This is a genomic window from Bradyrhizobium sp. KBS0727 (genome assembly GCF_005937885.2).
Classification (GTDB): domain Bacteria; phylum Pseudomonadota; class Alphaproteobacteria; order Rhizobiales; family Xanthobacteraceae; genus Bradyrhizobium.
The window spans coordinates 3,440,786-3,497,513 of the sequence record NZ_CP042176.1; the positions used below are offsets into that span (position 1 = coordinate 3,440,786).

Here is a 56,728-nt window from a genome sequence, read left to right on the forward strand (position 1 = left end):
CGGTGCAATCGGTGCAATATGGTTTGATGTAGTTACAATGCTCCGACTATGTGCTCGGTACAATAGAAACATTGTTCTCGGTGCAATTTTGACCGCGCTGCTGGTTTCCCAGCGACGCGGTTTGTCGACGGCGGGTCGCCCGATCGGGAGGATTCGGCTTGCACCGCCTGGCGCGCGAGCCGCTGCGGGCCTGCGCACAACTGCCGCGTTGCTGAATGGCAAGGGGGACTATTTCTATTCAACCGAATGAGCCAGGTTCGGTCGCAATTGCATTGCTTGTTCCGCATCCAAGGCCGTTGGGCAGAACCGACGGACCGATGTCAGCTCTTGTACACTCTACGTCAGCAAGCGAGAATTCCGCTTATCTTCCTGGCATCCCCGCAGGAACAGCGCAGCACAGCGCCGTACCCGCGCTTCGATCTCCGAACGCGACGGCAGCGGCAGGCCGCCGAACATCGTGGCGCGCCGCGGCGCCGAGGTCAGCATCCCCAGCAGCATGCCGGCGGCTTCATCGACATCGTCGAGTGCGATCAGCCCACGCTCTTTCTGCAGTCGTAGCCACTCCGCCAGCGCCATCACGGTGCGCAGGATCGCCTTCTCATAGAATGTCGCCGCGATGCCGGCATGATTGCCGGCCTCCTGCAGCACGATACGCTGGAGTGCGATCACTTCTTCGTCAAGCGTGAGGTCTGCGCAGACCATCAGCGCCGCAGATAGCGCCGCTTCGATATCGTTATGATCCGCGACGTTCAGCCTGACCTCCGCGGCGAAGCGATCGAGACGATCCGACACCATGCCTTCGAACAACGCGGCCTTGGTCGGGATCAATCGATAGAGCGTTTTGGTGGAGACGCCGGCGCCACGCGCCACGGTCTCCATGCCGGTCGCCGCATAGCCACCGGCGGCAAACGCGTGCCGCGCGGCCTCATAGATGATTTGCCGGGTTTCGTCGTCGGGGCGGACCTGCGGACGACCCCGGCAGCGCCGGTCGTCGGTGGGGTCTTGGGTGGTTTTGATCTGAGTCATGCTTTTACATGATGCCTGTCATTCCATTGACAGTCCGAATGTAGTCGCTAATTTGGAAAACAGCAAGTTTCCTTATTAGGAGCGTCGCCATGACCCAGCATCCCACCGCATTCGAAATCGAGCGTCCAGTTCCCGCCGCCGAGGCCCTTACTGATACGCTGCCGACCACCCGGGCTCCGGGGGCTTTCAAAAAGTTCAATTTCCGCAAGCTATTAATGGCTGGGGTGGCGGTCGCGGCGCTGGCCAGTGCGAGCTGGTACGGCTTCGACTACTGGACCGTTGGCCGCTACCTCGTTTCCACCGATGACGCTTATGTGAAGGCCGACAACACCACCGTGGCACCCAAGATTTCGGGCTACCTCCACGAAGTCCTGGTCGGCGACAACGAGCGCGTCAGTGCCGGCCAAGTGCTGGCGCGGATCGACGCGCGCGATTTCAACGTCGCGCTCGACCAGGCCAAGGCCGACGTCGCCGCGGCGCGTGCGGCAATCGCCAGCAAGCAGGCCCAGCTCGGCGTTCAACGGGCGGCGATCGATGCTGCGAAGGCAACCCTCGACGTCGACGGAGCGGCCGTCACTTTTGCCGCGCAGGAGAACAAGCGCTACACCACCCTCGCGGCGACCGGTTTCGGCAGCGTGCAGAACGCGCAGCAGGCGCAGGCGCGCAACGCGGGCGCCGAAGCCGCAATCGCGCGCGACACCGCCAACCTCGCCTCCGCCGTGAAGCAGCTCGACCTGCTCGAGGCCGAGATCGTTCAGGCCAATGCCGCGCTGGCGCGCGCGCAAGCCGTGCAGAGCCAGGCCGAGCTTAATCTCGACTACACCTCCATCGTGGCACCGATCGACGGCGTCGTCGGCAACCGGAGTCTGCGCGTCGGCCAGTTCGTTCAGGCCGGCACCCAGCTGATGTCGGTGGTGCCGGTCGCCGGCGCCTATGTGGTGGCGAATTTCAAGGAAACCCAGTTGACCGACGTCCGCAGGGGCCAGCGGGTAGAGATCGCCGTCGACACCTTCCCCGGCCAGATCGTGCATGGACGCGTCGACAGCATTGCGCCGGCCAGCGGCCAGGAATTCGCGTTGCTGCCGCCGGACAACGCCACCGGCAATTTTACAAAAGTAGTGCAGCGAATTCCGGTGAAGATCGCACTCGACACCGACACGAACTCTCCCGTCGAATTGCGTCCCGGCATGTCGGTGATCCCGACAGTTGAGACCAAATCGCAAGCCCGCATTCGCCAGGCGGCCGCGTTGCGGGCGTCAGCCAGGGCTTCCGGAGGATAGTGTCATGACAAGTCCTGCAATCGCAGCCCCGATACCGGCGATTCCTGCCTCAACCGCAAGACCGGAGCGCACCACCGCCGATCCCAACCGCGCCAGTGCGACGGTCTGGGTCGCCGTGCTCGCCGCCATGATCGGCTCGTTCATGGCGATCCTGAACATCCAGATCACCAACGCCTCCCTGCTCAACATCGAAGGCGGCATCGGCACCGGCGTCGACAATGGCTCGTGGATATCGACCTCGTATTTGATTGGCGAGATCGTGGTCATTCCGCTGACCGATTATCTCTCGAGGGTGTTCTCGTTCCGCCGCTATATGCTCGCCAGCGCGACCCTGTTTGCGATTTTCTCGGTCGCCTGCGCCTTTGCCCACGATCTGCCATCGATGATCGCGATGCGCGGATTGCAGGGATTCGCCGGCGGCGTCCTGATCCCGATGGCATTCACGCTGGTGCTGACAAAGCTGCCGAAGCCGCAGCAACCGATCGGCCTTGCAGCGTTTGCGCTGTCGGTGACTTTCGCGCCCGCGATCGGGCCCACCATCGGCGGCTATCTCACCGAGAATTACGGCTGGCAGACCATTTTCTATGTCAACGTTCTGCCGACCATCGTCATGGTGACCGCGCTCTATCTGACGCTGGAGCGGCAGCCGATGCAGCTCAAGCTTTTGAAGGAAGGCGACTGGGCCGGTATCGCTACCATGGCAGTCGGATTGGCGGCGTTCCAGACCGTGCTCGAAGAAGGCAACAAGGACGATTGGTTCGCATCCCCCTTCATCCTCCGTCTGGCTGTCGTCGCACTGGTCAGCCTGTCACTGTTCGTCTGGATCGAACTGGCGGTGGAAAAGCCGTTGATCCGGCTGCGGCTCCTGATGCAGCGCAATTTCGGTTTCGGCACCATCGCGGTGACGCTGCTCGGCTTCGCGCTGTTCGGATCGGTCTATATCCTGCCGGCTTATCTCGGCCAGGCGCAGGGTTACAATGCCGAGCAGATCGGCACCGTGCTGGCCTGGACTGGCTTGCCACAACTGCTGTTGATTCCGCTGGTCCCGAGGCTGATGCAGCGCTTCGACGCCCGTTATATCGCGATCACCGGCCTCCTGATCTTCGCCTATAGCTGTTTCATGAACACGGCGATGTCGCCCGACTATGCCGGCGACCAACTCTGGATTCCCAACATCGTCCGCGCCATCGGCCAGGCCATGGTGCTGACCCCGCTGACTTCGGTGACGACGGGAAACACCGCCCCGCAGGACGCCGCGGCGGCATCCGGCATCAGCAACATGCTGCGCAATCTCGGAGGCGCCATCGGCACCGCGGTACTGGCCACCCTGGTCACCAAGCGCGAGCAGTTCCATTCCAACATCATCGGCCAGTCGGTCACGCTGGGCCGCGAGGAAGTGCGCACCCGGATCGCCGAGACGACGAATTTCTTCCTTGCGCACGGCGTGCCCGATCCGGCGGCCGCCCGCCAGCAGGCCATCATCGCGCTAGGCAAGGCGGTCAAGCACCAGGCGCTGGTGATGGGTTTTAGCGACACCTTTGCGGTGATCGGCGTGGTCCTCGTCCTTGCCGCCATCGCCGTCACACTGACGCGCAGGGCAAAAGGCACCGGCGGCGCCGCCCATTGAATTCGGCAATTCTGCATCCAGCAGACCAAAGGAGCACGCACATGTCCACGATACACCTGCACCAGACAACCACCTCGACGCCCCAGCAGTACGTCGCCGGGCTTACCGACTTCGGGCCCGGCCGCTCGAAGCTCTTTGGCAACAGCGCCGACGAGTACCTCAAGGTGCATCACCTGGGCCGCTTGCAGGCCGACGTCACGGAAGGCTCGGGCGGCATCTGGGAACGCCTGCATTACGACTGGTCCGATCCCAACCGCGTCGTCCTCACGACGACCGACTCCAACGTATGGGGAGGTGCGTCCGGTCACACCTATACCTTCACGCCTCAACCCAACGGCACGACCGACATTGACGTGATCGTCGTGCGCGACGGCAAGAACCTCAAGGGATGGATGCTCGGCTTCGTGCTCGGGACCATCGGCAGGCGTGTTTTGGAAAGGGCATTCGAAAACTCCGTCAAGGCTATCGAAGCCCGGAACAACACGGCTGAGCACCTCGTCAAGAGGAATTCCAGCCTTGCAGCCTGAGCGGTCAGGCCGTGGTAAAACCAGCCGGAAATGGCCATCACCGCGGTGAAACCTGAGGAGGTAGACCATGACTCACGTGGGCAGCGAAGCTGCAACCAAGACCCAGTCAGACCGCCTGTATCTTGATGATCTTCATGTCGGACAGCGCTTTACCAGCAAGCCACACACGCTTGACGAAGCGCAGATCAAGGAATTCGCGGTTCAATTCGATCCGCAGCCCTTTCACACGGACGAGCAAGCCGCGGAACGAACGTTCTTCAATGGCTTGGTGGCGAGCGGTTGGCATACCGCCGCGATTACGATGCGCCTGAATGTTGAGAGTGGTCCGCCACTCGCCGGCGGCATCGTCGGGGCCGGGGGAGAGTTGAGCTGGCCAGCGCCAACCCGCCCCGGAGATGTGCTCCATGTCGAGAGCGAAGTCGTTGAAATTACGCCATCGCGCTCGCGACCCGATCGCGGCACGATAGTCCTTCTCAGCCGAACGATAAACCAGCGCGGCGACGTCGTTCAGATACTCAAGGTAAGGCTTGTCGTTCCGCGCAGAGTAGCGACGTGAGAGCCACAACCGAAAAAAGGCGCCCCGCGAGGGGCGCCTTTGGCATTTTCCGCAGTGACGCGTTTCGCCGTTACAGCGAATAGTACATGTCGAATTCGACCGGATGCGGGGTCATTTCGAAGCGTTCGACTTCGGTCATCTTCAGCTCGATGTAGGCGTCGATGAAGTCGTCGTCGAACACGCCGCCGTTCTTGAGGAACGCGCGGTCCTTGTCGAGATTTTCCAGCGCCTCGCGCAAGCTGCCGCACACCGTCGGAATCTGCTTCAGCTCTTCCTTCGGCAGGTCGTAGAGATCCTTGTCCATCGCCGGGCCCGGATCGATCTTGTTCTTGATGCCGTCGAGGCCGGCCATCAGCATCGCGGCGAAGCCGAGATAGGGATTGGCCATCGGATCGGGGAAGCGCACTTCGACGCGCTTGGCCTTCGGGTTCGCCGTATAGGGAATGCGGCAGGAGGCCGAGCGGTTGCGCGCGGAGTAGGCCAGCAACACCGGGGCTTCATAACCCGGGACCAGACGCTTGTAGGAGTTGGTCGACGGGTTGGTGAAGGCGTTGATCGCCTTGGCGTGCTTGATGATGCCGCCGATGTAGTGGAGGCAGGTTTCCGAGAGGTCGGCGTACTTGTTGCCGGCGAATACCGGCTTGCCGCCCTTCCAGATCGACTGGTGGACATGCATGCCTGAGCCGTTGTCGCCGTAGACCGGTTTCGGCATGAAGGTGGCGGTCTTGCCGTAGATGTGCGCGACCTGATGGATGCAGTACTTGTAGATCTGCATATGGTCGGCCATCAGCGTCAGGGTGTCGAACTTCATGCCGAGCTCGTGCTGGGCGGAAGCGACTTCGTGGTGATGCTTCTCCACCTTGACGCCCATCTTGGCCATGGCGCCGAGCATTTCCGAGCGCATGTCCTGCACCGAGTCCTGCGGCGGGACCGGGAAGTAGCCGCCCTTGGTGCGGATGCGGTGGCCGAGATTGCCGCCTTCATATTCGGTGTCCGAATTGGTCGGCAGTTCGGAGGAGTCGAGCCTGAAGCCGGTGTTGTAGGGCGTGCAGGAGAAGCGCACGTCGTCGAACACGAAGAACTCGGCTTCCGGTCCGACGAACACGGTGTCGCCGACGCCCATCGACTTCACCATCGCCTCGGCCTTCTTGGCCATGCCGCGCGGGTCGCGGTTGTAGGGCTCGCCGGTGGTCGGCTCCAGCACGTCGCAGGTGATGACCATGGTGGTCTCGGCGAAGAACGGATCGATCGTCGCGGTGACCGGGTCGGGCATCAGGCACATGTCGGATTCATTGATGGCCTTCCAGCCGGCAATCGACGAGCCGTCGAACATCGTGCCTTCGGCAAAGATTTCCTCGTCGATCATGCCGATATCGAAAGTCACGTGCTGCCACTTGCCACGCGGATCGGTGAAGCGCAGGTCGACGTATTTTACGTCATTGTCCTTGATCGATTTGAGGACGTCTTTGGCGGTCTTCATGAATACCTCGTTTGGATACGGTTTCCAGGATTCAGGACATCAGGCTGCGCAAGTGAAACGGTCAGGTTTCACAAACGAAATTAGGCCGCCGAAGCGGCTTTTTTTCTTATTAAGTCGCAAAATGCGGGATAGCATCCGGCTTAGATAGCGTCCAGCCCGGATTCTCCGGTTCTGATCCGGATCGCTTCTTCGATGTTGGAGACGAAGATTTTGCCGTCGCCGATGCGGCCGGTCTGGGCGGCGCGCCGGATCGCGTCGATGGCTTTCTCGACCAGTTCGTCCGAAATCACGATCTCGATTTTTACCTTCGGCAGGAAGTCGACGATGTATTCCGCACCGCGATAGAGTTCAGCGTGGCCCTTCTGCCGGCCGAAACCCTTGGCTTCGGTGACGGTGATACCCTGGAGTCCGACTTCCTGAAGCGCTTCTTTCACCTCGTCGAGCTTGAACGGCTTGATGATGGCTTCGATTTTCTTCACTGAGCGCCTCCCGGGCATTTAAAAATTACAGAGTGCAGGTAGTTTCGATGTCGCGCGTGGCGCCGTCTGGCAAAGGACCGGAAACACTTCAGAATTGTCGTGAACCTCAACAATCCCAAGCCGGTCCCGTCACCGACTTTCTCACCGACTTCCCCAAAAGCAGGGTCTATGCCAAGTTGTTAAGGCGCCTGATTTTGGAATGTTATCAGACTTTTAACGGGCAAATGGAAGACCCCGGGCCGAGGGGGCATGATAGCGAAGCTCACCAAATAGGCAAACCGGTCAATTCGTATGCAATCACGATGAAACAGGCCGTTTTTTGCGACGTTGTATGCCTCTGAAAAAGGCGATCGGATTGAGGATTCGGCATGGAAGTTTTGACCACGACGGAAATGGAGCGCGCCGACCGGCTGACGATCGCCGCCGGCACGCCCGGCTTCGCGCTGATGATGAGCGCGGGGCAGGCCGTCGCCGAAGCCGCGATGGATCTGGTCGCGGAGGGGCCGATTGTGGTGGTTGCCGGCGGCGGCAATAATGGCGGCGACGGGTTTGTCGCGGCGGCCGAACTGGCGGCGCGCGGCCGCGAGGTCTCGGTCATTTTGTTATGCGAGCGCGACAGCCTCTCGGGCGATGCGGCGTTGGCGGCGCGTGGCTGGAAATTTCCGGTGCTGCCGTTCAACCCGCAGGCGATCGGCAAGCCGGCGCTGATCATCGATGCGCTGTTCGGCGCCGGACTGAACCGGCCCATCAAGGGCGAGCCGCTTGAGATGATCGAGGCGATCAATGCCAACGGCGTGCCGGTGCTCGCGGTCGACCTGCCGAGCGGAATCAACGGCACGTCGGGCGCGGTGATGGGCGCTGCGATCGAGGCCGTCGAGACCGTGACCTTCTTCCGCCGCAAGCCGGCGCATCTGTTGATGCCGGGACGGATGCATTGCGGCCGCGTCCGCGTCGCCGATATCGGGATCGATGCTGGGGTGCTCGAGGAAATCCGGCCGCAGACGTTCGAAAACGTTCCCGGCGCCTGGCAAGCATCCTTTCCCGTGCCGCGGATCGACGGCCACAAATATGCCCGTGGCCATGCCGTCGTGGTCTCCGGCGATATTGCGTCAACCGGCGCGGCGCGGCTCGCCGCGCGCGGCGCGCTGCGGGCAGGCGCCGGATTGGTCACGGTGGCGTCGCCGCGCGATGCGCTCATCGTCAACGCCGCGGCACTGACCGCGGTGATGGTGCGCGCGGTCGACACGTTGGTCGAATTCGCCGACCTGCTGAACGACAGGCGCCTCAATTCCATCGTGATCGGGCCGGGCGCCGGCGTCAGTGCGCGGACGCGCGATCTCGTCCACAGCGCGCTGTCGGCCAAGCGTGGCCTCGTGCTCGACGCCGACGCGCTGACGAGTTTCGCCGAAGCGCCGGACCGTCTGTTTGAATCGATCAAGGCCAGCGAAGACCCGCAGGTGGTTCTGACCCCGCATGAGGGTGAGTTTCCGCGGCTGTTCAGCGACAGCAGCAACAAGTATCCCAACCGTTCGAAACTCGAACGCGTGCGGGCCGCCGCCGAACGCTGCGGCGCGGTGGTGCTGTTGAAGGGACCGGATACGGTGGTGGCTTCACCGGATGGACGCGCCAGCATCGCCGCCAACGCGCCGCCCTGGCTTGCCACCGCCGGCGCCGGCGACGTGCTGGCCGGCATGATCGCGGGGCTCTTGGCGCAAGGCGTGCCGGCCTATGAGGCCGCCTGCATGGGTGTGTGGATGCACGGCGAGGGGGCGCGGGAAGCGGGACCCGGCCTGATCGCGGAGGACCTCACGGAGGTGCTGCCGGCGGTGTTGCGACGGCTCTACGACGAGTTCGGGATCGAGTACTAAACCAGATATTCCGCGACGGCTTTCTCGTTCCACTCCAGCCCTAATCCGGGTCCGCGCGCCGTCAGCGTTCCATCGATGATCTTTGCCGGGTGAGCGAGGATGGCGCCGGCAAAGTCGAGGAATTCGAGCCAGTGTGCGGTCGGCGTCACCGCCAGCATGTGCGCACTGGCTTCGGCAAACAGGTGGCTCGACATCGGAATGTTCGCGGCGTCCGCTTGGGCCGCGACCTGCAGCCAGCCGGTGACGCCGCCGCATTTCATCAGATCGGGCATGATGAAGTCGCTGGCGCCGGCAGCGATGGCCTCGGCAAAGCCGCGTGGAAACCACCAGTTCTCGCCGGATTGAATCGGGGTCGGCGAGGTCTCGCGCACCTTCGCATGCCCCGACAGATTCTCTTGCGGCACCGGTTCTTCGATCCAGTGCAGATCGTACGGCGCCAGCCGCGCGATGCGGCGGGTGGCTTCCGCAGGATCGAGCGACTGGTTGAAGTCGATCATCAGCGCGATATCGGGGCCGAGCAAAGCGCGCACGCCCTTGACCACCCGCTCGTCATTGGCGGCGTCGCCGTCGCCGCCCTTGATCTTGATGCCGCGAAAACCCTGGTCGAGCGAGCGCCGCAGCGCCTTTTCGTCGGCGATGGGATCGACCACGCCATAGCTGTCATAGGCCTTGATCGGCCGCGGCGCGCCGCCGAGCAACTCGGCCAATGGCCGACCTGCGATCTGCCCGAGCGCGTCCCAATAGGCCATGTCGAGGCCGGATACCGCCATGCCGACCAGGCCCTGCCAGCCGAGCAGGCGGAATTTGGCGTTCATCGCCGCCATCAAATCGGTCGGCGCCACCGGCCGGCCGATCAGTTCGCGGCCGATCTCCTCGATCAGATGCACCAGCGGCTTCAGCGTCAGGGGCGCGTAGGCAAAAATATAGGAGCGGCCGGTAACGCCCTGATCGGTCTCGACATCGATCAGCACCATCGGCGCGGCATCGATGGTCGCAAACGCAGTCTTCACCGGCCGGCCGATCGGCACCACGAGGCCACGGGCTTTGACATTGCGGATGGCGGGAACGGATTTGCTCATGGGGGTTTCCTCACCCGACATCGTACCACCGCACCAGCCGTGGCGCGGCCCAGTCGGTCGCGACCGCTTCGATCAAATAGCGCCCGGGATATTCGGCGAGGAAGGCGATACGCTGGGTCTGGCCGGGCTCGACCGCCAACGTATCCAGCCAGAACGGCTTCCAGCCGTCGTCGAGCCGGTCCAGCAGCCGGAAATGATGGCCGTGGAGGTGAACCACGGTGGCGATCGCGGCGCGGTTGGTCAGCGCCAGCACCACAGCGCGTCCGGCCTTGGCCCGGAAGGCGGGCGGGGAGTTTTTCGAGAAGGCGGACGGCGTGGCCCATTCGGCCGGCGCTCCGCCGAGCACGAGATCGACCCGCGCGGCGCTCTTGAGGTCGAGCTGCGCCGGCAGGCCGTTGGAGGGCAGCGGCGGCGCCGCCGGCAGCGGGCTGGGGCGGAACGGCGGTTCGTTCGAGACGGTCAGTTGGCCGATGGTGCGGGCGTTGCGGCCGTCGTGGAGCAGAATTGGAGTGCTCGTGCCTGCCGCACCCGTGACATCGACGAAAACGTCGACCCTGCCGCCTGGTGCGATCACCAGCGCGCCGTTCCTGGCCTGGAACGGCTCGGCAGGCTGCCCGTCGAGGGCCATGACGCGAACATCGATTCCGTCCAGTTTGACTGCAATAACAGATCGTTGGCAGGCATTGACGAGGCGGAGCCTGAGCCGTTCGTTGATTCGCCCTGAGAGATCGAGCGAAGGCTTGCCGTTAATGGTCTGCACTGGCGTCGAATCCGCGGGCTCAACGCCTACCGCGACCGCAGTTCCATCGGCGCGGATGCGCCAGTCCTCAATCAAGACCACCTCGTCGCGGTCGACCGCGACCGGCTGGCTTTCGCGAACCACCAGCGCCCGTGCCCGGGATGGCCGGCCCTGGCCATCGCCGGGCAAAGCGAGGCCGCACAGGAAGGTTCCGGCATGCCGCAGCGGCAGTTGCAGGGTTTCCTTCGTCCCCGCTGCGAGCGGCGCGCGGGCGATCAGCGGCTCGGCGGTGGGAACGCCGTCCAGTCCGCGGCAGTCGAGCAGGGCCGGCACCGGCAGCTCGTTGGCGAAGGCGATCTCGGCCGTCTCGCCGCGCCCGAATCCGAGCTCAGGCCCTTGCAGGGTCCAGATCGGCGTCGCCGGTGCCTCCGGGCGTAACGCGAGGCTGTCCGGCTTGGCCTGGAGCGCCAGCGCGGATCGCCCCTGGGCCAGGCCTGCCACGGGCAAGAGTGGGGCGAGCGCCACCGCACCCAGCCCGGCGATCAGCTCGCGTCGGTCCAAAGCGGATTTTGGGTGGGATTTGGGGCTTGCCATCGGACCGATGCGGACCATTTTCTGATAGATATGTCCAGCTGTGACGCCTTGCCCCGGAGGGGACAAAAACGGCCATTTTTTTGCTGCGTACTGTCGGGCACATGTTATAAGCCCGCCGCTCGCGGCATCGCGGCCGGATTGGATGCTTTCACGCGGGCGTGGCGGAATTGGTAGACGCGCTGGATTTAGGTTCCAGTGACGAAAGTTGTGGGGGTTCGAGTCCCTCCGCCCGCACCAAGCGCTCTATTCAAGCGTTTGCATGACGAATACTGGAGGGCCTGTTTCCCGTCGGGGAGAGGGGTCAGCCGCACCACCGGCGCAGGCTGTCTAGGGCTTGCGCGTCGAACAGATTGAACACTGTCAGGGCCATCTGGCCCGACGCAAGCGGAAGAAGATTGACACCATGCAGGTCACCGAAACCCTCGCCGAGGGATTGAAGCACGAGTTCAAGATCAGCGTTCCCGCATCGGACCTCGATGCCAAGGCGGACGCCAAGCTGGTCGACCTCAAGGACAAGGTTAAGCTCAACGGCTTCCGTCCCGGCAAGGTGCCGGTGAGCCACCTGAAGAAGGTGTATGGCCGCTCGGTGATGGCCGAGACCATCGACCAGACCATTCGCGACACCAACACGCAGATATTCACCGATCGCGGCTTCCGGCTTGCGACCGAACCGAAGATCACGATGCCGACCGAGCAAAAAGAAGTCGAGGAGCTTCTCGCCGGCAAGACCGACCTGACCTACACGGTCGCGATCGAGGTGGTGCCGACGATCCAGCTCGCCGACTTCAAGTCCTTCTCCGTCGAAAAGCCGGTGGTCGATGTGACCGACGCCGAGATCGACGAAGCCATCAAGCGCATCGCCGAACAGAACCGCCCCTATACCGCGAAGGCCGAGGGCGCCAAGGCCGAGAACGGCGACCGCATCACCATCAGCTTCAAGGGCTCGATCAACGGTGTGCCGTTCGACGGCGGTACCGGTGAGGGCATTCCGGTCGTGATCGGCGCCAGCCAGTTCATTCCGGGTTTTGAGGAGCAGCTTGTTGGCATCGGCGCGGGCGAGACCCGCACCCTGAAGGTCACGTTCCCCAAGAACTACGCCAGCGATAAGCTCGCCGGCCAGCCTGCCGAGTTCGAAACCACGGCAACCCTGATCGAGGCGCCCGGCGAGACCGAGGTCAACGACGAGTTCGCCAAGACGCTTGGGCTGGAATCGCTCGACAAGCTGAAGGAAGCCGCGCGCGAGCGTCTGGTCGCCGAATTCGCCGGCGCGACCCGCCAGCGCGTCAAGCGGGCGCTGCTCGACCGGCTCGACGAGAGCCACAAGTTCGAGGCGCCGCCGTCGCTGGTCGGCGAAGAGTTCAACCTGATGTGGAACTCGATCAAGGCCGAGATGGAATCCAGCGGCAAGACCTTTGCCGACGAGAACACCACCGAAGAGGCGGCCAAGGAAGAGTACCAGAAGATCGCCGACCGCAGGGTCCGGCTCGGCCTCGTGCTGTCGGAGATCGGCGAGAAGAACAAGATCACCGTGACCGACGACGAAGTCAGCCGCGCGGTGATCGAGCGGGCGCGCCAGATGCCCGGCCGCGAGAAGGAAGTCTGGGACTACTATCGCAGCAATGCCAACGCGCTGGCCCAGCTTCGTGCGCCGATTTATGAAGACAAGGTGGTCGATTTCATCCTCGAACTCGCCAACGTGACCGAAAAGAAGGTCTCGCGCGAAGACTTGTTCAAGGACGACGAGGCCGAAAAGAGCGCCGCCTGATCGGTTCAATCAGGCGCGTTCCCGTCAGGCGTACATTAAGGATGAACCGCGAAAGCGGCATGGCGACGCCCGGCGTCGCTATGCGACCGCCCGCGAATCAGCTTGAACTCGCCTAATTCAGCTCGCGATTGCCCGGTCTTGTCGGCGGGGAATTGGCTCTTATCTGTTAGATCTGAATTCGACGAGTTCTGAATTTGAAGTCCTGCATCACGGGACGTTCGTCCGCGCCCGGCAAACCGCGCCAGCCTTTGTTGGCTTCCTTGCCGGGGGATGTTCGATCCCGCCAAATCTCTCGCCAACCCTTGGGGTGACTAATGCGCGATCCCGTTGAAACCTACATGAACCTTGTGCCGATGGTCGTCGAGCAGACCAACCGCGGCGAACGCGCCTACGACATTTTCTCGCGCCTGCTGAAAGAGCGCATCATCTTCTTGACCGGTCCGGTCGAGGACGGCATGTCGACGCTGGTTGTTGCGCAGCTTCTGTTCCTCGAAGCCGAGAATCCGAAGAAGGAAATCTCGATGTACATCAACTCGCCGGGTGGCGTGGTGACTTCGGGTCTGGCGATCTACGACACCATACAATTCATTCGCCCGCCGGTATCGACGCTATGCACGGGGCAGGCGGCTTCGATGGGCTCGCTGTTGCTCGCGGCTGGCGCAAAGGACATGCGCTTTTCGCTGCCGAACTCGCGGATCATGGTTCACCAGCCCTCCGGCGGCTTCCAGGGCCAGGCCACCGACATCATGCTGCACGCGCAGGAGATCCTGAATCTCAAGAAGCGGCTCAACGAGATCTACGTGAAGCACACGGGCCAGACCTACAAGGCGATCGAGGAAGCGCTGGAGCGCGACAAGTTCCTGACCGCCGACATGGCCCGCGACTTCGGGATCGTCGACAAAGTGATCGACAAGCGGCCCGAAGAAGCTGCGGCGGCGAAAACCGCGTAAGGTTGCGGGGGTCGTCAATTCGCATTGACCTTGGCGCAGTCTGGCCCGGCAAATTTGGCCGCTCGCGGCCTGCCTATGCCCTGGCATAGGCAGAAAGTTCCGCTTTCGTGCTGGTTTGGCGGCGTGGTAATCGCGCAACGCTTTGACGAATTTCTCGGTTTTCACCCGTGCGCAAGCCGAAAATCACGGTATTGTCACGGTGTCCGATCCGCGCCCGGTTAGCGAATTCTTGATAGTCGGGTGTCAGCATGGTTGGCTGTAGGGATCAGATGAGATCGCGGAGATTCGAGTAAGCCGTGATTCGCACGGGAGCAATGCGTTAAGGGTCTTTTCTGGTACGGAATTTGCTCTATCTACACATTAGACCCGGTCGCGTACCGGAATGGGTCGATCGAGCAACGGGATCGAACGGCGGACGGAGATAAGAATGAGTAAGGTCGGCACGAGCGACTCCAAGAACACGCTGTATTGCTCGTTCTGTGGCAAGAGCCAGCACGAAGTCCGCAAACTGATCGCGGGTCCCACCGTATTCATCTGCGACGAATGCGTTGAGCTCTGCATGGACATCATCCGTGAGGAGAACAAGTCCTCGCTGGTGAAGTCGCGCGACGGCATCCCGACGCCGAAGGAAATCTGCAAGGTCCTGGACGACTACGTGATCGGCCAGAGCCATGCCAAGAAGGTGCTGTCGGTCGCCGTCCACAATCACTACAAGCGGCTCAATCACCAGACCAAGCACAACGACGTCGAACTGGCGAAGTCGAACATCCTGCTGATCGGTCCGACCGGTTCAGGCAAGACGTTGTTGGCGCAGACGCTGGCGCGCATTCTCGACGTGCCGTTCACGATGGCGGATGCGACGACGCTGACCGAAGCCGGCTACGTCGGCGAGGACGTCGAGAACATCATCCTGAAGCTGCTGCAGTCGGCCGACTACAATGTCGAGCGCGCACAGCGCGGCATCGTCTATATCGACGAAATCGACAAGATCAGCCGCAAGTCGGACAATCCGTCGATCACCCGCGACGTGTCGGGCGAGGGCGTGCAGCAGGCGCTGTTGAAGATCATGGAAGGCACCGTTGCCTCCGTGCCTCCGCAGGGCGGCCGCAAGCATCCGCAGCAGGAATTCCTGCAGGTCGACACGACCAACATTCTCTTCATCTGCGGCGGCGCCTTCTCCGGCCTCGAGAAGATCATCTCCGCGCGCGGCCGTTCGACCTCGATCGGTTTCGCGGCCCAGGTTCTGGCGCCGGAAGACCGCCGCACCGGCGAAATCTTCCGCCACGTCGAGCCGGAAGATCTGTTGAAGTACGGCCTGATCCCGGAATTCGTCGGCCGCCTGCCGGTGGTCGCGACCCTGGAAGATCTGGACGAGGCTTCGCTGAAGAAGATCCTGACCGATCCCAAGAATGCGCTGGTCAAGCAGTACCAGCGGCTGTTCGAGATGGAGAACATCGAACTCACCTTCGCCGACGAGGCGCTTGGCGCGGTTGCCCGCAGGGCGATCGAGCGCAAGACCGGCGCGCGCGGACTGCGTTCGATTCTCGAAAGCATTCTGCTCGAGACCATGTTCGATCTTCCGGGTCTGGAAGGCGTCGAGGAAGTCGTGATCTCGCGCGAAGTCGTCGAGGGAACCGCTCGTCCGCTCTACATCTATGCGGACCGTTCAGACCGTGCGGTCGAGAGCAGCGCCAGCGCGTAAATCGCGCTTGCGCCTGGCGCAAATTGGGTACCTCCACTGACGTGGCTGCCGGACATTCCGGCGGCCAGTAGGGCGTAGGTATTTCGCGCATTTAGCCCCGATTGACGGGCATTTTTCCGTGACTTGACACCCCCGTACCCGATAGCCACCTAATGCTGTCGGTGGCGCAAATCGTGCTTTAGATTCGAAGTAGAGATTCGTCACCGAAACGATCCGGGAAGCAGGCCGCGCAAGCAGCCAAACGACCCGAACCTCCCGGCACCTTGTGGCGGTTGCGCAAGCGAAGCGGACTGCGTGCAAGGGGGCACAACAAAAGGAACAGGCCATGACGACCCCGAAGACCCGGCCAACCATCGTTCACGGCGAAAGCCACTCCTATCCGGTGTTGCCGCTCCGCGACATCGTCGTTTTTCCGCACATGATCGTGCCCCTGTTCGTCGGCCGCGAGAAATCGATCCGCGCGCTCGAAGAGGTGATGAAGAACGACGCGCTGATTCTGCTGGCGACCCAGAAGAACGCTTCCGACGACGATCCAAATCCGGATTCGATCTACGAAGTCGGCACCCTCGCCAGCGTGCTGCAACTGCTCAAGCTGCCCGACGGCACCGTGAAGGTGCTGGTCGAAGGGCTCGAGCGCGCGCGCGTCGAGAAATATTCCGACCGCAGCGAATATTATGAAGCGACTGCGGTTGCGCTCGCCGACACCGACGCCACTTCGGTCGAAGCCGAAGCGTTGTCGCGTTCGGTCGTGTCCGACTTCGAAAGCTATGTGAAGCTGAACAAGAAGATCTCCGCCGAAGTCGTCGGCGTGGTTCAGGCGATCACTGACTTCGCCAAGCTGAGCGATCAGGTCGCCCAGCATCTCGCCGTCAAGATCGCCGATCGCCAGGGCATCCTGGAAACGTTGTCCGTCACGCAGCGCCTGGAGAAGGTGCTGGGCCTGATGGAGAGCGAGATCTCGGTGCTGCAGGTCGAGAAGCGCATCCGCTCGCGCGTCAAGCGCCAGATGGAGAAGACCCAGCGCGAATATTACCTGAACGAGCAGATGAAAGCGATCCAGAAGGAGCTCGGCGACGACGAAGGTCGCGACGAGCTGGCCGATCTGGAAGAAAAGATTGCCAAGACCAAGCTTTCCAAGGAAGCACGGGACAAGGCGCAGCATGAATTGAAGAAGCTGCGCCAGATGTCGCCGATGTCCGCGGAAGCGACCGTCGTGCGCAACTATCTCGACTGGCTGCTGTCGATCCCGTGGAACAAGAAGTCCAAGGTCAAGAAGGACCTCGAGGCGGCGCAGGCCGTGTTGGACAGCGACCACTACGGGCTCGAGAAGGTCAAGGACCGCATCGTCGAGTATCTGGCGGTGCAGACCCGCGCCAACAAGCTGACCGGACCGATCCTGTGTCTGGTCGGGCCTCCCGGCGTCGGCAAGACCTCGCTCGGCAAGTCGATCGCGAAGGCGACCGGACGTGAGTTCGTGCGCGTGTCGCTCGGCGGCGTGCGCGACGAGGCCGAGATCCGCGGTCACCGCCGCACCTATATCGGCTCGATGCCCGGCAAGATCATCCAGTCGATGAGGAAGGCCAAGACCTCGAACCCGCTGTTCCTGCTGGACGAGATCGACAAGATGGGCGCCGATTTCCGCGGCGATCCGTCCTCGGCGCTGCTTGAGGTTCTGGACCCCGAACAGAACTCGACCTTCAACGACCACTATCTGGAGGTCGACTACGATCTGTCGAACGTCATGTTCATCACGACCGCGAATACGCTGAATATTCCCGGACCGCTGATGGACCGCATGGAGATCATCCGGATCGCCGGCTATACCGAGAACGAGAAGGTCGAGATCGCGCGCAAGCACCTGATCCCGAACGCCATCGCCAAGCATGGCCTCGATTCCAAGGAATGGTCGATCGACGACGATGCCTTGTTGCTGATGATCCGCCGTTACACCCGCGAAGCGGGCGTGCGTAACCTGGAGCGTGAGCTGTCGACACTCGCCCGCAAGGCGGTGAAGGAGCTGATGATCTCCAAGAAGAAGTCGGTCAAGGTCACCGAGAAGACTCTGGAAGAGTTCCTCGGCGTGCCGAAGTACCGCTACGGCGAGATCGAGAGCGAGCCTCAGGTCGGTATCGTGACCGGCCTGGCTTGGACCGATGTCGGCGGCGAGTTGCTCACCATCGAAGGCGTCATGATGCCCGGCAAGGGCAAGATGACGGTCACGGGCAACCTGCGCGACGTGATGAAGGAGTCGATCTCGGCGGCGGCGTCTTACGTCCGCTCGCGGGCGATCAACTACGGCATCGAGCCGCCGCTGTTCGACCGACGCGACATCCACGTCCACGTTCCCGAAGGGGCGACCCCGAAGGACGGACCGTCGGCGGGTGTTGCGATGGCGACCGCCATCATCTCGGTCATGACCGGCATTCCGGTCCGGCACGATGTCGCCATGACCGGCGAGATCACGCTGCGCGGCAGGGTTCTGCCGATCGGCGGCCTGAAGGAGAAGCTGTTGGCGGCCGCACGCGGCGGCATCAAGACGGTGTTCATCCCCGAGGACAACGCCAAGGATCTCACGGAGATTTCCGATGCGATCAAGGGCGGCATGGACATCATTCCGGTCGCCCGGCTCGACGACGTCGTCAACAAGGCGCTGGTGCGCCCCCCGGTGGCGATCGTCTGGGAAGAGGACACCAAGGTGCCGGTCAAGACCGAAGCCGGCGACGAAGCCGCAGGCGGCCTGACGGCGCACTGAGTGATGCAAATGTGACGAAAGCGGCGCCCTCGAGGCGCCGCTTTTTTGTTGGAATGGTTCGGCTTGCGCCACAGGGTGGGGCAGGGCTAAACAGACGGCTCAAGGGCGGCTAGCTCAGCTGGTTAGAGCATCTCGTTTACACCGAGAGGGTCGGCGGTTCGAATCCGTCGCCGCCTACCAGCCTTCGCGCTGCGCGCTGCGGCTGGGCATGCCAGCCCGCCCCGGCGCACAGCGCGAAGGCTGTCTCGCCGGCTTGTCCGCCGTAGCTCAACGAGCGAAAGCGGAAGCTCGAAGCAACGTAGGCGGGCCGACAGAAAGTTTCCCCACATGGACACCCCCCAAGGCCACGAAGAGAACGCCGACCAGATTGCCTATTGGAACGGGCCCGGCGGCCAGCGCTGGGCCGATCGTCAGGCGGCGCAGGACATCCTGCTGAAGCCGATCGCCGATCTCTTGATCGACCGCGCCGAGCCCAAGACGGGCGAGCGCGTCATCGATGTCGGTTGCGGCAGCGGCGCCACCACGATCGCCTTCGGGCAGAAGGTCGCACCGTCAGGCCATGTGTTCGGCATCGACGTCTCCGGCCCGATGCTGGAACGGGCGCGGCAGAGTGCGCCGAAGGATCTGCCGGTCGATTTCGCGCTGGCCGATGCCACCGTCTATCCGTTCGATCCCGCAAGTTTCGATTTGCTGGCCTCGCGGTTCGGCGTGATGTTCTTCGCCGATCCCGCGCTGTCGTTCAAAAATCTGCGCAAGGCGCTGCGGCCGTCGGGACGGTTGGCGTTCGCGTGCTGGCGCGAGCCAAAGGAAAACCCGTTCTTCATGGCGCCGCTGCAGGCGGTCTACAAGCACGTTCCGAAATTGCCGCCGCAGGGGCCGGAAGATCCCGGGCCGTTTGCGTTCGCCTCGGAGGCGCGTGTGCAACGTATCCTGGGTTCAGCCGGCTTCACCGGCATTGCGATGGAGCCGTGCCATCTCGCGCTCGACGTCGCGCTCGGCCGCGGTCTCGAAGCCGCCGTGGAAAGCGCGTTCGAAATCGGCCCCGCGAGCCGCGCGCTCGAGGGCCATCCGCCGGAGGTCCGCGCCGCCGCCACGAATTCGGTGCGTGAAGCGCTGGCGCAATTCGTCAGGGGCGACACGGTTCCGCTGCCGGCTTCGATCTGGATCGTGACGGCGCGGGCCGGCTAACCCTACTTTGCATGGGGTTGTTTTCGCGATTTTGTGTCCAGCCTGCGGTTCACCGCCCATAGCGGGTCGAAGACCCACGTGGATGCGCTGGCAGTAGCATGTAGCCCGGATGAGCGAAGCGATATCCGGGACCCCTCTAACGCCACCCCGGATGTCGCTTCGCTCATCCGGGCTACCTAAGCGGACAGCGCGCTACGCCTTCTCTTCCCAGACCATCGCCAGATGGACGATGGTCTCGGCGGCCTTTTCCATGTCCTGGCGGCTGACCCATTCCAGCCGGGAATGGAAGGCGTGTTCGCCGGCGAAAATGTTGGGGCAGGGCAGTCCCATGGCTGATAGCCGCGAGCCGTCGGTGCCGCCGCGGATCGAGCTTCGCACCGGTTTGAGGCCGGCGCGGCGGATCGCCTCGATCGCATAGTCGACGGTCTCGGGGTGGCGATCGATCACCTGCTTCATGTTCCGGTATTGCGGCTTGACCTCCATCTTGTAGGTCGAGCGCGGATAGTCCTTCATCACATCCTTGACGATGCCCTCGAGCAAAGCTTCCTTTTGGCTGAGGCCCGCGTCGTTGAAATCGCGCACGATGAAGCCGATGGTTGCTTTCTCCAGCGCTCCGGAAATGCCGGTCGGATGCAGAAAGCCTTCCTTGCCCTCCGTCGTCTCGGGCGAGCAGGTATCTTTCGGCAGCCGGTCGACGATGGCGGCGGCGATCTTGATCGCGTGCTCCATCTTGCCCTTGGCGAAACCGGGATGGGTCGAGACGCCCTCGATGGTGATGGTGGCGCCGTCCGCCGAGAAAGTTTCATCCTCGATATTCCCGGCAGTCTCGCCGTCCATCGTATAGGCGAAGTCGGCGCCGAGCTTCTTCAGGTCGACCTTGTCGACGCCGCGGCCGATTTCCTCGTCGGGCGTGAACAGGATCTTCATGGCGCCATGCTTGATCTGCGGATTCGCAATCAGGAACTGCGCCGCGTCCATGATTTCGGCGAGGCCGGCCTTGTTGTCGGCACCCAGCAGCGTGGTGCCGTCGGTCGTGATGATGTCGTGGCCGATCTGGTCGGCGAGGGCGGGATGATCCACTGATCGGATCACCTGGGTCGGATCGGTCGGCAGCACGATATCGCCGCCGCGATAGTTCTTCACGATCTGCGGCTTGACGTTCGCACCGGTACAATCCGGCGAGGTGTCCATGTGCGAGCAGAAGCAGATCACCGGCACCTGCTTGTCGGTGTTGGCCGGAATGGTCGCGTAGACATAGCCGTGCTCGTCGAGATGGGCGTCGGCAAGCCCGATGGCCTTGAGTTCGGCGGCGAGCAGCCGGCCGAGGTTCTTCTGCTTCGCGGTGGAAGGACAGGTCGGCGATTCCGGATCGGACTGGGTGTCAATCACGACATAGCGCAGGAAGCGCTCGGTCACGGTGTGGGTAAAGGCGAGGGGAGAAGCCAGCATGACAACCCGGAGCAAGAGGAACGGCAAGGGGACGGTAAGCCCCTTCAAGTAGGGCTCTATAACAGAAAAGCGCCATTCCGGGTCCCCGCCGGAATGGCGCTTTAAGTCGGATCAGAAGGGGAGCCGTATCAGACGGCTTCCTTGAGTTCCTTGGCGGCGCGGAAGGCGACCTTCTTGCTGGCCTTGATCTGGATCGCTTCGCCGGTGGCGGGGTTGCGGCCCATGCGGGCGGCGCGCTTGCGCACCTGGAGGATGCCGAGGCCGACGATGCGGATGCGCTCGCCCTTCTTGAGGTGTTTTGTGATCTTGCCGACCATGTCGGTCAGAATCGCTTCAGCGGTCTTCTTCGACAATTCGTGCTCTTCCGCGAGCGCCGCGGCCAGGTGCTTCAGCGTGACGGTGGCTGGAGTCGCTGCTTTCTTCGCCATATTTGACCCTCCTCGTTGGTAAATGGCTTGGCTTGCGGTTTTGCGCGAAGCCTGCCTCGCTTCGATAGCGGGGCGGATACCGGTCCGTGCCGGAAAACCGCGTCGGTCAGAGACCTGAACCTCCGGATTCCGACGCGAGCGGAATGACGAAGGTTTCAAGAAACTTAGACGTATCAGGCCTTAAATGATTCGGGTGGCGGCTGCCTACGCTGATTTGCCTGAAAACAAGCCGTTTTTTGCATCCGCGTCGCAGAAATGCCCATTTGGCGGGGGGATTCGCAACGTCCTTGACTAACGTGGGGCAGGCCTTTATGCCCTCGGTTCTGCGCGGATCACGAGTTGATTACGGCATCCGCGGGAGTAGCTCAGTTGGTTAGAGCGCCGCCCTGTCACGGCGGAGGCCGCGGGTTCGAGTCCCGTCTCTCGCGCCATTATTGATCCCCTTAAGATCAATGGCTTAGCAGTGATCCCCAAACGCCGGTCCAAACCAGACAGGCGTTGACGCGAACAGAACAAGCGTTAGCGCAAACAAAAGGCCGCCCATCGGGCGGCCGTTTTTATGCCAGGCAACTCGTTATCGTTTAGCGGACCATCGACTGGTCCGAGCTGGTGACAACCACCGGCTTGCCCGCCTTCATGACATGGGCGGTCTGGGTGAAATCCGAACCGGTGCGTGCCGAGATACCGAAAGCCGCCACCGCGATGCCTGCGACGAGCGCGACAACCACGATCTTGAGGTGGGTACTGCGATCCGCCGAGTGAATTGAGTGGTTCATCTGAGCCTCCCGGGGCGCCAATGCCGCCCTCTGTTGGGTAGAGACGTACGCCCGGTCTGTTTCAGGATCGTTTCGCCGGTTCCTCAAAATGGTTTCATCTGTGGCTTTTTGGCCGATTGTTCGGCCGGTTTCTTGCCCGGCTTGCGGAAAACAGCGGATCGGCCGAAAATGTCTGCCAGGCGCGGCAACGGCGCTCGGGAGAAAAACAATAATGAAAACAACTGACCTGACCCGCCGGGGCTTGCTCGGCGCGGCTTCCGCCACTTGGGCCACCACGATCCTCCGTCAACCCGCCAAGGCAGCCGCCGAATTCGACTTCAAGCTCGGCGTCAACACGCCGGAAACCCATCCGCTGACGATCAGGCTGACCGAGGCGGCAAAGGCGATCGGCGCGCAATCGGCCGGCCGGCTCAACGTCACGGTGTTCTCCAACAGCCAGCTCGGCGGCGATCCCGAGATGCTGTCGCAGGTCCGCGCCGGCGGCATCGAATTGCTGGCGGTGCCGAGCCTGACGCTGTCGATCCTGGTGCCGATGTCGGGCTTGCCGAGCATCGGCTTCGCCTTCCAGTCCTATGACCAGGTATGGGCGGCGATGGACGGCGGCGTCGGTGAGGTCGTGCGCGACGCCATCGGCAAGGCCGGCATCGTTCCGATGAAGAAGGTCTGGGACAACGGTTTTCGGCAGATCACGTCGTCGTCGAGCCGGCAGCTCAACAGCGTCGACGATCTCAAGGGTTTTAAGATTCGCGTGCCCGTTACCGCGTTGCTGACATCGCTGTTCTCCGGGCTCGGCGCCTTGCCGTCGAGCATCAGCTACAACGAACTCTACTCGGCCTTGCAGACGCATATCGTCGAGGGCCAGGAGAACCCGCTGGCGCAGGTGTCGACCGGCAAGCTGTACGAGGTGCAGAAATACTGCGCGCTGTCGAACCATTGCTGGAGCGGCTACTGGATCGTCGCCAACCGCAGCGCGCTGACCGGACTGCCGGCGGATCTGCAGGAAATCGTCAGCAGCAATTTCGATGCGGCCGGTATCAAGGAGCGCGCCGATCTGCTTGAAATGGACCGCTCGCTGCAAGCCGAACTGACCGCCAAGGGCATGACCTTCAACACGCCCGATCCCGTCCAGTTCAGGGCGGCGCTGGTGAAGGCCGGCTTCTACACGCAATGGCAGAAGACCTATGGCGAGCAGGCCTGGGCGCAGTTGGAGAAATATACCGGCAAGCTGACCTAGAGGCGTGTGCGCGCAAAGTGCGGCCTGTTTTCTTTTGATTCAGTCGATCACCTCGTCGGCGCGGATCAGGATAGAGGGCGAGATCGTCAGGCCGAGCGCAGTCGCTGCGCGCGAGTTAATCACAAGTTCGAACTTCGTCGGCTGCTCAATCGGCAATTCTGCCGGCCTGGCGCCCCGCAGTATCTTGTCGACGTAGGATGCCGCGCGCCGCCAGATGTCCTCGATGTTGGCACCGTAGGAGACGAGTCCGCCGCCATCGACGAACGGCCTCAGCTCGTACATTGTCGGTAGGCGACGCAGTGCGGCGAGTTCGGCAATTTCGCGGGCACGACTGAAGAGAAGGGCCGAGGCCGAAACGAGGAGCGCATCCGCGCCGGCATCGGCCGCGGTATTGAAGGCCACCGCAATTTCTCGAGGATCGTGAATCTCGATTGACAGCAGCTTCCAGCCGAGGGTCTGACCGAAGGCCTGTGCGACCGGCCATATCTTGGGGCTGGTGGAATCCCATAAAATTCCCACGGTCCCCGCGCCCGGGACGAGTTCCTTGAGCAGTTGCAGACGCTTTCCTGTGAGTTCCAGACTCTGCAAACTCATCCCGGTAAAGTTTCCGCCCGGGCGGGCAAGGTTCTGGACAAACCCTTCGCCCACGGGATCGGGAGCAGCCGTCATGACGATGGGGATTGTAGTCGTCGCTTGCTTGAGCAGGGACAGCGCCGTCCCGGCGCCGGTTGCAACAATAACATCGACCTGAAGACCAACCAGGTCGACAACCGCAGACATGGTGTCGGTGCCGCGTGGCTCGGTCACCAGATCGCGGCCGTAAACGTAACCCAATTCGGCCATTCCGCGCAGAAACGCCCGCACACTGCGATTGCTTGGCAGCGCGCCCGTCATGTCGGCACTCGGACCGCCGACACTGACAATTCCGATCCGAGCGACCGTGCGTGACGGCTCGGTGCGTGCCGGCAGCGGCCAAGCCAGAGCTGCGCCGCCAATCGAGACGATGACCCTCCGACGGTCGATCATTCGCTCACCGCAGTAGGAACAAGATTGGAAACGGCATTCCCGACAGGGCAGGACTGTACCTCGTTTGTCACAGCCGGCAACCAAGTCCGAATTGCACCGCTACAAGGCGTTTCATCGCCCGTTCTTTGACCCTAGCGTGCATCGGGAAAGCTCCGGACTCGGAGCTGGCGTCGGAAGGGGCGCGGCGATATTTCCGCCGCGAAGGAAATATGATTTTCGATCGTGGATTTGCGGCCGGTACCAGTGCGCGCACCCGCAAGCTGCTTCTGGCCGGAACCGCGTTGGCGGGGGCGGCGTTGTTTCCCTCGCTTGCCCAGGCCCAGTCGTACGTGTGGGGTGGTGCCCTCAGCACCACGGCCACCATTGACTACAATCTCGGTACGAACTGGAGCAATCCGCCCCCAGGCGCTCCCCCTGTGAATGCCGGCCAGTCTGCGCAATTCTCCGACACGGGTCTAGCAACGGTTACCGTGACGGCCGGTCCCATCACGCCCGATTCTTGGACGTTCACGTCCAACGCGCGGAGCTACGTGGTCAGCGGCCAGGCCGTGAATTTCAATGGTGCGGGCCCCAACCTGGTCAACAACGCCAACGCCGGCCAGGCGATTTCTATTGCCAACAACATGACCGGCACTGCGATTTCCCAGGCGGGGGCGAGCACGCTTACTGTCAGCGGCACCAACGCGTTTACGACGACGCACTCGTCAACACCGGCACGCTGACCTCAACGGTCGGCATTAACGCGGGCGGCACCTTCAGCAACAGCCTGACGGTCACGGGTACGGTGAACAACAACGCCGGCGGCACCTTCAACAACAATGGCGCCGGCATTGTGTCCGGTGGGTTGTTTAGCAATGGAACCGCAACCAACGCTGGAATCATCTTTGGCGGAGCGAGTAACGGCGGCAATTTTACCAACAACGGTACGGTGAATGGGGGCACCGCTGTTGCTGGTTTCGGCACCACTACCAACACGGGGACGGTGACTGGCGGTCTGAACATCAGCTTCGGTACCTACACGCAGACGGCGGGAACGACCAACGGCGGCACCACCAACGCCGACGGCACGATCAACGCCAACGGCGGCGCCTTCAACGGCGCGATTTCCAATAACGCCAACGGCATCTTCAATATCGGCGGCACGGTCACCAGCGACAACACGTTCAACAACGCTACGGCGACGTCGCGCCTGCTGGTCAATTCGGGTACCTATACCGTCGCCGGCCAGATCACGAACTCGGGCACCAACGCCGGCGGCGGTATCCTGGTGGCTGCCGGCGCCACGCTTTCGACGAGCAACACGATCACCAACGGTGCCGGCGCAACCATGGTCAACAATGGTACCGTCACGACCGTCTTTGGAACCGCCAATTTGGGCACCTTCACGAACGCCGGGACGATCAACGGCGCGGTCGGCAACTTTTCCACCTTCACCAACAGCGGGACGGTAAACGGCTTTCTGATCAACTCCGCCGGTACCTACACGCAGACGGCGGGCTCGACCAACGGCGGTATTACCAATGGCGCCACGATCAACGCCAATGCCGGTGCTTTCAACGGCGCGATCGTCAACTCGAATGGCACCGATGGCACGTTCAATATCGGCGGCACGGTCACCAGCAACAGCACTTTCGGCAACAACACCGCGGGGGCGCGGTTGCTGGTCAATTCGGGCACCTACACCGTCACCGGCCTCATCACCAACTCGGGCACCAATGCGGCGGGCGGCATCCTGGTCGCCGTCGGCGCCACGCTGACCGCGAACGGCGGCCTCACCAACAATTCCAGCGCGACCATCATCAACAACGGTACCGTCAGTGGTGGTTTGAACAACAGCGGCGTCGTCACCAACAACCTGACCTGGACCGGCACGATCAGCAACAGTGCCGGCGGTACCTTCAACAACAATGCGCCTGGCACCGTGTCGGGCCTGGTGAGCAACACGGGAACGGGCACCAACAGCGGCGCGCTGAATGGCGGCCTGTTGAACACGGCCGGTACGTTCGGCAACACCGGCACGATCGCCGGCGTGTCGGTGTCAGGCGGCACGGTCACCAACAGCGGCATCGTCACCGTTGGCGTGGGCGTAGGCAGCACCGGCACTTACACGCAGACCGCCGGCACCACCAGCGGCGGCCTTAGCACCAACAGCAGCAGTAGCCTCGTCGTCAACGCCAATGGCGGCGCGATCAACGGCGGCATCGCGGCCAATGGCGGCAACTTCAATATCGGCGGCAACGTCACGACCGACGGCGTGTTCGTGACCGGCGGCACCGCCCGGTTGAATGTCACTGGCGGCAACTTCACCGGCATCACGACGCTGGCCAACAATTCGAACAATGCCACCGGCATCGTGGTTGCGGCGACGCGTACGCTGAGCGCGAACACCATCGCCAACAACGGCGGCTCGACCATCCAGAACAGCGGCATACTGACCGCGACCTCGCTGACCAACGCGGCCGGCGCCACCATTAGCAATGCCGGAACCATCACGACGACCACGACCGTGAACGACGGCACCATCACCGGCGCCTACACGATGGCGGCGGGCACCCTGAGCGGTATTGGTAATACCCAAAGCCTCACCGTCAATGGCGGGACGTTCGCGCCGGGCAACGGCACCGCAGGGTCCTCGATGACCGTTACCGGAAGCCTGGTGATGCAGGCGGCGGCAACCTACCTGGTGCAGGTCAACCCGACGACGGCGTCGTTCACGAACGTCACTGGTGCGGCCTCGCTCAACGGCGCCACGGTGAGCGCCAATTTCGCCGCCGGCAGCTACATCTCCAAGCGCTACACCATCGTCACGACGGCGAGCGGCGTGACCAGCCGGTTCGGCGCGCTGGTGACCACCGGCCAGCCGGCGAACATGAACTCGTCGCTCAGCTATGATATCAACAATGCCTATATCGATTTGAAACTGAACTTCGGCTTGCCCGGCGGCACGCTGAGCCAGAACCAGCAGAATGTCGGCGACGCCCTGACCGGGTTCTTCAACCGCACCGGCGGCATCCCAACGGCGTTTGCGTCATTAACGGCGGCACAACTCACCCAGTCGGACGGCGAGTATGCGACCGGCTCGCAGCAGTCGACCTTCAACGCGATGAACCAGTTCCTGGGCCTGATGACCGATCCGTTCGTTGCCGGGCGCGGCGATCCGGTTTCGGCCGGCGGCGGCACGACGGGATACGCCGACGAGCAGACACTTGCGTATGCGGCCAAGCGCAATCCGAACGACGCGCTGGCCGCGATCTATCGCAAGGCGCCGGTAGCGGCCGATCCGTTTGCGCAGCGCTGGAGCGTGTGGGCGGCGGGCTATGGCGGGTCGCAGACCACGAGCGGCAACGCGGTGCAGGGCTCCAGCAACAGCAGCAGCAATCTCTATGGCACAGCCGTCGGCGCCGACTACCGGCTGTCGCCGGACACGCTGGCCGGCTTCGCGCTCGCCGGCGGCGGCACCAATTTCAGCGTTGCCAACGGGCTCGGCTCGGGACGTTCCGATTTATTCCAGGCCGGCGCGTTCATCCGGCACAACATGGGTGCGGCCTATCTCTCCGGCGCGCTGGCCTATGGCTGGCAGGACATCACCACCAACCGCACGCTGACGATCGCGGGCATCGACCAGTTGCAGGCGAAGTTCAACGCCAACGCCTGGTCGGGCCGGATCGAGGGCGGCTATCGGTTCGTGACGCAGGGGCTAGGCTGGACGCCCTATGCCGCCGGCCAGTTCACCACCTTCGACCTGCCGGCCTATGCCGAGCAGGCGATATCAGGCGCCAATACCTTTGCGCTGGCCTATGGCGCCAAGAGCGTGACCGCGACGCGCAGCGAACTCGGCCTGCGCACCGACAAGTCATTCGCGATGGAAGACGGCGTGTTCACGCTGCGCGGCCGCGCGTGGGCGCACGACTACAACCCCGACCGCAACATCGGCGCCACCTTCCAGACGCTGCCGGGCGCGTCCTTTGTCGTCAACGGCGCCAGGCAGGCGAGCGATGCCGCGCTGCTGACGGCTTCCGCCGAGAAGAAATGGCTGAACGGCTGGTCGGCCGCCGGCACCTTCGAGGGCGAGTTCTCCAGCGTCACCACCAGCTATGCCGGCAAGGGCGTGGTGCGGTACTCTTGGTAAGTTCAGCTCGCCCGCCTGATGTCTTCGCGGATCGTCCGTGCCGCCCAGACGAACAGCAGCGCGCCGACTGACGTCGTGATCGCGGCCGACAGCAGCGAATAGCGTACGGCGTTGGCGCCGTAATCGTTCTTCAACGCGTCATTGATGATGCCGACGGCGAGGGGGCCGACGCCTTGGCCGAAGCAGGTCGCGGTCAGGGCGATGATGGCGGACGCCAGCGCCCGCATGCTCGGCCTCGCCACGGTCTGCGCGATCGCAAAGATCGGGCCGAGATGAAAGCCGACCAGGAACGAGGTCAGCGACAGCGCCGCGACCATGGTCGTAAAATCCTGCGTCAGCATGCAGACGGCAAAGACCGGGCCTGCCAGGAACGATGTGATCGCCGGCGCCCACAACTTCCAGCGATCGTCGTGCTGGCTGATCCGCGCTACCACCAGCCCGCCCACCAGCGTGCCGGCCATCCCGGCCAGCCCCTTGAAGGTGCCGGCATAGGTGCCGATCTCGGCGCTGGACAGATGATGCACCCGCGCCAGAAACGGCGGGATCCAGGCTGCTGTGGCGTAGTTGGTGTAGGTGGTGAGGCAGAAGCCGATCAGCACGATCACAAAACTCTGCTGCGAGGCGAGGAAACCAAGCGTCGGCCCGAGCGGCTCCGGAGTGAAGGTCTCCGCCATCGCGCCGCGCTTCGGCTCTGATATCGTCAGCCACAGCACGGCGGCGAGCGCGATGCCGGGCAGGCCGGCGGTGAAGAACGCCATGCGCCAGCCATAGTACTGGTTGACGTAGCCGCCGATGAAATAGCCGAGGAAGATGCCGAGATAGGTGCCGATGGCGAAGATACCGAGCGCGCGCGGCCGCTCGTTCTTGGCGAAGAGATCGGCGATCAGCGACTGCGAGGCGGGACTAGAGGCGGATTCGCCGATGCCGACGCCAATTCTCGCCAGTGCCAGGCTGGTGACGCTGGTCGCCATGCCGCACAGGAACGTCATCGCGCTCCAGAACGCGAACGCTGCGGCGACGATGTTGCGGCGGTTGACACGATCGGCGACGCGCGCGATCGGAATCCCGACCAGCGAATAGAACAGCACGAAGCCGAAGCCCGCGAGCAGGCCCATCATGGTGTCGCTGAGCGCAAACTCCTTTTTGATCGGCTCGATCAGGACGTTGAAGATGGTTCGGTCGAGGAAGTTCAGCGCATAGACGATCGTCAGGATGCCAAGCACGTAGTACCGGCGTATCGAGGGTTTGGCGGCGGCATTGACCTCTGCGGCTACCCGCGGCGCGAAATCGACCATGGTTTCCCCCTTGGACTATCTTTTTTGGCTGATTCGATCCCGTCACGCCTCGCGAATGAAATTTCCCGCCTCGAATTCAACCAAGGCGGCCTCGGGATCGAACGTGACCCCGACGGGATCGCGGCCGGCTTCGATGGCCGCGAGCTGATCGCCCAGCATGCGGCGGATCATCAGGATGCCGCGGTCGCTCTGGCCGAAATGCTCTTCCGAATGCAGCGTCACCGGCCCCTGGCCGACCTGCGCCTCATAGTCGCCGGGGAATTGCTGGTGTTCCTGTTCGGTCATGTCCCACCAGAACTTGCCGTTGAACTTTGAGCGCATCCGGCCGATTTCGCCCGACTGCTTGACCCGGCCGGCGACATAAATGCGAAACGAGGTGTCGTCGATCGGCAGGGTCCAGCCGATCGATTCGACGCGGGCAAATTGCGCCACCCGCGGATTGGGCACCACGCGCAGCGTGGGGAGGGCGGCTTCGGTCACCCGGTAGAAAACCTTGCCGTCGTCCTGATGCCGGATCGACCGCACGGTGATGCCGCGCGGCGAGGTCTCGAACTTCACCTCCGGCATCGAGGCCATCATGTTGGTGAACTGCGGGCCCGAGAACGACCCGTGCAGCACAGGCACATGGTAGGGATCGACCACGTTCTCGAAATGCTGCAGCCAGTTGCAGGGAATGACGGCCGGACCGCCGCCGCCGATCGAGGAATCATCGGCCTCGACGAACTCGCCGTCGTCCATGTTCTCCAGGCATTCGTAGCGCGGCAGCACCGGTTTTTTCTCGGATGGTCCGAGATAGGCGAAGATCAGGCCGTAGCGCTCCTGAACCGGGTACCAGGGCTGGCGCACCTTGTCCTTGAACTGGCCGCCTTCGGGTTCGCAGGGCTGTTCGAGGCAATGGCCTTCGGTGTCGAATTTCCAGCCATGGTAGCAGCAGCGGATGCCGTCTTCCTCGACCTTGCCGTAATAGAGCGTGGTGCCGCGGTGGCAGCAGCGGGCGTGCAGCAGGCCGACCCGGGCGTGCTTGTCGCGGAAAAGCACCAGATCCTCAGCCAGGACGCGCACTTTTCTGGGGATGTCGGTGGCGTCGGTGACGAGGCCGACAGGGTGCCAGTAGCGCCGCAGCAGTTCGCCCATCGGCGTGCCGCGGCCGACCGATGTCAGTTCGGTCCGGGTCGTGGACGGCTTCATGGCGTAGCCGGTCCCGAGATCGCGATCCCGCTGGGTAATGTTCATGCGTTTCCTCCCGCCGCGGCTTTGGTGCCGCGGTCGTGTGACGATTGATCCACGTCAAATCTGATCCAAGTCAAATCGAGATCGATGACATTGTCAACGATATCGTGGTAGGCTTCGGTTTCCTTGGCAGGGGCTCGCTTTGTTGGCAGAGATTGGGTCATGAGCCAGAAAGCCATGAAACAGATGCCGCCGCCCGCGGCTGAAACCGCCGAGGCGTTGGCGCCGATCACCGCGATGACGTCGTCGCGGCTGATGGTGCTGGCCAATTTGCTCAAGCGCGGGGCGATCCTGCGCTACAAGCGGCTGGCGGGGCTGTCTTCGGTCGAGTTCGGCCTGGTGGCCTCGCTCGGACGGCATCCGCCGATGAGCGTGGCCCGGTTGGCCGAGGCCGTCGGCATGGACAAGGGCCAGATCAGCCGGGCATTGGCCGAGCTGGTGTCGCGCAAGCTGGTCGCCAAGGCCGACAACCCCCGGGACTTCAGGGAGACGCTGGTTTGCCTGACCAAGGCCGGGCTCGCCGCCCATGATGTCATCGTGGCGGGCGCGCAGGAGCGTAACCGGCGGCTGCTGGAACAGCTCAGCAAGGAGGAACTGGAAGCGTTGCTTGGGCAGATCGATCGCCTGACCGCGACCGCTGCCCAAATGCTCGCCGCCGAGAAGGATTTGAGCTGACGCCGGGCCCGCATTCCGTGCACCTGAGGATGCTCCCGCGTGCAGGTTGGTGGCGGCGGAACATGCCACTTTTTCAGGGCATCCCGGCGCCGGATCGGCCCATGAGAGCGTCAAGATAGCTTGTCTTGCGCCCTCTGTTGCGCTGCGCTAAGCCTCAAGAATAATTCCAATCAGCGAATCTGCGGCCGTCCGAAACCGCAGGAAAAGGCACCGCCGATGAACGGCATCCTGCAGAATTACCTTCCTCTTGTGGTGTTTATCGGGGTGGCGGCCATCATCGGTCTGGTACTGCTGATTGCCCCGTTCATCGTCGCGTTCCAGCAGCCGGATCCGGAAAAGCTTTCCGCCTATGAATGCGGATTCAACGCTTTTGACGACGCCCGCATGAAGTTCGACGTCCGCTTCTACCTGGTCGCGATTCTTTTCATCATCTTCGACCTCGAAGTGGCATTCCTGTTCCCGTGGGCGGTGGCGTTCGGCAAGCTCGGCGCCACCGGATTCTGGTCGATGATGGTGTTCTTGGCCGTGCTGACGGTCGGCTTTGCCTATGAATGGAAGAAAGGCGCGCTCGAATGGGATTGAGCCCGACAGTAACTTCAGCGTCTTCGCCGGCGCTCGCGCCGGCGCCGAAGGGCATTCTCGACCCCGCCACCGGCCGGCCGGTCGGCGCCAACGATCCGTATTTCCTCGAGGTCAACCACGAGCTCTCGGACAAGGGCTTCTTCGTCGCGGCCGCCGACGACCTGATCACCTGGGCGCGCACCGGCTCGCTGATGTGGATGACCTTTGGTCTCGCGTGTTGCGCGGTCGAGATGATGCAGGTCTCGATGCCGCGCTACGACGTCGAGCGCTTCGGATTCGCGCCGCGCGCCTCGCCGCGGCAGTCCGACGTGATGATCGTCGCGGGCACCCTGACCAACAAGATGGCGCCGGCGCTGCGCAAGGTCTACGACCAGATGCCCGAGCCGCGCTACGTGATCTCGATGGGGTCGTGCGCCAATGGCGGCGGCTACTATCACTATTCCTATTCGGTCGTGCGCGGCTGCGACCGTATCGTGCCGGTCGACATCTACGTGCCCGGCTGCCCGCCGACGGCGGAAGCGCTGCTGTACGGCATATTGCTGCTGCAGAAGAAGATCCGGCGCATCGGGACCATCGAACGCTAAGGTTTTAAGCTAATGGACGACGGCAAGCTCGACGCCTTGGGGCAGACGATTGTTAGCGCGCTTCCGGGTGCCGCCAGTGCCCATTCGGTCGCGTTCAACCAGCTCACCGTCACGGTGGATGCGGGCAAGATCGTCGACGTGATGAAATTCCTGCGTGACGATCCGAACTGCCGCTTCGTCAACTTCACCGACGTCACGGCGGTCGACTATCCCGGTCGCGAAAAGCGCTTCGACGTGGTCTATCATTTGCTGTCGCCGACGCTGAACACGCGCATCCGCCTGCGTGCGGAAGCCGACGAGACCACGCAGGTGCCGTCGATCATCGGGGTATTCCCGGGCGCCGACTGGTTCGAGCGCGAGTGCTACGACCTCTACGGCGTGATCTTCACCGGCCATCCGGATATGCGGCGCCTGCTGACCGACTACGGCTTCGACGGCCATCCGCTGCGCAAGGACTTTCCGCTCACCGGTTTCGTCGAGGTCCGCTACGACGACCAGGAGAAGCGGGTGCTCTACGAGCCGGTCCGCCTCAGCCAGGAATTCCGCAAATTCGATTTCCTCTCGCCATGGGAAGGCGCGGACTATCCGCTGCCGGGCGACGAGAAGGCTGAGCCGAAGGCCTGACCATGAACGAGCAAAATCTCCGCAACTTTACCATCAACTTTGGTCCGCAGCATCCGGCGGCTCACGGCGTTCTGCGGCTTGTCCTTGAACTGGACGGCGAAGTTGTCGAGCGCGTCGATCCGCATATCGGGCTCTTGCACCGTGGCACCGAAAAGCTGATCGAGCAGAAGACCTATCTGCAGGCGATCCCGTATTTCGACCGGCTCGATTACGTCGCGCCGATGAACCAGGAGCACGCGTTCTGCCTCGCGGCGGAAAAGCTGCTCGGCATCACCGTGCCGCGCCGCGGCCAGTTGATCCGCGTGCTCTATTGCGAGATCGGCCGCATCCTGTCGCATCTGCTCAACGTCACCACGCAGGCAATGGACGTCGGCGCGCTGACCCCGCCGCTGTGGGGCTTTGAAGAGCGCGAAAAGCTGATGGTGTTCTACGAGCGCGCCTCGGGCTCGCGCATGCATGCGGCCTATTTCCGCCTCGGCGGCGTGCACCAGGACCTGCCGCCGAAGCTGATCGACGATATCGATGCCTGGTGCGATCCGTTCCTGCAGGTCGTCGCCGACCTCGAAACGCTGCTGACCGGCAACCGCATCTTCAAGCAGCGCAACGTCGACATCGGCGTGGTGTCGCTGAAACAGGCGTGGGAGTGGGGCTTCTCCGGCGTGATGGTGCGCGGCTCGGGCGCGGCCTGGGACCTGCGCAAGTCGCAGCCCTACGAATGCTACGCCGAAATGGATTTCGACATTCCGATCGGCAAGAACGGCGATTGCTACGACCGCTACTGCATCCGCATGGAAGAGATGCGGCAGTCGGTGCGGATCATGAAGCAGTGCATCCAGAAACTGCGCGCGCCGGACGGGCAGGGGCCGGTCGTCGTCGAGGACAGCAAGGTCGCGCCGCCGCGCCGTGGCGAGATGAAGCGCTCGATGGAAGCGCTGATCCATCACTTCAAGCTCTACACCGAAGGCGTTCACGTGCCGGCCGGCGAAATCTACGCCGCGGTCGAGGCGCCGAAGGGCGAATTCGGCGTCTATCTGGTCGCCGACGGCACCAACAAGCCCTACAAGTGCAAGATCCGCGCGCCGGGCTTTGCCCATCTGCAGGCGATGGATTTCATCTGCAGGGGCCATCTGCTGGCCGACGTTTCGGCCATCCTCGGCTCGCTCGATATCGTGTTCGGAGAGGTCGATCGGTGACGGCGCAGGCGCCCATCCAGTTTGACCGGGCTTCGGGCGTGCTCGAGGGCGCGAACGCATGGGAGCGTTTGGCCGCGGCCGCGCTGACGCTGGGCTCGAAGGTGGGCGCGAATTTCTCGCATCGCGGCTACAATCTCTGCGCCAATCTCTTGCGCAAGGGGCTCACCGAGCGCGGCATCCAGGTCAGGCTCAACCCCGATGCCGTGTTCGAGTTTCCCTACGGCGACGGCTACTGGAGCAAGCTGCTCAACCGCACCTTCAGCTACGAGGACGAACTCGAACTACTGTTCAGGGATTCCGCCGATATCGATTACACGCTGCTCGATTGCGGCGCCAATTACGGTTACTGGTCGGTCTTGGTCACGAGCAAGCCGTTCGGCTCGCGCAAGGCGATCGCGATCGAACCGTCGGGGCAGAATTTCCCGAAGCTCGCGAACAACGCCCGGATCAACGGCAATCGTTTCGAAGCCATGAAATGCGCGATCGGGTCCGCGCGCGGCACCGCGCGTCTGTCGGGCACCAAGCATGAGGCGTTCAGCATCGCCGGCGATCAGTCGGACGGCGAGGAAGTGCCTGTCCTCGCGCTCGACAACCTGCTGGACGACGGCAAGGTCGCCGTTGGCGGCAAATTCCTGATCAAGCTCGACGTCGAGGGTGTCGAGATCGAGGCCATGAAGGGCGGCGCCCGGCTGATGCAGGGTGACAGCGTCCTGTTGTGCGAGGAGCATGGCAACGATCCGCAGCATACCGTGTCGCGCTACATCCTCGAACAGACCCCGCTGAAGCTGATCGTCTACGATCCGCACAGCAATCGCCTTGAAACCGTGACCGATCTTTCGATCCTTGATCGCATCAAGGTTTCATCCCACGTCGGCTATAACGTGTTCGGCACCGCAAGCGCATTCTGGCTCGACCGGATCAATGCGCTCAATGCGAAAGCCGCGCGCCGCGCGCAATGAGAGACTGAACGATGTCCGTCCGCCGCCTCGCACCGAAGGAATTGCAGCCCACGAGTTTCACGTTCTCGGACGAGAACCTCGCCTGGGCGAAAGCACAGATCGCCAAATATCCGCCCGGGCGCCAGGCCTCGGCGGTGATCGCGATCCTGTGGCGGGTGCAGGAACAGCACGAGGGCTGGGTTTCGGAAGCGGCAATCCGCGCCGTCGCCGACCTGCTCGACATGCCCCACATCCGTGTGCTGGAAGTGGCGACCTTCTACACGATGTTCCAGCTGCAGCCGGTCGGCAAGAAAGCCCACGTCCAGGTGTGCGGTACCACGCCGTGCCGCCTGCGCGGCGCCGCCGACATCATCGAGGTGTGCCAGAGCCGCATCCACCACGATCCCTTCGAACTGTCGAAGGACGGCAATTTCAGCTGGGAAGAGGTCGAGTGCCTCGGCGCCTGCGTGAACGCGCCGATGGTGCTGATCTGGAAGGACACCTACGAGGACCTGACCAAGGAAAATTTTGGCAAGGTGCTTGATGGTTTCGCTTCCGGTAATCCGCCGAAGCCGGGCCCGCAGATCGACCGCCAGTTCTCCGCGCCGGTGGGCGGCCCGACGACGCTGAAAGAATCCACATGACGCGCGACGGCACATTGTCCGCACGGAAGGGCAGCGCGATGAAGAACTGGCGCTATATCGGCCTGCACGCGGTGGCGGCGGCGACGTTCATTTTTCTGCTGCAGCGTTACGCGTTGAGCGCGACGCTGGAATCCAGTCTGCTGTGGGCGCTGACCTTCGGCGGCTGCGCCGCGGGTCTCGCTTACTCACAGTCCAATCGTTGATCCCAGGAAGTTCTCAGTCATGCTCGACGACAAGGATCGCATCTTCAAGAACCTCTACGGCCTCCACGACTGGGGCCTCGAGGGCGCGCGCCGCCGTGGTGCCTGGGACGGCACCAGGGGGATCATCGACAAGGGCCGCGACTGGATCATCAACGAGATGAAGGCCTCGGGCCTGCGCGGACGCGGCGGGGCCGGCTTTCCAACCGGGCTGAAATGGTCGTTCATGCCCAAGGAGTCCACCGACGGCAGGCCGAGCTACCTCGTGGTCAATGCCGACGAGTCCGAGCCCGGCACCTGCAAGGACCGCGAGATCATGCGGCACGACCCGCATCTCCTGGTCGAGGGCTGCCTGCTCGCGAGCTTCGCGATGGGCGCGCACGCCTGTTACATCTATGTGCGCGGCGAATTCATCAGGGAACGTGAACGTCTGCAGGCCGCGATCGACCAGGCCTATGACGCCAAGCTGGTCGGCAAGGACAACATCAACGGCTGGCCGTTCGACATCTATGTCGCGCACGGCGCCGGCGCCTATATCTGCGGCGAAGAGACCGCGCTGCTGGAGAGCCTCGAGGGCAAGAAGGGCCAGCCGCGGCTGAAGCCGCCATTCCCGGCCAATGTCGGTCTCTACGGCTGCCCGACCACCGTCAACAACGTCGAATCGATCGCGGTGGCGCCGGATATCCTGCGGCGCGGCGCGGCGTGGTTTGCCGCGATCGGCCGGCCCAACAATGTCGGCACCAAGCTGTTTTGTATTTCCGGCCATGTCGAGCGGCCCTGCAATGTCGAAGAGGCGATGGGAGTTCCGTTCCGCGAGCTGATCGAGCGCCATTGCGGCGGCATTCGCGGCGGTTGGGACAATCTCAAGGCGGTGATCCCCGGCGGTTCGTCGGTGCGCATGGTGCCGGCCGAGCAGATCATCGACACGCCGATGGATTTCGACAGCCTCAGCAAGCTGCGCTCGGGCCTCGGCACCGCCGCCGTGATCGTGATGGACAAGTCGACCGACCTGATCCGGGCGATCGCGCGCATCTCCTATTTCTACAAGCACGAGAGCTGCGGCCAGTGCACGCCGTGCCGCGAAGGCACGGGGTGGATGTGGCGGGTCTTGACCCGGATGGCCGAAGGCCGCGCCCACAAGCGCGAGATCGACATGCTGCTGGAAGTGACCAAGCAGGTCGAAGGCCACACCATCTGCGCGCTCGGCGACGCCGCCGCGTGGCCGATCCAGGGTCTGATCGCGCATTTCCGGCACGAGATCGAAGAGCGGATCGACCAGTATTCGCGCAAGGCGGACATCGACGATGTCGGCGTGCTCGATCCCGTCAACATGGTCGCGGCAGAGTAATGTTGATGTCGCAACCGAGCTTCTGGTGGCAGAGATACGGGACGCTTGCGCAGATGGCGCAGGCGACCGTGGCGCTGCTCGGCTTTGTTGCGATCCTGTTCCAGATCAACGAGATCCGGACCAACAACCGCGCCGCCAGTGCGCGGACGGCGTTTCTGGGCTACACCGATCTCGCGTTCAAGAATCCGAAATTCTCGTCTCCTGACTACGACAGGATCAAGGCGGCGGGTCGCGACGAGCAGGTCCAGTACGAGAGTTTCGTCGCGTATTTCCTCTACGCCTGCGAGGAGACGATTGCCGCCTTCGCCGACAAGCGCGAATGGCAGGCCTCCTGCGATTACGACCTGAAGCCGCATCTGCCGTTCCTGTGCGAGAAGAACACGGCGCAGCCCGCCTATCTCGCCACCTACGGCACCGAGACCCAGCAATGGGTGAAGACGTCCCTGAAGACCGCCAGCCTTACACCGCCAGACTGCAAGCTGGGAAAGACCTGAGATCGCAATGACCAAACTCATCGTCGATGGCAAAGAGATCGATGTACCCGCGGAATACACGCTGCTGCAGGCGTGCGAGGCCGCTGGCGCCGAAATTCCGCGCTTCTGCTACCACGAGCGGCTGTCGATCGCCGGCAACTGCCGGATGTGCCTCGTCGAGGTGAAGGGCGGCCCGAAGCCGGTGGCAAGCTGCGCCTGGGGCGTACGCGATTGCCGTCCGGGTCCGAAGGGCGAGCCGCCGGAAATCTCGACGCGTTCGCCGATGGTCAAGAAGGCGCGCGAAGGCGTGATGGAATTCCTGCTGATCAACCACCCGCTGGATTGCCCGATCTGCGACCAGGGTGGCGAGTGCGACCTGCAGGACCAGGCGATGGGCTACGGCGTCGACACCTCGCGCTTCATGGAGAACAAGCGCGCGGTCGAGGACAAGTATCTCGGCGCGCTGGTCAAGACCTCGATGAACCGCTGCATCCAGTGCACGCGCTGCGTCCGCTTCTCCGCCGAAGTCTGCGGCGCGCCGGAAATGGGCGCGACCGGCCGCGGCGAGGACATGGAGATCACGACCTATCTGGAATCGGCGCTGACCTCCGAACTGCAGGGCAATCTGGTCGACATCTGCCCGGTCGGTGCGCTGACCTCGAAGCCCTATGCGTTCGCCGCGCGCCCGTGGGAGCTCGGCAAGACCCAGTCGATCGACGTCATGGACGGCGTCGGTTCGGCGATCCGCGTCGATACCCGCGGCCGTGAAGTGATGCGGATCCTGCCCCGCATCAACGAGGCCGTGAACGAGGAATGGATTTCCGACAAGACCCGCCACGTCGTCGACGGCCTGCGCACCCAGCGGCTCGACCGGCCCTATATCCGCGAGAACGGCCAGCTCCGCGTCGCCTCCTGGGCGGAAGCCTTTGCGGCGATTGCCGCCAAGGCCGGCCGGATCGACGGCAAGCGTATTGGCGCGATCGCCGGCGACCTTGCCGCGGTCGAGGAGATGTTCGCGCTGAAGGAACTGTTGGCGAAGTGCGGTTCGTCCAATCTGGCGGTACAGGGCGGCGACGCCTTCGACCCCAAACTTGGCCGCGGTTCCTACATCTTCAACCCGACCATCGCCGGCATCGAGCAGGCCGACGCGCTCCTGATCATCGGTTCCAACCCGCGCAAGGAAGCCGCCGTTCTCAACGCGCGGATCCGCAAGCGCTGGCGCTCGGGCCAGCTCAAGATCGGCGTGGTCGGCGCCAGGGTCGACCTGACCTACGATCACGACTATCTCGGTGCGGGCACCGATACCCTCAGCGATCTTGCCGCGGGCAAGCATTCCTTTGCCGACGTGCTGAAGGGCGCCAAGAAGCCGATCGTGCTGGTTGGCGCCGGTTCGCTGGCGCGCCACGACGGCGCCGCGGTGCTGGCGCTGGCGGCGAAAATCGCGGCCGATTTCGGCGCGCTCAAGGACGGCTGGAACGGCTTTGGCGTGCTGCAGGACACCGCGTCCCGCGCCGGCGCGCTCGATATCGGCTTTGCGGCCGGCAGCGGCGGTCTCAGTCTCGCGCAGATGACGACCTTCGGCACGCTCGACGTGCTGTTCCTGCTCGGCGCCGACGAGGTCAAGGTGCCCGACGGCACCTTCGTGGTCTATATCGGCACCCATGGCGACCGCGGCGCGCACCGCGCCGACGTCATCCTGCCGGGGGCGGCCTATACCGAAAAGTCCGGCATCTACGTCAACACCGAGGGCAGGGCGCAGATCGCCAACCGCGCGGCGTTCCCGCCCGGCGAGGCGCGCGAGGACTGGGCGATCATCCGCGCGCTATCCGACGTGCTGGGCAAGAAGCTGCCCTATGACTCGCTGCACGCGGTGCGCCAGGCGATCTTCAAGGCGGTGCCGCACCTGATGCGGCTCGACCAGATCGAGGCCGGCAAGGCCTCCGACGTCAAGGCGCTGGCAGGTAAGGGCGGCAACGTCGACAAGACCCCGTTCAAGACCGCGGTCGAGGACTTTTACCTGACCAACCCGATCGCGCGGGCCTCGGCGGTGATGGCGGAATGTTCCCGGCTGGCGTCCGGGCAAATGCTGACGGCAGCGGAGTGAGCGTGACCTGATGGCTGAATTCTTCGCAAGCGCGTTCTGGACCGGCTTCCTCTGGCCGCTGATCATCATGATCGCGGAGAGCGTATTGCTGCTGGTCGTGCTCCTGATCGCGATCGCCTACATCCTGCTCGCCGACCGCAAGATCTGGGCGGCGGTGCAGATCCGCCGCGGACCCAACGTGGTGGGCCCGTTCGGCCTGCTGCAATCCTTCGCCGACCTGCTAAAGTTCGTGCTGAAGGAACCGATCATCCCGTCGGGCTCCAACAAGGGCGTGTTCCTGCTGGCGCCGCTGGTGTCCTGCGTGCTGGCGCTGGCCGCCTGGGCCGTGATCCCGATGGATCTCGGCTGGGTGATCTCCGACATCAATGTCGGCGTGCTCTATATCTTCGCGATCTCGTCGCTGTCGATCTACGGCATCATCATGGCCGGCTGGTCGTCGAACTCGAAATACCCGTTCCTGGCGGCGCTGCGCTCCGCGGCGCAGATGGTCTCCTATGAAGTCTCGATCGGCTTCGTCATCATCACGGTGCTGCTCTGCGTCGGCTCGCTCAATCTCTCGGCCGTGGTCGAGGCCCAGAATACCCGCGGCTTCGGCGGCCTGATCGGGCTGCCGCAGCTCACCATCCTGAACTGGTATGTGTGGCCGCTGTTCCCGATGTTCGTGGTGTTCTACGTCTCGGCGCTGGCCGAAACCAACCGCCCGCCGTTCGATCTGGTCGAAGCGGAATCGGAACTGGTGGCGGGCTTCATGGTCGAATACGGCTCGACGCCGTATCTCCTGTTCATGCTCGGCGAATACGTCGCGATCACCACGATGTGCGCGATGGCGACGATTCTGTTCCTCGGCGGCTGGTTGCCGCCGGTGGACCTGCCGCCGTTCAACTGGATCCCTGGCGTGATCTGGTTCGCGCTGAAAGTCTTCTTCATGTTCTTCATGTTTGCGATGGCTAAGGCGATCGTGCCGCGCTACCGCTACGATCAACTGATGCGGCTCGGCTGGAAGGTGTTCCTGCCGCTGTCGCTGGCGATGGTGGTGATTGTGGCCGGTGTGCTGCAATTCGCCGGCATCGCGCCGAAGTGAGGTCGCTATGAGTGTCAACATCAACGCAACCGCCCGCTCGCTTCTGCTGTCCGAGTTCGTATCGGCGTTCATTCTCGCCATGCGCTATTTCTTCAAGCCGAAGCCGACGCTGAACTATCCGTTCGAGAAGGGGCCGATCTCGCCGCGCTTCCGTGGCGAGCATGCGCTGCGCCGCTATCCGAACGGTGAGGAACGCTGCATCGCCTGCAAGCTGTGCGAGGCGATCTGCCCGGCGCAGGCGATCACGATCGAGGCCGGCCCGCGCCGCAACGACGGCACCCGCCGCACCGTGCGCTACGACATCGACATGGTGAAGTGCATCTACTGCGGCCTGTGCCAGGAAGCCTGTCCGGTCGATGCCATCGTCGAGGGACCGAATTTCGAATTCGCGACCGAGACCCGCGAGGAACTCTATTATGACAAGGCGAAACTGCTCGCCAATGGCGACCGCTGGGAGCGCGAGATTGCGAAATCAATCGAACTCGACGCGCCGTACCGGTGAGGTGAGGAAATGATCCTTCCGGCGCTGTTCTTCTATCTGTTTGCGGGCGTCTGCGTGGCGTCGGCGGTGATGGTGATTGTCTCGCGCAATCCCGTGCACTCCGTGCTGTTTTTGATCCTCGCCTTCGTCAACGCCTCCGGCCTGTTCATCCTGATGGGTGCCGAGTTCCTGGCGATGATCCTGGTCGTCGTCTACGTCGGCGCGGTCGCGGTGCTGTTCCTGTTCGTAATCATGATGCTCGACGTCGATTTCGCCGAGCTGCGCGAGGGCTTTCTGGAATATCTGCCGATCGGTCTGGTAATCGGCGCGATCTTCCTCGCCGAGTTACTGCTGGTCGCCGGCGGCTGGGTCATCAATCCCGCCACGACCAAGGCGATCACGGCGGCGATCCCGACCAATATCAGCAACACCGAGGCGCTCGGGCTGGTGCTCTATACCAAGTACATCCACTACTTCCAGCTCTCGGGCATGGTGCTTCTGGTCGCCATGATCGGCGCCATCGTGCTGACGTTGCGCCACAAGGCCAACGTCAAGCGGCAGGACATCAACGTGCAGAACGCGCGGACGCCGGAACTCGCGATGGCGGTGCGCACGAATGTGGCGTCGGGGCAGGGGCTGCAGGACGCGGACGCGGCGGAGTGGGTGCAATGACGGTCGGTCTTGGACACTATCTCGCGGTCGGCGCCATCCTGTTCACGCTCGGGATCCTCGGCATCTTCCTCAACCGCAAGAACATCATCGTCATCCTGATGTCGATCGAGCTGATCTTGCTGGCCGTCAACATCAACCTGGTGGCGTTCTCGACCTTCCTCGGCGACATCGTCGGCCAGGTGTTCGCGCTGCTGGTGCTGACGGTGGCGGCGGCCGAAGCCGCGATCGGTCTTGCGGTGCTGGTGGTTTATTTCCGCAACCGCGGTTCGATCGCGGTTGAAGACGTCAATCTGATGAAGGGCTAAGGGCAATTATGATTCAGGCAATTGTCTTTCTGCCGCTGCTGGGCGCCATCCTGGCCGGCCTGATCGCCGTGTTCGGGGCGCATGCGCGTAACCCGAGCGGCGATGTGGTCGAGCATCACGACGACGGGCATGGCGCCGACGCGCATGCCGCGACCGCCCATGACGACACCGCCCATGACGACCATGGCCACGACGATCACGGCCACGACGACCATCATGTCTCGGAACCGGCGGCGCAGGGTTCGCGCGCGGCCGAGCTGATCACGACCTGTCTTTTGATGATTTCGGCCGCACTCTCCTGGGTGACGCTGGTCGATGTCGGCTTCATGCACCACGACGCGCGGATCGCGCTGTTTCCCTGGATCAGTTCCGGCGACCTGCAGATCTCCTGGGCGCTGCGGGTCGACACGCTGACCGCCGTGATGCTGGTGGTGGTCAATACCGTGTCCTCGCTGGTTCACCTCTATTCCATCGGTTACATGGACGAGGATCCGTACCGGCCGCGGTTCTTTGGCTATCTCAGCCTGTTCACCTTCGCGATGCTGATGCTGGTGACCGCGGACAATCTGGTCCAGCTGTTCTTCGGCTGGGAAGGCGTCGGTCTGGCGAGCTATCTCCTGATCGGGTTCTGGTACCAGAAGCCGTCGGCGAATGCGGCGGCGATCAAGGCCTTCGTGGTCAACCGCGTCGGCGACTTCGGCTTCGCGCTCGGCATTTTCGCGATCTTCGCGCTGGTCGGCTCGACCGACTTCGAGACCATCTTCGCGGGCGCGCCGGGTCTAACAGGCAAGACCATCGATTTCTTCGGCTGGCACGCCGATGCGCTGACCCTGACCTGCCTGTTGCTGTTCATGGGCGCGATGGGCAAGTCCGCCCAGTTCCTGCTGCACACCTGGTTGCCGGACGCGATGGAAGGTCCGACCCCGGTCTCGGCGCTGATCCATGCCGCGACCATGGTCACCGCCGGCGTCTTCATGGTGGCGCGGCTGTCGCCGTTGTTTGAACTCGCGCCGAATGCGCAGGCCGTGGTGATGTTCTTCGGCGCCACCACCGCCTTCTTCGCGGCCACCGTCGGCCTCGTGCAGAACGACATCAAGCGCATCGTCGCCTACTCGACCTGTTCGCAGCTCGGCTACATGTTCGTGGCGATGGGGGCAGGGGCCTATTCGGTCGGCATGTTCCACCTGTTCACCCACGCCTTCTTCAAGGCGCTGCTGTTCTTAGGCTCAGGCTCGGTGATCTACGCGATGCACCACGAACAGGACATCCGCAACATGGGCGGGCTGTGGCGCAAGATCCCGTACACCTTTGCGGTGATGTGCATCGGCACCCTGGCGCTGACCGGCTTTCCGCTGTTCGCAGGGTATTTCTCCAAGGATGCGATCATCGAATCCGCCTATGCGGCGCATAACCCGTTCTCGACCTATGCCTACATCCTGACGATCGCGGCCGCAGGTCTCACGTCGTTCTATTCCTGGCGTCTGATCTTCAAGACCTTCTTCGGTGAGCCGCACGACCAGGAGCACTACGAGGCGGCGCACGAAAGCCCCATCTGGATGCTGGTCCCGATCGGCGTGCTGGCCGCGGGCTCGATCCTGGCCGGCTTCCCGTTCAAGGAGCTGTTCGTCAGCCATCACGGCGTGGAGGAATTCTTCCGCGAGTCCGTGAAGATGAACCCGCACATCCTCGAGGACATGGAGCACATGCCGAGCTGGCTCGCACCGCTGCCCACCGTGATGATGGCGCTCGGCCTATTCGTCTCGTACATGTTCTATATCCGCAGGCCCTATCTGCCGGTCGAGCTCGCCAACCAGCAGCCGATGCTTTACCAGTTCCTGCTCAACAAGTGGTATTTCGACGAGCTGTACGATCTCATCTTCGTCCGTCCGACCAAGTGGCTCGGCCGCTTTCTCTGGAAGAAGGGCGACGGCTTCCTCATCGACGGCTTCGGGCCTGATGGCGTCTCGGCCGGCGTGCTCGACATCACCCGCAACGTCGTCAAAATCCAGACCGGCTATCTCTATCACTACGCCTTTGCGATGCTGATTGGCGTGGCCGGCCTGATCACCTGGTTCATGTTCGGCTTGGGAGGCCAGTAATGACAACCTGGCCCATCCTTTCGATCGTCACGTTCCTGCCGGTGTTCGGCGCGTTGCTGATCTATCTCAGCCGCGGCGACGATGAAGCCGCCCGGCGCAATGCGCGCTGGATCGCGCTCTGGACCACGCTCGTCACTTTCGCGGTGTCGCTGATTCTGGTGTGGCGGTACGACCCGGCGCAGCCGGACTTCCAGTTCGTCGAGAAGGCGAACTGGTTGGCGTCCGGCATCACCTATCACATGGGTGTCGACGGCATTTCGCTGCCGTTCGTGATTCTCACCACCGCGCTGATGCCGTTCTGCATCATCGCGAGCTGGAAGTCGGTCACGATGCGGGTGCGCGAATACATGATGGCGTTCCTGCTTCTGGAAACGCTGATGATCGGCACCTTCTCGGCGCTCGATCTCCTGCTGTTCTATCTGTTCTTCGAAGGCGGCCTGATCCCGATGTTCCTGATCATCGGCGTCTGGGGCGGCCCGCGTCGGGTCTACGCCTCCTTCAAGTTCTTCCTCTACACGCTGCTCGGCTCGGTGCTGATGCTGCTCGCGATCATGGCGCTGTACTGGAACGCCGGGACAACTGATATTCCGACCCTGATGCACACCGCCGTGCCGCGCTCCTTGCAGACATGGGCCTGGCTGGCGTTCTTTGCCTCGTTTGCGGTGAAGATGCCGATGTGGCCGGTGCACACCTGGCTGCCGGACGCCCACGTCGAGGCGCCCACGGCGGGCTCGGTGGTTCTCGCCGCGATCCTGCTGAAGATGGGCGGCTACGGCTTCCTGCGCTTCTCGCTGCCGATGTTCCCGCTGGCGTCGCAGGAATTCGCGCCGCTGATCTTCTCGCTGTCGGCGATTGCGATCATCTACACCTCGCTGGTGGCGCTGATGCAGGAAGACATCAAGAAGCTGATTGCCTATTCGTCGGTCGCCCATATGGGCTTCGTCACCATGGGCATCTTTGCGGCCACCACGCAGGGCGTGGCCGGCGGCGTGTTCCAGATGATCTCGCACGGCATCGTGTCCGGCGCGCTGTTCCTTTGTGTCGGCATCGTCTACGACCGCATGCACACCCGCGAGATCGCGGCCTATGGCGGCCTGGTGAACCGGATGCCGCTGTATGCGCTGGTGTTCATGGTCTTCACCATGGCCAATGTCGGTCTGCCCGGCACGTCCGGCTTCGTCGGCGAATTCATGACGCTGATCGGCACCTTCAAGGTCTCGATCCCGACCGCGACCTTCGCGACCTTGGGCGTGATCCTGTCGGCGGCCTACGCGCTGTGGCTCTACCGCAAGGTGGTGTTCGGCGCGTTGGTGAAACCGTCGCTGGCGAGCATCAAGGACCTCACCTTCCGCGAGAGCCTTCTGATGTTCCCGCTGGTCGCGCTCACCATCCTGTTCGGCGTCTATCCGAAGCCGGTGCTCGACATGTCGGCGGCCTCGGTTCAGCAACTCGTCAACAATTACCAAACTGCCGTGACTGCCGTGAAGGCAGCCGCGCTGGTGCAATAAGGCCTTCGCCATGAGCTTTTCGAGTGCAGGTTATCAGTTGCAGCCGGTGCTGCCGGAGCTCGTGCTGGCGTTCGGCGCCATGGCTCTGTTGATGCTCGGAGCCTATCGCGGGCAGGGGACGACCCGGCTCGTCACCACCCTTGCGGTATGCCTGCTGGTCGTCACCGGCGCGTTGGAGCTGATGCTGCCGGCCGGCAAGCTCACAACCTTCGGCGGCAGCTTCGTCGTCGACGACTTCGCCCGCTTCCTGAAGATCCTCGCCCTGATCGGCTCGGGCGTGACCCTGATCCTGGCGACGGAATTCCTGTCGGATCCGTCGCGGCGGATCTTCGAATTTTCGATCCTGGTGCTGCTCTCGACGCTCGGCATGATGGTGCTGATCTCGGCCGCCGACCTGATCATGCTCTATCTCGGGCTCGAACTGATGAGCCTTGCGCTCTACGTGGTCGCGTCCAGCAACCGCGACAACGCCAAGTCGACCGAAGCCGGCCTGAAGTATTTCGTTCTCGGCGCGCTGTCCTCGGGCATGCTGCTGTACGGCGCCTCGCTGATCTACGGCTTTACCGGCACCGTCAGCTTTGCCGGCATCGCCGCTGCCGCGACGTCAGGCAGCATCGGTATCGTTTTCGGCATCGTGTTCCTGCTGGCGGGCCTCTGCTTCAAGGTCTCGGCCGTGCCGTTCCACATGTGGACGCCCGACGTTTATGAGGGCGCGCCGACGCCGGTCACGGCGTTCTTTGCCTCGGCGCCGAAGGTGGCGGCGCTGGCGGTGTTCACCCGTGTGACGCTGACCGCGTTCCCCGGCATCGTCTCGCAATGGCAGCAGATCATCGTGTTCGTGGCGATCGCCTCGATGGTGCTGGGCTCGTTTGCCGCGATCGGGCAGAAGAACATCAAGCGCCTGATGGCCTATTCGTCGATCGGCCATATGGGATTTGCACTGGTCGGCCTCGCCTCCGGCACCGTCGAGGGCGCGCAGGGCGTACTGGTCTATGCCGCGATCTATGTCGCGATGACCTTGGGCTCCTTCTCGGTGATCCTGACCATGAAGCGCAACGGCCAGGCGGTGGAGCAGATCAGCGATTTTGCCGGCCTCTCGCGCACCAATCCGCTGCTCGCCTTCTTCTTTGCGATGCTGCTGTTCTCGCTGGCCGGCATTCCGCCGCTCGCGGGCTTCTTTGCCAAATGGTACGTGTTCGTCGCCGCGATCAACGCCCATCTGTTCACGCTCGCCGTCATCGGCGTGCTCTCCAGCGTGGTCGGCGCCTACTACTATCTCACCATCATCAAGGTGATGTATTTCGAGGAACCGCTGCCGGTGCTCGATCCGATGCGAATGGAGTTGCGCCTCGTGCTGGCGGCAGCCGGCCTGTTCAACATCTTCTTTGCCGTGCTTCCCGGGCCGCTGGTCAGCGTCGCCACGGCCGCGGCGAAGTCGCTTTTTTAGGGCATGATCCCAAAAAGTGGATCCCGGTTTTTGGAGAAGATCATGCCCAAAATAAACATCAACACCAGGCCGGCTTTGGCTAAGCCGGATCAGCCCTGAGATGACGTTCGCGCTCGGTCCCCGAGCCGCATCGGCGGGCTACCGCCTGTTTGCCTTCGACAAGGCCGGTTCAACCAATGCGGAAGCCATGTCGCGTGCGCGCGACGGCGAGCGCAGCCCGGCCTGGTTCGTCACCTCGGAGCAGACCGCGGGACGGGGCCGCCGGCAGCGCGCCTGGATCGCGCCGCGCGGCAACCTCGCCAGCAGCGTGCTTGAAATCCTGGACGTATCGCCATCGGTCGCGGCCACGCTGGGCTTTGCCGCGGGCCTTTCGCTCGAAAGCGCGCTACAGAAGCTCAGCATAGAGGCCAACATGCGTTTGGCCGGATCGGATCAATTGAAATACTCCCTGAAGTGGCCGAACGACGTGTTGGCCGGGCAGAAAAAACTCTCCGGTATCCTGCTGGAGGCCGAAGCCGTGCCCGGCGACCGCCTCGCCGTCGTGATCGGCATCGGTACCAATGTGGTGGGCGCGCCCGAGGGGACGCCGACGCCGGCGACCTCGCTGGCCACGCTCGGCGTCCATGTCGGCGCGGAAGAGCTGTTTTCGGCGCTGTCGGACGCCTGGGTCGAATTCCGCGGCATCTGGGACAATGGCCGCGGCTTTGCCGAGATCCGAAGACTGTGGCTGGAGCGCGCCGCCGGGCTCGGCGAGCGGGTCGCCATCAATACCGGCACCGTGACGGTCGAGGGGACCTTCGATACCATCGACGAGACCGGCTGCCTGATCGTCCGCACGGCCGAGGGCAAGCGCATGCCGATCGCGGCGGGTGAGGTCTATTTCGGCGCGGCAGCTTCCGCGGGAGCGGCGTGATGGCGCGGCCGGATGAACTGACCTTTGCGCCGCTTGGCGGCGTCGGCGAGATCGGCATGAACCTGTCGATCTACGGGCTCGGCAACCGCCACCAGCGGTCGTGGCTCGCGGTCGATCTCGGCGTCTCCTTTGGCGACGAGGAGCATCTGCCGGGCATCGACCTGATCATGCCCGACATCCGCTTCCTGGAAAAGGAACGCAAGAACCTGATGGGCCTGGTGCTGACGCACGCCCATGAGGATCATTTCGGGGCCATCATCGATCTCTGGCCGAAGCTGCAATGCCCGATCTACGCCACAAAATTCAGCGCCGCCTTGTTCGAGGCCAAATGCGCCGCCGAGCGCAACGCGCCGAAAATCCCGGTCACGGTGGTGCCGTCGGGCGGTCGCATCGACCTCGGGCCGTTCAATGTCGAGTTCATTCCGGTTGCCCACTCGATTCCGGAATCGCACGCGTTGGCGATCCATACGTCGGTCGGCACCGTGCTGCATACCGGCGATTGGAAGATCGATCCGACGCCGATCATCGGGCTGCCGACCGACGAGCGGCGCCTGCGCGAGCTCGGCGATGCCGGCGTGCTGGCGCTGATCGGCGATTCCACCAACGCGGTGCGGGAAGGGCGCTCGCCCTCGGAAACCGAGGTCGCCGCCACCATTACCAAGCTCGTGAAAGCTGCCAAGGGCCGCGTCGCGGTCACCACCTTTGCCTCCAATGTCGCCCGCCTCAAGGCCGTCGCAGACGCCGCAAAGGCCGCCGATCGCGAGGTGGTTGTGGTCGGCCGCGCCATGGAGCGCGTGGTCCAGGTGGCGCGCGAGACCGGTTTTCTCGACGGCGTGCAGAACTTCCGCGGCGCCGATCTCTACGGCCACTTCCCGCCGGACAAGGTGCTGGCGCTGTGCACCGGTAGCCAGGGCGAAGCCCGCGCGGCGCTGGCGCGGATCGCCAATGACGACCATCCGCAGGTCACCCTGAACCAGGGCGACACCGTGATCTTTTCCTCGCGCACCATTCCCGGCAACGAGAAGGCGGTCGGCGCCATCATCAATGGCCTGGTGACCCAGGGCATCGAGGTCATCACCGACCGCACGGACCTCGTCCATGTCTCCGGCCATCCGCGCCGCGACGAGTTGCGCGACATGATTTCGTGGGTGCGGCCGCAGCTCCTGATCCCGGTCCACGGCGAGCCGCTGCATCTGCACGAGCACGCCAAACTCGCGCGTGCCGCCGGGGTGCCGAAAGTGCTGATCTGCCGCAACGGCGACCTGGTCAAGCTCGGGCCCGGCGACCCCGGCATCATCGAACAACTGCCGTCGGGGCGGCTGTACAAGGACGGCAACATCCTGGAGGATTCCAAGTCGCGCGCCGTGGTCGAGCGGCGGCGGATGGGCTTTGCCGGCTGCGCCTTTGTGGCGATTGCGGTCACCGAAAAAGGCGAGTTATCCGACGATCCCGAGGTTGATCTCGTCGGTATCCCCGAGAAGAATGCGGCCGGCGAGGTCATCGACGAGATCGTGTTCGATGTGGTGGTTTCGACGGTCGAGAACCTGCCGCGTGCGCGCCGGCGCGATCCGGATGCGATGGCTGAGTCGGTGCGCCGCGCGGTGCGGGCCGTCATCAACGAGCACTGGGGCAAGAAACCGATCTGCCTCGTTCACGTCCTGACGGTTTGATAAAACAATAAGTGGAGGAGTGTCATGCTGGGTCGGCTCAATCATGTCGCGATCGCGGTCAAGGATGCGGAAAAGGCCGCCAGGATCTATGGCGGCGCGTTCGGCGCCGAGATCTCCGGCGCGGTGCCGCTGCCGGAGCACGGCGTCATCACCGTGTTCGTGACGCTGCCCAACACCAAGATCGAGTTCATCCAGCCGCTCGGCGAGACATCGCCGATCGCCAAATTCGTCGAGCGCAATGCCGACGGCGGCATTCATCACATCTGCTATGACGTGCCCGACATCATCGCGGCACGCGATACCCTGATTGCGCAGGGCGCGCGGGTGCTCGGTGACGGCGTGCCGAAGATCGGCGCCCACGGCAAGCCGGTGCTGTTCTTCCACCCCAAGGATTTTTCCGGCGCGCTCGTCGAAATCGAACAGGCTTAGAGCTCCATGGTCTACAGCCTCTCAACCGCGTTTGCGATTTACTTCGTGCTGTGGTGGATCGTGCTGTTCCTGACGCTGCCGTTCGGCGTGCGCAGCCAGCACGAGGACGGCGAGGCGGCGCCCGGCACCGATCCCGGCGCGCCGGTGCTGGCGCGGATGGGACGCAAGCTGATCTGGACCACGCTGATCTCGGGCGTGATTTTCGCGGTCGCGATGTGGGCCTATTATCAGGGTTATTTCAACATCGAGCGGCTGTCGAAGCTGATGGGAATGCCGTTCTAGGCCCGCGCGGACAGGAGGAGGGACACATGCACGTTACACTGCGCGGTCTCGGCCTGGTTTTTCTGCTGCTGTGCGCATCGGCTGGCGCGGCGTCCGCGATGGATCCATCCGCCACGGAAGAGACCAATTGCCTGATGGCCTGCGACGCCAATCAGGAACATTGCGCATCGACCCCGCACGTTGCGTCGCCAAGGAACTATTCAGTGGCCGCGCATGCGTCGTCGGTGAAGACCAAGGCGCTCGTCAGCTCGCGCCGGCCGATCCAGGGACGCTGAAAAGCGTCGTCGGCAGGACCGCCTCCTGGCCGGAAGCGGCTTTCACGTGAAGGCAACGCCGATCCGCTTGTCCTTCCGCCAATCATCGGCTCACCAGTCGTCGTGATCGAGCAGACGATGCCTTCCACCGCATCGGCTAAAGCCGGCACGCACTCCCGAACGGAGCGACTGAGATGTTCGCGATGGAGAACCCACATATTTCAGTAAGCCGTCGGTTGATCTGCAGATAGCGGCAGTCAGCGGAGAGAACCGCCAGGCCGATCGGCGTCACGCTTGCGGTTCCCGGCCAACGAGCGCCTCCTTACATTGCGTATGTCCTGACCACCGGAGCTCACGAGCTCAGCGGCAACAGCGCATCCCGCAGTATCGCGCTTGAAATCCCCATGAGTCCCGTGAAGGGATCATCCAGCTCCAGGACCAGAAAGATCGCGCCGGCAAACGACAGCGCACATACAAACAGAGAGATCGTGACGACCGTGTTTGCCCGCGCAAACAGGGTGACGCTCACAAAGATCGCGCTCAGCCAAAATACCACAATTACCAGAAAAGGCGTCGGAATTGAGCTGCCGGCCTGCGTGAACAACTGCAGTCGCATCTGCGCGCCTTCCGTGAAAGCCGCAATGGCGCGAGACTGTAGGGAACGTTGCGTATCGTTGTTCGGCGATAGCCGCTGGAGCTCATTGTCGAATGCGTGTGCCTCCACGCCGGACTCGAAGCGAGCGGGTTGGCCGGCCGGGTTCGCCTGCTCGTGCCAAATGCGATCGGCCAACGGTGGTATGCTCTGCCGCAGGAGCTTTCGGAGAGATGTTGCTTCCGGACCGTACTGCGCAAGCAGATCGTCCAGGACGATGACCGTTGAGGTCATCTGCCGGACCTGGTTGGTTTTCTGGTCGAACGTATTTTTGGCGGATGCGATCAACAGACCCAGGACGAGTGCGGTCAGAGTGCCAATCAGGCCCGCGGTCAGCTTGACGACGTCCTTGGAATCCGCGTGCAGATGGTGTTCCGACAATAGCGGCCGGACAGCCATTCCAACCAGCGCGCCGCCAAATATCACCGCGAACACAAGGAGCGAGATCAATAGGTCCTTCATACCCGCGAATTCTCCGCCATCTTGAAAGAACTCATGGCTTCGGGCTCCCCAAAATCCGCCCACATCTTCTCAGGCGGCGGACACGATCCCCGGTCTCGCCGCAAGCAACATTCGCCGATCGTGAATCAGGTTCTCCAGCCGATGAGCTGCGACATTCAATGTGGAAGCATCGATCGCGTTTTCGTCGCCGCTCGCCGCCAGCGCGCGCTGTGCCCTCAGAATGCCGTCGATTTCATCTTCGATCGTTTCGAGTTCGGCGTCGGTAGCGGCTTTACGTATCCGTCGTGCCAGGGCGTAGAGTGAATCGAGCGGGCCTTGAATGGTTTCCGGATTCCCGATCCCCAGGAACTTCCAGGCCGCCGCGAGCACCGAGGCGATGCCGCCCAATATCATTGGCGCCAGAAATATCTCGTTTGAGTATTGATCCATGAAGCTCTGTTGCGTGCCGTTGTAGAACGCCGCTGCTCCGGGATGGACGGGAATAAAGGCATCGGAGTCGGTGCTGGCGGCGGCGATTTGCGCAAAGATCGGCTGTTCGCCGAGCAGCTCTCTCCGCACCCCCATAATGGTCTGCGTCAGTGTCGCGATCGTGTTGGAGCTGAGCTTCTTGTTCGCAACCAGATAGAGCGACGTTCGAAGCGTGGTTAGATCATCCTCGGGCACGGGCGGGACTCCGCGCAGTGTTCCCTTGGGCACGTCGAAGCTTTCATAGGCCCGTTCGGTCTCGGCGATGGCGCCAGCGGAATCGATAGAAATCAGCACCGGCGATGTCTTGGGACCTTGCTGGAAAAATCCCTTGACCAGGGACAAATACTTCTCGGTCAGAGGGATCGCGACCAGCAAGGCGCTGATGTCTTTTGATTGAAACGCCGCCCTGACATCCGCTATCGCGACGTCCTTGAAGACCTTTGCCTTCGACAGGCCATAGGTCTTGCTCAAGACATCGACGAGCCGGGCGTTCGCCTCGCCACCTATCACGCCAACTCGACGATTTTTCAGCGCGTCGATGCTGTCCAGGGATGAACCCGGCGGCGCGACGATCAGCGCGGTCAAATGGGCCAGGATGACGACCGCTTGCGCTTGCGACAGATCGCCGACGTCGCCCCGCACGGCGGCGAGATCGGCTTTCCCGGCCGAAAACGCTTTGGCGGCCTCGACCACAGTGCCGGTGTCGACAATCGTCAACCGCACCGGGGCGTTGTCCGAAACGAGCCGGTTCGCAATGACGGTCATGGCCCTGGCGGCTTCACCATCGATCGAACCGACGGCGACGGTCAGCGCTGTGGGATGCTTGTAGTAGTGATAGGCTAGCACACCTGCACCCGTCCCGAGAACGGCGACGGTCACGAGCAGCACAACGCGAAGCCACATGGGTAGTTTGATTGATTTCAAACGCGTCGCTCCACTCGCATTACCCTTTTCGTTTTTTCACCAAGCCTTCTCTTTTCTTTGCAAGGTCTTCAGACCGGTCCTCGGATAACGTCTGGGGGCGCGTGGTGCCCCATCCAGAAGCCGTCGACCGTGACGCGATGAACGGGGGCTTCCTCGGGGGAGTGATTGCCCGATCCCATGCGGAATGTGCCGCCGGGCATACGACGCGCGTCAAGCGCCGCAAGTACCGAATTGCAGGTACGCAAGTGAAGTGTGCATCCAATTCAACGCGAGGGCAAGCGCGATCGTTGCTGCAACCGCAAGGGGTGTTCGCGCGCCTGTCACGGACCGATCATACAACTATGCATCTCAGTCGTTATGATGGCGCTCGAAGAATAGCCGCACGACCGCCGGCGGCTTTTACGTAAAGGCAACGCCGATCCGCTTGTCCCGGCGCCAGGCGACCTGGCAGCGGCGGCGGGAGTGGTCGCCGGAGGTCACCAGGTTGAACGTTTCGGGGATGCCGAGCGGGCTCGCGACCTCAAGCGCTGCGCCGGTCTCCGAGATATTCCGGATGACGCAATCGATGACGCCGCCATTGAACTCGATCGAAGCCGATTTCAATACCCGTTGCCGCAGCGCCGCGCGCTTGGTCTCCAGCACCTGAAGAGAATCCTGGGCGGCTTGCCCCGCTGCGCCCGGTTGTTGGGACTGCAGCGTTTCGGCGTGCCGCGTGGCGACCGCGATCGCTTCCTCGGTCAGTGTCGGCCTGATCCTGGCCCAGGCGAGTTTGAACCGGACCTGGCAGTCCTTGAAATTGATGGCCGGGCCCCGGTCACCCGGGGTCGCCGGCTGGCCATAGATGTTGCAGCCCCACCACCAGTGCGCGGTGTCGGGCTGCTTCATGATTCGTCCGATCGGAAGACCGCGCCAGACCACCTCAAAGTCGTCATCCCGCTGCACGCCGTCGACGACGGCGGGACGTAACGCAATGGTCTCAAGATCGTTGTCGGTCATCGATCCGGTATGCCCTTTGGCTGGCCAAAATCTGGATGAATCGCGATGTCGGGCCGGCGCAGGCAGGAAATCCGGTTCGGACAAAGTTCGCAAGATGCGATAGTCATATTCCGGGTTTCCACGGGGAAGTTTTCTTCCGGTCCGCTGGAATTTTTTCGGGATTTGAGTGGTTTTGGAGAGCAGGAATGACGTTTCAAAGATGCGTTGTCGGACTTTTGATCCTGATCGTCGCCGGCCTTGCGGGATCGTTCTACATGAACCGGAAGACGCTGGGTCAGCTCCGCACGGTCAAGGCCTTTGTCGAGGGCGCGGTGTTTGCCGACGCGGTCGCGGCCTGCGAGAAGGCGTCGAGCACGACCCCGTTCAAATGGAATGGCGGCAAGCAGACCACCGTGGTCGGCCTGAATTCGGTCAGGCCGGACAAGTACACGGTGATCGCGAGCTATACGTTGGTCGCCGACAGCGTCTATTGCGACTACGACCCGATCAAGAAAAAGGCCGATATCGGATCGAATTTCCTGGAGCGGGAGTAGGGCGCGTCCCCGCTCCGGCGCGCTTAGACGATTCCGAGATCGGCCGGCCGGATCGAGGCGAATATCCGCTCCAGGCTCGGCGTCTGCAGGCCATACATGCGCTGCAGCAGGCCGGCGAACAGGCTTCGATAATCCGTCAGCACCGGGTAATCGCGATTCTGGAACAGGTTTGGCTGTTCGACCTTGACCTGCTCGCCCAAAATCCGGCCGCCATTGATGCCGCCGCCGAGCACCCAATAGGCGCTGCCATGGCCGTGGTCGGTGCCGCGATCGCCGTTTTCCCGGAACGTGCGCCCGAACTCCGAGATCGTGACGACGACGGTGTCGCGCCAGGCCGGGCCGACTTCCTCGGCAAATCCCGCCAGCGCCCGCCCGAGCTCGCCGAGCCGGTCGGCGAGGTAGCCTTGCGCCGCGCCCTGGTTGACATGGGTGTCCCAGCCGCCGACGTCGACGAAACCGAGATTATACTGCTCGCGCATCAGCCGGCCGATCCGGCGGGCGGAAAGCTCGAAGCCGCGTGGCGACACCGCGCCGCGGTTGGCGGCGGTCATTTCCTCCGAGATCGAGCGGTAGACGTCGTCGCGCACCTTGAAACCTTCCTCGACCGCGGATGCGAGATCACTATGCGCATACATCTGCTTGATGAGCTTGGCCTGGCGGTCGTCGATCGCGGGTTTGCCGACGGCGTTGATGCCGACATTGGGGATTTGCGCCTTGCCGCGGAACGTCAGCGGCAACTGGTCGGTAAAGGCAATCGGCTTGACCCGCGTGAGCTCCGCCGCCAGCCGGCTCATGAAGCCGGAGCGGTAGTCGCGCGAGCCGCCGACGGCCTGGCCGAGCTCGATCGTGTCCTGGGTTTCGAAATGGCTGCGGCTGACGTCGTCCGACGGCCCGGCAAACGGAATGAACGCGATCTCGCGCTTGGCCCATAGCGGATAGAGGCTGTCGCGCAGCGCCGGGTGCAGCCCCCAGTCCGAATTCAACGCCAGCGCCGCGTTGGGATTGCCC

52 protein-coding genes, 3 tRNA genes and 1 pseudogene (1 of these 56 only partly in view) are annotated in these 56,728 nt (G+C 63.1%); 40 read left to right on the plus strand and 16 right to left on the minus strand.

From position 1 onward, the window contains the following. Positions 1–336: 336 nt before the first annotated feature. A complete protein-coding gene (locus tag FFI89_RS15840; RefSeq protein ID WP_138838036.1) occupies positions 337–1,026 on the minus strand; it encodes a TetR/AcrR family transcriptional regulator in 690 nt (229 codons plus the stop codon). 89 nt (positions 1,027–1,115) lie between these two features. On the opposite strand from FFI89_RS15840, the gene FFI89_RS15845 reads away from it, so the two are divergent. The 4 genes from FFI89_RS15845 (at position 1,116) to FFI89_RS15860 (ending at position 5,016) form a co-directional block, all read left to right on the plus strand. Beyond that, positions 1,116–2,306: an HlyD family secretion protein gene (locus tag FFI89_RS15845; protein WP_138838038.1), complete on the plus strand. Its 1,191-nt coding sequence runs from the start codon at positions 1,116–1,118 to the stop codon at positions 2,304–2,306. A gap of 4 nt (positions 2,307–2,310) precedes the next feature. After that, on the plus strand, positions 2,311–3,933 hold the full coding sequence (locus FFI89_RS15850) for an MDR family MFS transporter (protein ID WP_168212905.1): 1,623 nt from the start codon (positions 2,311–2,313) through the stop codon (positions 3,931–3,933). A 41-nt stretch (positions 3,934–3,974) separates the two neighbouring features. Beyond that, positions 3,975–4,460: a hypothetical protein gene (locus FFI89_RS15855; RefSeq protein WP_138838040.1), complete on the plus strand. Its 486-nt coding sequence runs from the start codon at positions 3,975–3,977 to the stop codon at positions 4,458–4,460. Between the two features lie 67 nt (positions 4,461–4,527). Next, positions 4,528–5,016, plus strand: a complete 489-nt coding sequence (locus FFI89_RS15860; protein WP_138838042.1) for a MaoC family dehydratase — start codon at positions 4,528–4,530, stop codon at positions 5,014–5,016. 70 nt (positions 5,017–5,086) lie between these two features. Here FFI89_RS15860 and glnA read toward each other — a convergent pair whose 3' ends face one another. Together glnA and FFI89_RS15870 are read right to left on the minus strand one after the other, a co-directional pair. After that, positions 5,087–6,496 carry a type I glutamate--ammonia ligase gene (gene glnA / locus FFI89_RS15865; RefSeq protein ID WP_138838044.1) on the minus strand — a complete coding sequence of 470 codons (1,410 nt, stop codon included), beginning with the start codon at positions 6,494–6,496 and terminating at the stop codon, positions 5,087–5,089. 140 nt (positions 6,497–6,636) lie between these two features. Further along, positions 6,637–6,975, minus strand: coding sequence for a P-II family nitrogen regulator (locus tag FFI89_RS15870; RefSeq protein ID WP_027537227.1), 339 nt, complete (start codon positions 6,973–6,975; stop codon positions 6,637–6,639). Positions 6,976–7,343: 368 nt separating this feature from the next. On the opposite strand from FFI89_RS15870, the gene FFI89_RS15875 reads away from it, so the two are divergent. Beyond that, entirely contained in the window at positions 7,344–8,843 is a 1,500-nt protein-coding gene (locus tag FFI89_RS15875; RefSeq protein WP_138838046.1) for an NAD(P)H-hydrate dehydratase, read from the plus strand. Here FFI89_RS15875 and FFI89_RS15880 read toward each other — a convergent pair. Both FFI89_RS15880 and FFI89_RS15885 read right to left on the minus strand, forming a co-directional pair. After that, positions 8,840–9,922 (minus strand): enolase C-terminal domain-like protein, encoded by a 1,083-nt coding sequence (locus FFI89_RS15880; RefSeq protein ID WP_138838048.1) that lies wholly within the window; start codon positions 9,920–9,922, stop codon positions 8,840–8,842. The two genes, FFI89_RS15875 and FFI89_RS15880, sit on opposite strands and share 4 nt — an antisense overlap. A gap of 10 nt (positions 9,923–9,932) precedes the next feature. Then, the gene (locus FFI89_RS15885; protein WP_246669470.1) at positions 9,933–11,255 is read right to left on the minus strand and encodes a multicopper oxidase family protein; all 1,323 of its coding nucleotides are present in this window, start codon (positions 11,253–11,255) and stop codon (positions 9,933–9,935) included. A gap of 152 nt (positions 11,256–11,407) precedes the next feature. On the opposite strand from FFI89_RS15885, the gene FFI89_RS15890 reads away from it, so the two are divergent. From FFI89_RS15890 to FFI89_RS15920, 7 genes are all read left to right on the plus strand, one after another. Next, positions 11,408–11,492: transfer RNA gene (locus FFI89_RS15890), tRNA-Leu, on the plus strand. Between the two features lie 166 nt (positions 11,493–11,658). Then, positions 11,659–13,020, plus strand: coding sequence for a trigger factor (gene tig / locus FFI89_RS15895; RefSeq protein ID WP_138838054.1), 1,362 nt, complete (start codon positions 11,659–11,661; stop codon positions 13,018–13,020). A gap of 314 nt (positions 13,021–13,334) precedes the next feature. After that, complete coding sequence (locus FFI89_RS15900; protein ID WP_138838055.1) at positions 13,335–13,970, plus strand: ATP-dependent Clp protease proteolytic subunit; 636 nt, start codon at positions 13,335–13,337, stop codon at positions 13,968–13,970. A 427-nt stretch (positions 13,971–14,397) separates the two neighbouring features. Further along, on the plus strand, positions 14,398–15,672 hold the full coding sequence (clpX, locus tag FFI89_RS15905) for an ATP-dependent Clp protease ATP-binding subunit ClpX (protein ID WP_044542438.1): 1,275 nt from the start codon (positions 14,398–14,400) through the stop codon (positions 15,670–15,672). A 325-nt stretch (positions 15,673–15,997) separates the two neighbouring features. Further along, positions 15,998–18,424, plus strand: a complete 2,427-nt coding sequence (gene lon / locus FFI89_RS15910; protein WP_138838056.1) for an endopeptidase La — start codon at positions 15,998–16,000, stop codon at positions 18,422–18,424. 103 nt (positions 18,425–18,527) lie between these two features. Continuing rightward, positions 18,528–18,604 (plus strand) — tRNA-Val (locus FFI89_RS15915). Positions 18,605–18,751: 147 nt separating this feature from the next. Beyond that, positions 18,752–19,612 (plus strand): class I SAM-dependent methyltransferase, encoded by an 861-nt coding sequence (locus FFI89_RS15920; protein WP_138838057.1) that lies wholly within the window; start codon positions 18,752–18,754, stop codon positions 19,610–19,612. A gap of 192 nt (positions 19,613–19,804) precedes the next feature. On the opposite strand, the gene pepT is transcribed toward FFI89_RS15920, so the two are convergent. Beyond that, positions 19,805–21,061 (minus strand): peptidase T, encoded by a 1,257-nt coding sequence (gene pepT, locus FFI89_RS15925; protein ID WP_138838059.1) that lies wholly within the window; start codon positions 21,059–21,061, stop codon positions 19,805–19,807. Positions 21,062–21,189: 128 nt separating this feature from the next. Beyond that, the gene (locus tag FFI89_RS15930; protein WP_138838061.1) at positions 21,190–21,489 is read right to left on the minus strand and encodes an HU family DNA-binding protein; all 300 of its coding nucleotides are present in this window, start codon (positions 21,487–21,489) and stop codon (positions 21,190–21,192) included. Positions 21,490–21,843: 354 nt separating this feature from the next. Between FFI89_RS15930 and FFI89_RS15935 the strand changes: the two genes are divergently transcribed. Next, a tRNA-Asp gene (locus tag FFI89_RS15935) sits at positions 21,844–21,920 on the plus strand. Between the two features lie 150 nt (positions 21,921–22,070). Here the strand turns inward: FFI89_RS15935 and FFI89_RS15940 are convergent. Next, positions 22,071–22,265, minus strand: a complete 195-nt coding sequence (locus FFI89_RS15940; protein WP_138838063.1) for a hypothetical protein — start codon at positions 22,263–22,265, stop codon at positions 22,071–22,073. 211 nt (positions 22,266–22,476) lie between these two features. Here FFI89_RS15940 and FFI89_RS15945 point away from each other — a divergent pair, with 211 nt between their 5' ends. Beyond that, the gene (locus tag FFI89_RS15945; protein WP_168212906.1) at positions 22,477–23,499 is read left to right on the plus strand and encodes a TRAP transporter substrate-binding protein; all 1,023 of its coding nucleotides are present in this window, start codon (positions 22,477–22,479) and stop codon (positions 23,497–23,499) included. 39 nt (positions 23,500–23,538) lie between these two features. Here the strand turns inward: FFI89_RS15945 and FFI89_RS15950 are convergent, their stop codons facing one another. Continuing rightward, entirely contained in the window at positions 23,539–24,525 is a 987-nt protein-coding gene (locus tag FFI89_RS15950) for an ABC transporter substrate-binding protein (protein WP_138838065.1), read from the minus strand. Positions 24,526–24,734: 209 nt separating this feature from the next. On the opposite strand from FFI89_RS15950, the gene FFI89_RS15955 reads away from it, so the two are divergent. Both FFI89_RS15955 and FFI89_RS15960 read left to right on the plus strand, forming a co-directional pair. Continuing rightward, positions 24,735–25,247: a hypothetical protein gene (locus FFI89_RS15955; RefSeq protein ID WP_138838068.1), complete on the plus strand. Its 513-nt coding sequence runs from the start codon at positions 24,735–24,737 to the stop codon at positions 25,245–25,247. Between the two features lie 62 nt (positions 25,248–25,309). After that, the gene (locus tag FFI89_RS15960) at positions 25,310–28,654 is read left to right on the plus strand and encodes an autotransporter domain-containing protein (RefSeq protein WP_246669471.1); all 3,345 of its coding nucleotides are present in this window, start codon (positions 25,310–25,312) and stop codon (positions 28,652–28,654) included. Between the two features lie 2 nt (positions 28,655–28,656). On the opposite strand, the gene FFI89_RS15965 is transcribed toward FFI89_RS15960, so the two are convergent. Together FFI89_RS15965 and FFI89_RS15970 are read right to left on the minus strand one after the other, a co-directional pair. Beyond that, complete coding sequence (locus FFI89_RS15965) at positions 28,657–29,949, minus strand: MFS transporter (protein ID WP_138838070.1); 1,293 nt, start codon at positions 29,947–29,949, stop codon at positions 28,657–28,659. A gap of 42 nt (positions 29,950–29,991) precedes the next feature. Beyond that, positions 29,992–31,182, minus strand: coding sequence for an aromatic ring-hydroxylating dioxygenase subunit alpha (locus FFI89_RS15970; protein WP_138838072.1), 1,191 nt, complete (start codon positions 31,180–31,182; stop codon positions 29,992–29,994). A 159-nt stretch (positions 31,183–31,341) separates the two neighbouring features. Between FFI89_RS15970 and FFI89_RS15975 the strand changes: the two genes are divergently transcribed. The 23 genes from FFI89_RS15975 (at position 31,342) to FFI89_RS34360 (ending at position 51,706) form a co-directional block, all read left to right on the plus strand. Beyond that, positions 31,342–31,854: a MarR family winged helix-turn-helix transcriptional regulator gene (locus FFI89_RS15975; RefSeq protein ID WP_138838073.1), complete on the plus strand. Its 513-nt coding sequence runs from the start codon at positions 31,342–31,344 to the stop codon at positions 31,852–31,854. 216 nt (positions 31,855–32,070) lie between these two features. Next, entirely contained in the window at positions 32,071–32,436 is a 366-nt protein-coding gene (locus tag FFI89_RS15980; RefSeq protein WP_138838075.1) for an NADH-quinone oxidoreductase subunit A, read from the plus strand. Then, the gene (locus tag FFI89_RS15985) at positions 32,427–33,020 is read left to right on the plus strand and encodes an NADH-quinone oxidoreductase subunit B family protein (RefSeq protein ID WP_168212907.1); all 594 of its coding nucleotides are present in this window, start codon (positions 32,427–32,429) and stop codon (positions 33,018–33,020) included. The genes FFI89_RS15980 and FFI89_RS15985 overlap by 10 nt, the downstream gene beginning before the upstream one ends. 12 nt (positions 33,021–33,032) lie before the next feature. Beyond that, entirely contained in the window at positions 33,033–33,644 is a 612-nt protein-coding gene (locus FFI89_RS15990) for an NADH-quinone oxidoreductase subunit C (RefSeq protein WP_138838079.1), read from the plus strand. Between the two features lie 2 nt (positions 33,645–33,646). Then, a complete protein-coding gene (locus tag FFI89_RS15995) occupies positions 33,647–34,837 on the plus strand; it encodes an NADH-quinone oxidoreductase subunit D (RefSeq protein WP_138838081.1) in 1,191 nt (396 codons plus the stop codon). After that, complete coding sequence (locus tag FFI89_RS16000) at positions 34,834–35,796, plus strand: FkbM family methyltransferase (RefSeq protein WP_138838083.1); 963 nt, start codon at positions 34,834–34,836, stop codon at positions 35,794–35,796. Before FFI89_RS15995 ends, FFI89_RS16000 begins: the two co-directional genes overlap by 4 nt. An 11-nt stretch (positions 35,797–35,807) precedes the next feature. Beyond that, the gene (nuoE, locus tag FFI89_RS16005) at positions 35,808–36,419 is read left to right on the plus strand and encodes an NADH-quinone oxidoreductase subunit NuoE (RefSeq protein ID WP_138838085.1); all 612 of its coding nucleotides are present in this window, start codon (positions 35,808–35,810) and stop codon (positions 36,417–36,419) included. Then, entirely contained in the window at positions 36,416–36,622 is a 207-nt protein-coding gene (locus tag FFI89_RS16010) for a hypothetical protein (protein ID WP_138838087.1), read from the plus strand. Before nuoE ends, FFI89_RS16010 begins: the two co-directional genes overlap by 4 nt. Before the next feature lie 19 nt (positions 36,623–36,641). Continuing rightward, positions 36,642–37,967 (plus strand): NADH-quinone oxidoreductase subunit NuoF, encoded by a 1,326-nt coding sequence (gene nuoF / locus FFI89_RS16015; RefSeq protein ID WP_138838089.1) that lies wholly within the window; start codon positions 36,642–36,644, stop codon positions 37,965–37,967. A gap of 5 nt (positions 37,968–37,972) precedes the next feature. Then, positions 37,973–38,461: a hypothetical protein gene (locus tag FFI89_RS16020; RefSeq protein WP_138838098.1), complete on the plus strand. Its 489-nt coding sequence runs from the start codon at positions 37,973–37,975 to the stop codon at positions 38,459–38,461. 7 nt (positions 38,462–38,468) lie between these two features. Next, a complete protein-coding gene (nuoG, locus tag FFI89_RS16025; RefSeq protein WP_138838100.1) occupies positions 38,469–40,544 on the plus strand; it encodes an NADH-quinone oxidoreductase subunit NuoG in 2,076 nt (691 codons plus the stop codon). A gap of 10 nt (positions 40,545–40,554) precedes the next feature. Further along, the gene (nuoH, locus tag FFI89_RS16030; protein WP_138838102.1) at positions 40,555–41,625 is read left to right on the plus strand and encodes an NADH-quinone oxidoreductase subunit NuoH; all 1,071 of its coding nucleotides are present in this window, start codon (positions 40,555–40,557) and stop codon (positions 41,623–41,625) included. A gap of 7 nt (positions 41,626–41,632) precedes the next feature. Further along, the gene (gene nuoI / locus FFI89_RS16035; RefSeq protein WP_138838104.1) at positions 41,633–42,127 is read left to right on the plus strand and encodes an NADH-quinone oxidoreductase subunit NuoI; all 495 of its coding nucleotides are present in this window, start codon (positions 41,633–41,635) and stop codon (positions 42,125–42,127) included. 9 nt (positions 42,128–42,136) lie between these two features. Next, a complete protein-coding gene (locus FFI89_RS16040) occupies positions 42,137–42,778 on the plus strand; it encodes an NADH-quinone oxidoreductase subunit J (protein WP_138838106.1) in 642 nt (213 codons plus the stop codon). Beyond that, positions 42,775–43,083: an NADH-quinone oxidoreductase subunit NuoK gene (gene nuoK, locus FFI89_RS16045; RefSeq protein ID WP_138838109.1), complete on the plus strand. Its 309-nt coding sequence runs from the start codon at positions 42,775–42,777 to the stop codon at positions 43,081–43,083. The genes FFI89_RS16040 and nuoK overlap by 4 nt, the downstream gene beginning before the upstream one ends. Positions 43,084–43,091: 8 nt before the next feature. Beyond that, positions 43,092–45,182: an NADH-quinone oxidoreductase subunit L gene (gene nuoL / locus FFI89_RS16050; RefSeq protein ID WP_138838111.1), complete on the plus strand. Its 2,091-nt coding sequence runs from the start codon at positions 43,092–43,094 to the stop codon at positions 45,180–45,182. Beyond that, a complete protein-coding gene (locus FFI89_RS16055; protein WP_138838114.1) occupies positions 45,182–46,690 on the plus strand; it encodes an NADH-quinone oxidoreductase subunit M in 1,509 nt (502 codons plus the stop codon). Before nuoL ends, FFI89_RS16055 begins: the two co-directional genes overlap by 1 nt. A 10-nt stretch (positions 46,691–46,700) precedes the next feature. After that, positions 46,701–48,137, plus strand: coding sequence for an NADH-quinone oxidoreductase subunit NuoN (gene nuoN, locus FFI89_RS16060; protein ID WP_138838116.1), 1,437 nt, complete (start codon positions 46,701–46,703; stop codon positions 48,135–48,137). 100 nt (positions 48,138–48,237) lie between these two features. Then, a complete protein-coding gene (locus FFI89_RS16065) occupies positions 48,238–49,050 on the plus strand; it encodes a biotin--[acetyl-CoA-carboxylase] ligase (protein ID WP_138838118.1) in 813 nt (270 codons plus the stop codon). Continuing rightward, positions 49,050–50,720 carry a ribonuclease J gene (locus FFI89_RS16070; protein ID WP_138838121.1) on the plus strand — a complete coding sequence of 557 codons (1,671 nt, stop codon included), beginning with the start codon at positions 49,050–49,052 and terminating at the stop codon, positions 50,718–50,720. The genes FFI89_RS16065 and FFI89_RS16070 overlap by 1 nt, the downstream gene beginning before the upstream one ends. A 24-nt stretch (positions 50,721–50,744) precedes the next feature. Then, positions 50,745–51,149: a methylmalonyl-CoA epimerase gene (mce, locus tag FFI89_RS16075; protein ID WP_138838124.1), complete on the plus strand. Its 405-nt coding sequence runs from the start codon at positions 50,745–50,747 to the stop codon at positions 51,147–51,149. A 6-nt stretch (positions 51,150–51,155) separates the two neighbouring features. Next, positions 51,156–51,431: a DUF1467 family protein gene (locus FFI89_RS16080; protein WP_138838126.1), complete on the plus strand. Its 276-nt coding sequence runs from the start codon at positions 51,156–51,158 to the stop codon at positions 51,429–51,431. A 26-nt stretch (positions 51,432–51,457) separates the two neighbouring features. Beyond that, positions 51,458–51,706, plus strand: coding sequence for a hypothetical protein (locus FFI89_RS34360; RefSeq protein WP_168212908.1), 249 nt, complete (start codon positions 51,458–51,460; stop codon positions 51,704–51,706). A 331-nt stretch (positions 51,707–52,037) separates the two neighbouring features. Here the strand turns inward: FFI89_RS34360 and FFI89_RS16090 are convergent, their stop codons facing one another. From FFI89_RS16090 to FFI89_RS35360, 4 genes and pseudogenes are all read right to left on the minus strand, one after another. Continuing rightward, on the minus strand, positions 52,038–52,799 hold the full coding sequence (locus tag FFI89_RS16090; protein ID WP_138838128.1) for a DUF4239 domain-containing protein: 762 nt from the start codon (positions 52,797–52,799) through the stop codon (positions 52,038–52,040). Positions 52,800–52,868: 69 nt separating this feature from the next. Then, positions 52,869–54,191, minus strand: coding sequence for a TAXI family TRAP transporter solute-binding subunit (locus tag FFI89_RS16095; RefSeq protein ID WP_138838130.1), 1,323 nt, complete (start codon positions 54,189–54,191; stop codon positions 52,869–52,871). A 110-nt stretch (positions 54,192–54,301) separates the two neighbouring features. Next, a pseudogene (locus FFI89_RS16100) lies at positions 54,302–54,391 on the minus strand (SUMF1/EgtB/PvdO family nonheme iron enzyme); the annotation flags it as partial. A gap of 199 nt (positions 54,392–54,590) precedes the next feature. Further along, complete coding sequence (locus FFI89_RS35360) at positions 54,591–55,187, minus strand: PilZ domain-containing protein (protein WP_371722491.1); 597 nt, start codon at positions 55,185–55,187, stop codon at positions 54,591–54,593. Between the two features lie 185 nt (positions 55,188–55,372). On the opposite strand from FFI89_RS35360, the gene FFI89_RS16110 reads away from it, so the two are divergent. Further along, entirely contained in the window at positions 55,373–55,720 is a 348-nt protein-coding gene (locus tag FFI89_RS16110) for a hypothetical protein (protein ID WP_138838132.1), read from the plus strand. Positions 55,721–55,743: 23 nt separating this feature from the next. Here the strand turns inward: FFI89_RS16110 and FFI89_RS16115 are convergent, their stop codons facing one another. Beyond that, on the minus strand, positions 55,744–56,728 hold the 3' portion of the coding sequence (locus FFI89_RS16115) for a DUF1501 domain-containing protein (protein ID WP_138838135.1). Its footprint extends 206 nt past the window's final position; 985 of the gene's 1,191 nt are visible here — the last part of the coding sequence; the start codon falls outside the window, past its right edge — the gene reads right to left on this strand; its stop codon occupies positions 55,744–55,746.

Coding starts and splice junctions, on each gene's coding strand:
- FFI89_RS15840 (WP_138838036.1), bottom strand. CDS start 1,026: ATGACTCAGATCAAAACCACCCAAGACCCCACCGACGACCGGCGCTGC.
- FFI89_RS15845 (WP_138838038.1), top strand. CDS start 1,116: ATGACCCAGCATCCCACCGCATTCGAAATCGAGCGTCCAGTTCCCGCC.
- FFI89_RS15850 (WP_168212905.1), top strand. CDS start 2,311: ATGACAAGTCCTGCAATCGCAGCCCCGATACCGGCGATTCCTGCCTCA.
- FFI89_RS15855 (WP_138838040.1), top strand. CDS start 3,975: ATGTCCACGATACACCTGCACCAGACAACCACCTCGACGCCCCAGCAG.
- FFI89_RS15860 (WP_138838042.1), top strand. CDS start 4,528: ATGACTCACGTGGGCAGCGAAGCTGCAACCAAGACCCAGTCAGACCGC.
- glnA (WP_138838044.1), bottom strand. CDS start 6,496: ATGAAGACCGCCAAAGACGTCCTCAAATCGATCAAGGACAATGACGTA.
- FFI89_RS15875 (WP_138838046.1), top strand. CDS start 7,344: ATGGAAGTTTTGACCACGACGGAAATGGAGCGCGCCGACCGGCTGACG.
- FFI89_RS15880 (WP_138838048.1), bottom strand. CDS start 9,922: ATGAGCAAATCCGTTCCCGCCATCCGCAATGTCAAAGCCCGTGGCCTC.
- FFI89_RS15885 (WP_246669470.1), bottom strand. CDS start 11,255: ATGGCAAGCCCCAAATCCCACCCAAAATCCGCTTTGGACCGACGCGAG.
- tig (WP_138838054.1), top strand. CDS start 11,659: ATGCAGGTCACCGAAACCCTCGCCGAGGGATTGAAGCACGAGTTCAAG.
- FFI89_RS15900 (WP_138838055.1), top strand. CDS start 13,335: ATGCGCGATCCCGTTGAAACCTACATGAACCTTGTGCCGATGGTCGTC.
- clpX (WP_044542438.1), top strand. CDS start 14,398: ATGAGTAAGGTCGGCACGAGCGACTCCAAGAACACGCTGTATTGCTCG.
- lon (WP_138838056.1), top strand. CDS start 15,998: ATGACGACCCCGAAGACCCGGCCAACCATCGTTCACGGCGAAAGCCAC.
- FFI89_RS15920 (WP_138838057.1), top strand. CDS start 18,752: ATGGACACCCCCCAAGGCCACGAAGAGAACGCCGACCAGATTGCCTAT.
- pepT (WP_138838059.1), bottom strand. CDS start 21,061: ATGCTGGCTTCTCCCCTCGCCTTTACCCACACCGTGACCGAGCGCTTC.
- FFI89_RS15930 (WP_138838061.1), bottom strand. CDS start 21,489: ATGGCGAAGAAAGCAGCGACTCCAGCCACCGTCACGCTGAAGCACCTG.
- FFI89_RS15940 (WP_138838063.1), bottom strand. CDS start 22,265: ATGAACCACTCAATTCACTCGGCGGATCGCAGTACCCACCTCAAGATC.
- FFI89_RS15945 (WP_168212906.1), top strand. CDS start 22,477: ATGAAAACAACTGACCTGACCCGCCGGGGCTTGCTCGGCGCGGCTTCC.
- FFI89_RS15950 (WP_138838065.1), bottom strand. CDS start 24,525: ATGATCGACCGTCGGAGGGTCATCGTCTCGATTGGCGGCGCAGCTCTG.
- FFI89_RS15955 (WP_138838068.1), top strand. CDS start 24,735: ATGATTTTCGATCGTGGATTTGCGGCCGGTACCAGTGCGCGCACCCGC.
- FFI89_RS15965 (WP_138838070.1), bottom strand. CDS start 29,949: ATGGTCGATTTCGCGCCGCGGGTAGCCGCAGAGGTCAATGCCGCCGCC.
- FFI89_RS15970 (WP_138838072.1), bottom strand. CDS start 31,182: ATGAACATTACCCAGCGGGATCGCGATCTCGGGACCGGCTACGCCATG.
- FFI89_RS15975 (WP_138838073.1), top strand. CDS start 31,342: ATGAGCCAGAAAGCCATGAAACAGATGCCGCCGCCCGCGGCTGAAACC.
- FFI89_RS15980 (WP_138838075.1), top strand. CDS start 32,071: ATGAACGGCATCCTGCAGAATTACCTTCCTCTTGTGGTGTTTATCGGG.
- FFI89_RS15985 (WP_168212907.1), top strand. CDS start 32,427: ATGGGATTGAGCCCGACAGTAACTTCAGCGTCTTCGCCGGCGCTCGCG.
- FFI89_RS15990 (WP_138838079.1), top strand. CDS start 33,033: ATGGACGACGGCAAGCTCGACGCCTTGGGGCAGACGATTGTTAGCGCG.
- FFI89_RS15995 (WP_138838081.1), top strand. CDS start 33,647: ATGAACGAGCAAAATCTCCGCAACTTTACCATCAACTTTGGTCCGCAG.
- nuoE (WP_138838085.1), top strand. CDS start 35,808: ATGTCCGTCCGCCGCCTCGCACCGAAGGAATTGCAGCCCACGAGTTTC.
- FFI89_RS16010 (WP_138838087.1), top strand. CDS start 36,416: ATGACGCGCGACGGCACATTGTCCGCACGGAAGGGCAGCGCGATGAAG.
- nuoF (WP_138838089.1), top strand. CDS start 36,642: ATGCTCGACGACAAGGATCGCATCTTCAAGAACCTCTACGGCCTCCAC.
- FFI89_RS16020 (WP_138838098.1), top strand. CDS start 37,973: ATGTCGCAACCGAGCTTCTGGTGGCAGAGATACGGGACGCTTGCGCAG.
- nuoG (WP_138838100.1), top strand. CDS start 38,469: ATGACCAAACTCATCGTCGATGGCAAAGAGATCGATGTACCCGCGGAA.
- nuoH (WP_138838102.1), top strand. CDS start 40,555: ATGGCTGAATTCTTCGCAAGCGCGTTCTGGACCGGCTTCCTCTGGCCG.
- nuoI (WP_138838104.1), top strand. CDS start 41,633: ATGAGTGTCAACATCAACGCAACCGCCCGCTCGCTTCTGCTGTCCGAG.
- FFI89_RS16040 (WP_138838106.1), top strand. CDS start 42,137: ATGATCCTTCCGGCGCTGTTCTTCTATCTGTTTGCGGGCGTCTGCGTG.
- nuoK (WP_138838109.1), top strand. CDS start 42,775: ATGACGGTCGGTCTTGGACACTATCTCGCGGTCGGCGCCATCCTGTTC.
- nuoL (WP_138838111.1), top strand. CDS start 43,092: ATGATTCAGGCAATTGTCTTTCTGCCGCTGCTGGGCGCCATCCTGGCC.
- FFI89_RS16055 (WP_138838114.1), top strand. CDS start 45,182: ATGACAACCTGGCCCATCCTTTCGATCGTCACGTTCCTGCCGGTGTTC.
- nuoN (WP_138838116.1), top strand. CDS start 46,701: ATGAGCTTTTCGAGTGCAGGTTATCAGTTGCAGCCGGTGCTGCCGGAG.
- FFI89_RS16065 (WP_138838118.1), top strand. CDS start 48,238: ATGACGTTCGCGCTCGGTCCCCGAGCCGCATCGGCGGGCTACCGCCTG.
- FFI89_RS16070 (WP_138838121.1), top strand. CDS start 49,050: ATGGCGCGGCCGGATGAACTGACCTTTGCGCCGCTTGGCGGCGTCGGC.
- mce (WP_138838124.1), top strand. CDS start 50,745: ATGCTGGGTCGGCTCAATCATGTCGCGATCGCGGTCAAGGATGCGGAA.
- FFI89_RS16080 (WP_138838126.1), top strand. CDS start 51,156: ATGGTCTACAGCCTCTCAACCGCGTTTGCGATTTACTTCGTGCTGTGG.
- FFI89_RS34360 (WP_168212908.1), top strand. CDS start 51,458: ATGCACGTTACACTGCGCGGTCTCGGCCTGGTTTTTCTGCTGCTGTGC.
- FFI89_RS16090 (WP_138838128.1), bottom strand. CDS start 52,799: ATGAAGGACCTATTGATCTCGCTCCTTGTGTTCGCGGTGATATTTGGC.
- FFI89_RS35360 (WP_371722491.1), bottom strand. CDS start 55,187: ATGACCGACAACGATCTTGAGACCATTGCGTTACGTCCCGCCGTCGTC.
- FFI89_RS16110 (WP_138838132.1), top strand. CDS start 55,373: ATGACGTTTCAAAGATGCGTTGTCGGACTTTTGATCCTGATCGTCGCC.